55 protein-coding genes, 5 tRNA genes and 1 pseudogene (2 of these 61 only partly in view) are annotated in these 54,501 nt (G+C 63.3%); 19 read left to right on the top strand and 42 right to left on the bottom strand.

Annotation, left to right across the window (positions count from 1 at the left end):
- The 3 genes from AB5Y53_RS09875 to AB5Y53_RS09865 form a co-directional block, all read left to right on the top strand.
- Positions 1-482, top strand: partial view of a lipid A biosynthesis (KDO)2-(lauroyl)-lipid IVA acyltransferase gene (locus AB5Y53_RS09875; RefSeq protein WP_368181858.1) — the 3' end only. It extends 508 nt beyond the left edge of the window; 482 of the gene's 990 nt are visible here — the last part of the coding sequence; the start codon falls outside the window, past its left edge; it ends in the stop codon at positions 480-482.
- 154 nt (positions 483-636) lie between these two features.
- Positions 637-1,632 (top strand): lipid A biosynthesis acyltransferase, encoded by a 996-nt coding sequence (locus AB5Y53_RS09870; RefSeq protein ID WP_029314477.1) that lies wholly within the window; start codon positions 637-639, stop codon positions 1,630-1,632.
- 94 nt (positions 1,633-1,726) lie between these two features.
- The gene (locus AB5Y53_RS09865; RefSeq protein WP_029314478.1) at positions 1,727-2,587 is read left to right on the top strand and encodes a PA4780 family RIO1-like protein kinase; all 861 of its coding nucleotides are present in this window, start codon (positions 1,727-1,729) and stop codon (positions 2,585-2,587) included.
- Positions 2,588-2,647: 60 nt separating this feature from the next.
- On the opposite strand, the gene AB5Y53_RS09860 is transcribed toward AB5Y53_RS09865, so the two are convergent.
- Positions 2,648-3,526 (bottom strand): pirin family protein, encoded by an 879-nt coding sequence (locus AB5Y53_RS09860; protein WP_368181857.1) that lies wholly within the window; start codon positions 3,524-3,526, stop codon positions 2,648-2,650.
- Positions 3,527-3,765: 239 nt separating this feature from the next.
- Between AB5Y53_RS09860 and AB5Y53_RS09855 the strand changes: the two genes are divergently transcribed.
- Positions 3,766-6,168 carry a DNA polymerase II gene (locus AB5Y53_RS09855; protein ID WP_368181856.1) on the top strand — a complete coding sequence of 801 codons (2,403 nt, stop codon included), beginning with the start codon at positions 3,766-3,768 and terminating at the stop codon, positions 6,166-6,168.
- Positions 6,169-6,312: 144 nt separating this feature from the next.
- Here AB5Y53_RS09855 and AB5Y53_RS09850 read toward each other — a convergent pair.
- The 7 genes from AB5Y53_RS09850 to AB5Y53_RS09820 all read right to left on the bottom strand — a co-directional run bounded on the left by AB5Y53_RS09850 (position 6,313) and on the right by AB5Y53_RS09820 (position 8,729).
- Positions 6,313-6,389, bottom strand: a tRNA-Val gene (locus tag AB5Y53_RS09850).
- A 35-nt stretch (positions 6,390-6,424) separates the two neighbouring features.
- Positions 6,425-6,501: transfer RNA gene (locus AB5Y53_RS09845), tRNA-Val, on the bottom strand.
- 37 nt (positions 6,502-6,538) lie between these two features.
- Positions 6,539-6,615: transfer RNA gene (locus tag AB5Y53_RS09840), tRNA-Val, on the bottom strand.
- 17 nt (positions 6,616-6,632) lie between these two features.
- Positions 6,633-6,709, bottom strand: a tRNA-Val gene (locus AB5Y53_RS09835).
- An 11-nt stretch (positions 6,710-6,720) separates the two neighbouring features.
- Positions 6,721-6,797 (bottom strand) — tRNA-Val (locus AB5Y53_RS09830).
- Positions 6,798-6,991: 194 nt separating this feature from the next.
- The gene (locus tag AB5Y53_RS09825) at positions 6,992-8,371 is read right to left on the bottom strand and encodes an MATE family efflux transporter (protein ID WP_368181855.1); all 1,380 of its coding nucleotides are present in this window, start codon (positions 8,369-8,371) and stop codon (positions 6,992-6,994) included.
- A gap of 151 nt (positions 8,372-8,522) precedes the next feature.
- A complete protein-coding gene (locus AB5Y53_RS09820; RefSeq protein WP_010674629.1) occupies positions 8,523-8,729 on the bottom strand; it encodes a YaeP family protein in 207 nt (68 codons plus the stop codon).
- A 133-nt stretch (positions 8,730-8,862) separates the two neighbouring features.
- Here AB5Y53_RS09820 and AB5Y53_RS09815 point away from each other — a divergent pair, with 133 nt between their 5' ends.
- Together AB5Y53_RS09815 and AB5Y53_RS09810 are read left to right on the top strand one after the other, a co-directional pair.
- The gene (locus AB5Y53_RS09815; RefSeq protein WP_368181854.1) at positions 8,863-9,474 is read left to right on the top strand and encodes a riboflavin synthase subunit alpha; all 612 of its coding nucleotides are present in this window, start codon (positions 8,863-8,865) and stop codon (positions 9,472-9,474) included.
- 102 nt (positions 9,475-9,576) lie between these two features.
- Complete coding sequence (locus tag AB5Y53_RS09810) at positions 9,577-9,867, top strand: YciI family protein (protein WP_029314482.1); 291 nt, start codon at positions 9,577-9,579, stop codon at positions 9,865-9,867.
- 78 nt (positions 9,868-9,945) lie between these two features.
- Here the strand turns inward: AB5Y53_RS09810 and AB5Y53_RS09805 are convergent, their stop codons facing one another.
- The 4 genes from AB5Y53_RS09805 to AB5Y53_RS09790 form a co-directional block, all read right to left on the bottom strand.
- Positions 9,946-10,149: a CPXCG motif-containing cysteine-rich protein gene (locus AB5Y53_RS09805; protein WP_005336871.1), complete on the bottom strand. Its 204-nt coding sequence runs from the start codon at positions 10,147-10,149 to the stop codon at positions 9,946-9,948.
- A gap of 130 nt (positions 10,150-10,279) precedes the next feature.
- Positions 10,280-10,939, bottom strand: coding sequence for a hexitol phosphatase HxpB (gene hxpB / locus AB5Y53_RS09800; RefSeq protein WP_042014370.1), 660 nt, complete (start codon positions 10,937-10,939; stop codon positions 10,280-10,282).
- 128 nt (positions 10,940-11,067) lie between these two features.
- Positions 11,068-12,246: a formate-dependent phosphoribosylglycinamide formyltransferase gene (gene purT / locus AB5Y53_RS09795; protein ID WP_041215222.1), complete on the bottom strand. Its 1,179-nt coding sequence runs from the start codon at positions 12,244-12,246 to the stop codon at positions 11,068-11,070.
- Between the two features lie 73 nt (positions 12,247-12,319).
- Positions 12,320-13,210 (bottom strand): DMT family transporter, encoded by an 891-nt coding sequence (locus AB5Y53_RS09790; protein WP_041211382.1) that lies wholly within the window; start codon positions 13,208-13,210, stop codon positions 12,320-12,322.
- Between the two features lie 226 nt (positions 13,211-13,436).
- Here AB5Y53_RS09790 and AB5Y53_RS09785 point away from each other — a divergent pair, with 226 nt between their 5' ends.
- Positions 13,437-14,024 carry an FMN-dependent NADH-azoreductase gene (locus AB5Y53_RS09785; RefSeq protein ID WP_039039094.1) on the top strand — a complete coding sequence of 196 codons (588 nt, stop codon included), beginning with the start codon at positions 13,437-13,439 and terminating at the stop codon, positions 14,022-14,024.
- Between the two features lie 95 nt (positions 14,025-14,119).
- Here AB5Y53_RS09785 and AB5Y53_RS09780 read toward each other — a convergent pair whose 3' ends face one another.
- From AB5Y53_RS09780 to AB5Y53_RS09765, 4 genes are all read right to left on the bottom strand, one after another.
- Complete coding sequence (locus AB5Y53_RS09780) at positions 14,120-14,299, bottom strand: hypothetical protein (RefSeq protein ID WP_041215220.1); 180 nt, start codon at positions 14,297-14,299, stop codon at positions 14,120-14,122.
- Positions 14,300-14,460: 161 nt separating this feature from the next.
- The gene (locus tag AB5Y53_RS09775) at positions 14,461-14,649 is read right to left on the bottom strand and encodes a DUF4250 domain-containing protein (RefSeq protein ID WP_043155974.1); all 189 of its coding nucleotides are present in this window, start codon (positions 14,647-14,649) and stop codon (positions 14,461-14,463) included.
- Positions 14,646-15,116 (bottom strand): MarR family winged helix-turn-helix transcriptional regulator, encoded by a 471-nt coding sequence (locus AB5Y53_RS09770; protein ID WP_010674639.1) that lies wholly within the window; start codon positions 15,114-15,116, stop codon positions 14,646-14,648. The genes AB5Y53_RS09775 and AB5Y53_RS09770 overlap by 4 nt, the downstream gene beginning before the upstream one ends.
- Before the next feature lie 150 nt (positions 15,117-15,266).
- Complete coding sequence (locus AB5Y53_RS09765; protein WP_201969019.1) at positions 15,267-16,499, bottom strand: UPF0149 family protein; 1,233 nt, start codon at positions 16,497-16,499, stop codon at positions 15,267-15,269.
- Between the two features lie 271 nt (positions 16,500-16,770).
- Between AB5Y53_RS09765 and AB5Y53_RS09760 the strand changes: the two genes are divergently transcribed.
- Together AB5Y53_RS09760 and AB5Y53_RS09755 are read left to right on the top strand one after the other, a co-directional pair.
- Positions 16,771-17,640, top strand: a complete 870-nt coding sequence (locus AB5Y53_RS09760; protein WP_042014378.1) for a S1 RNA-binding domain-containing protein — start codon at positions 16,771-16,773, stop codon at positions 17,638-17,640.
- Between the two features lies 1 nt (position 17,641).
- Entirely contained in the window at positions 17,642-17,953 is a 312-nt protein-coding gene (locus AB5Y53_RS09755; RefSeq protein WP_042863822.1) for a DUF1289 domain-containing protein, read from the top strand.
- A gap of 45 nt (positions 17,954-17,998) precedes the next feature.
- Here the strand turns inward: AB5Y53_RS09755 and AB5Y53_RS09750 are convergent, their stop codons facing one another.
- From AB5Y53_RS09750 to minC, 6 genes are all read right to left on the bottom strand, one after another.
- Entirely contained in the window at positions 17,999-18,322 is a 324-nt protein-coding gene (locus tag AB5Y53_RS09750; RefSeq protein ID WP_010674643.1) for an HI1450 family dsDNA-mimic protein, read from the bottom strand.
- A gap of 284 nt (positions 18,323-18,606) precedes the next feature.
- Entirely contained in the window at positions 18,607-19,314 is a 708-nt protein-coding gene (gene mtgA / locus AB5Y53_RS09745; RefSeq protein WP_080767838.1) for a monofunctional biosynthetic peptidoglycan transglycosylase, read from the bottom strand.
- A 53-nt stretch (positions 19,315-19,367) separates the two neighbouring features.
- Positions 19,368-19,694: an HI1450 family dsDNA-mimic protein gene (locus AB5Y53_RS09740; protein ID WP_029314491.1), complete on the bottom strand. Its 327-nt coding sequence runs from the start codon at positions 19,692-19,694 to the stop codon at positions 19,368-19,370.
- Positions 19,695-19,873: 179 nt separating this feature from the next.
- Positions 19,874-20,143, bottom strand: coding sequence for a cell division topological specificity factor MinE (gene minE, locus AB5Y53_RS09735; protein WP_010674646.1), 270 nt, complete (start codon positions 20,141-20,143; stop codon positions 19,874-19,876).
- Between the two features lie 2 nt (positions 20,144-20,145).
- On the bottom strand, positions 20,146-20,958 hold the full coding sequence (gene minD, locus AB5Y53_RS09730; protein ID WP_010674647.1) for a septum site-determining protein MinD: 813 nt from the start codon (positions 20,956-20,958) through the stop codon (positions 20,146-20,148).
- Positions 20,959-20,976: 18 nt separating this feature from the next.
- The gene (minC, locus tag AB5Y53_RS09725; protein WP_368181852.1) at positions 20,977-21,702 is read right to left on the bottom strand and encodes a septum site-determining protein MinC; all 726 of its coding nucleotides are present in this window, start codon (positions 21,700-21,702) and stop codon (positions 20,977-20,979) included.
- Positions 21,703-21,808: 106 nt separating this feature from the next.
- Here minC and AB5Y53_RS09720 point away from each other — a divergent pair, with 106 nt between their 5' ends.
- Entirely contained in the window at positions 21,809-22,087 is a 279-nt protein-coding gene (locus tag AB5Y53_RS09720) for a YcgL domain-containing protein (protein ID WP_029314494.1), read from the top strand.
- Positions 22,084-22,997 (top strand): annotated as a pseudogene (locus tag AB5Y53_RS09715) (lytic transglycosylase domain-containing protein). The gene AB5Y53_RS09720 and the pseudogene AB5Y53_RS09715 overlap by 4 nt, the downstream one beginning before the upstream one ends.
- A 162-nt stretch (positions 22,998-23,159) precedes the next feature.
- Here the strand turns inward: AB5Y53_RS09715 and AB5Y53_RS09710 are convergent.
- From AB5Y53_RS09710 to AB5Y53_RS09700, 3 genes are all read right to left on the bottom strand, one after another.
- Positions 23,160-24,530, bottom strand: a complete 1,371-nt coding sequence (locus AB5Y53_RS09710; protein WP_039039104.1) for an L-serine ammonia-lyase — start codon at positions 24,528-24,530, stop codon at positions 23,160-23,162.
- Between the two features lie 284 nt (positions 24,531-24,814).
- Positions 24,815-26,197 carry an L-serine ammonia-lyase gene (locus tag AB5Y53_RS09705; protein ID WP_010674652.1) on the bottom strand — a complete coding sequence of 461 codons (1,383 nt, stop codon included), beginning with the start codon at positions 26,195-26,197 and terminating at the stop codon, positions 24,815-24,817.
- A gap of 156 nt (positions 26,198-26,353) precedes the next feature.
- Complete coding sequence (locus AB5Y53_RS09700; RefSeq protein WP_010674653.1) at positions 26,354-26,638, bottom strand: pyrimidine/purine nucleoside phosphorylase; 285 nt, start codon at positions 26,636-26,638, stop codon at positions 26,354-26,356.
- Positions 26,639-26,906: 268 nt separating this feature from the next.
- Here AB5Y53_RS09700 and AB5Y53_RS09695 point away from each other — a divergent pair, with 268 nt between their 5' ends.
- Positions 26,907-28,151, top strand: coding sequence for a dicarboxylate/amino acid:cation symporter (locus tag AB5Y53_RS09695; protein ID WP_041215213.1), 1,245 nt, complete (start codon positions 26,907-26,909; stop codon positions 28,149-28,151).
- Positions 28,152-28,259: 108 nt separating this feature from the next.
- Here AB5Y53_RS09695 and AB5Y53_RS09690 read toward each other — a convergent pair whose 3' ends face one another.
- Positions 28,260-28,658, bottom strand: coding sequence for a MerR family DNA-binding transcriptional regulator (locus tag AB5Y53_RS09690; RefSeq protein WP_010674655.1), 399 nt, complete (start codon positions 28,656-28,658; stop codon positions 28,260-28,262).
- A gap of 132 nt (positions 28,659-28,790) precedes the next feature.
- On the opposite strand from AB5Y53_RS09690, the gene AB5Y53_RS09685 reads away from it, so the two are divergent.
- Positions 28,791-29,957 (top strand): acetyl-CoA C-acyltransferase, encoded by a 1,167-nt coding sequence (locus AB5Y53_RS09685; RefSeq protein WP_368181851.1) that lies wholly within the window; start codon positions 28,791-28,793, stop codon positions 29,955-29,957.
- A gap of 61 nt (positions 29,958-30,018) precedes the next feature.
- Here the strand turns inward: AB5Y53_RS09685 and AB5Y53_RS09680 are convergent, their stop codons facing one another.
- From AB5Y53_RS09680 to AB5Y53_RS09630, 11 genes are all read right to left on the bottom strand, one after another.
- Positions 30,019-31,260, bottom strand: a complete 1,242-nt coding sequence (locus tag AB5Y53_RS09680; RefSeq protein WP_262000154.1) for an EAL and HDOD domain-containing protein — start codon at positions 31,258-31,260, stop codon at positions 30,019-30,021.
- A gap of 116 nt (positions 31,261-31,376) precedes the next feature.
- Positions 31,377-32,633, bottom strand: a complete 1,257-nt coding sequence (locus tag AB5Y53_RS09675) for an outer membrane protein transport protein (protein WP_368181849.1) — start codon at positions 32,631-32,633, stop codon at positions 31,377-31,379.
- Between the two features lie 251 nt (positions 32,634-32,884).
- On the bottom strand, positions 32,885-34,156 hold the full coding sequence (locus tag AB5Y53_RS09670) for an outer membrane protein transport protein (RefSeq protein ID WP_041211385.1): 1,272 nt from the start codon (positions 34,154-34,156) through the stop codon (positions 32,885-32,887).
- Between the two features lie 408 nt (positions 34,157-34,564).
- Complete coding sequence (locus AB5Y53_RS09665; protein WP_041215209.1) at positions 34,565-35,308, bottom strand: DUF3379 domain-containing protein; 744 nt, start codon at positions 35,306-35,308, stop codon at positions 34,565-34,567.
- On the bottom strand, positions 35,301-35,891 hold the full coding sequence (locus tag AB5Y53_RS09660) for a sigma-70 family RNA polymerase sigma factor (RefSeq protein WP_368181848.1): 591 nt from the start codon (positions 35,889-35,891) through the stop codon (positions 35,301-35,303). The genes AB5Y53_RS09665 and AB5Y53_RS09660 overlap by 8 nt, the downstream gene beginning before the upstream one ends.
- Before the next feature lie 30 nt (positions 35,892-35,921).
- Complete coding sequence (locus tag AB5Y53_RS09655; protein WP_368182012.1) at positions 35,922-37,400, bottom strand: hypothetical protein; 1,479 nt, start codon at positions 37,398-37,400, stop codon at positions 35,922-35,924.
- A 62-nt stretch (positions 37,401-37,462) separates the two neighbouring features.
- Positions 37,463-38,923, bottom strand: a complete 1,461-nt coding sequence (locus tag AB5Y53_RS09650) for a tetratricopeptide repeat protein (protein ID WP_368181846.1) — start codon at positions 38,921-38,923, stop codon at positions 37,463-37,465.
- A 21-nt stretch (positions 38,924-38,944) separates the two neighbouring features.
- Positions 38,945-39,907, bottom strand: coding sequence for a VWA domain-containing protein (locus AB5Y53_RS09645; RefSeq protein WP_368181844.1), 963 nt, complete (start codon positions 39,905-39,907; stop codon positions 38,945-38,947).
- On the bottom strand, positions 39,904-40,461 hold the full coding sequence (locus AB5Y53_RS09640; RefSeq protein WP_234928615.1) for a DUF4381 family protein: 558 nt from the start codon (positions 40,459-40,461) through the stop codon (positions 39,904-39,906). The genes AB5Y53_RS09645 and AB5Y53_RS09640 overlap by 4 nt, the downstream gene beginning before the upstream one ends.
- Complete coding sequence (locus AB5Y53_RS09635) at positions 40,446-41,336, bottom strand: DUF58 domain-containing protein (protein WP_368181841.1); 891 nt, start codon at positions 41,334-41,336, stop codon at positions 40,446-40,448. Before AB5Y53_RS09635 ends, AB5Y53_RS09640 begins: the two co-directional genes overlap by 16 nt.
- Before the next feature lie 28 nt (positions 41,337-41,364).
- Positions 41,365-42,315: a MoxR family ATPase gene (locus AB5Y53_RS09630; protein WP_151027840.1), complete on the bottom strand. Its 951-nt coding sequence runs from the start codon at positions 42,313-42,315 to the stop codon at positions 41,365-41,367.
- 183 nt (positions 42,316-42,498) lie between these two features.
- On the opposite strand from AB5Y53_RS09630, the gene fadI reads away from it, so the two are divergent.
- From fadI to AB5Y53_RS09605, 5 genes are all read left to right on the top strand, one after another.
- Positions 42,499-43,809, top strand: a complete 1,311-nt coding sequence (gene fadI, locus AB5Y53_RS09625) for an acetyl-CoA C-acyltransferase FadI (RefSeq protein ID WP_010674668.1) — start codon at positions 42,499-42,501, stop codon at positions 43,807-43,809.
- Entirely contained in the window at positions 43,809-45,956 is a 2,148-nt protein-coding gene (gene fadJ, locus AB5Y53_RS09620; protein WP_368181839.1) for a fatty acid oxidation complex subunit alpha FadJ, read from the top strand. The genes fadI and fadJ overlap by 1 nt, the downstream gene beginning before the upstream one ends.
- A 262-nt stretch (positions 45,957-46,218) precedes the next feature.
- A complete protein-coding gene (locus AB5Y53_RS09615; protein ID WP_010674670.1) occupies positions 46,219-46,359 on the top strand; it encodes a TIGR02808 family protein in 141 nt (46 codons plus the stop codon).
- 188 nt (positions 46,360-46,547) lie between these two features.
- A complete protein-coding gene (locus AB5Y53_RS09610) occupies positions 46,548-47,105 on the top strand; it encodes a YaeQ family protein (RefSeq protein WP_010674671.1) in 558 nt (185 codons plus the stop codon).
- 11 nt (positions 47,106-47,116) lie between these two features.
- Positions 47,117-48,001, top strand: coding sequence for an AEC family transporter (locus tag AB5Y53_RS09605; protein WP_368181837.1), 885 nt, complete (start codon positions 47,117-47,119; stop codon positions 47,999-48,001).
- A gap of 201 nt (positions 48,002-48,202) precedes the next feature.
- Here AB5Y53_RS09605 and AB5Y53_RS09600 read toward each other — a convergent pair whose 3' ends face one another.
- From AB5Y53_RS09600 to AB5Y53_RS09580, 5 genes are all read right to left on the bottom strand, one after another.
- Positions 48,203-49,432, bottom strand: coding sequence for an MFS transporter (locus AB5Y53_RS09600; protein WP_368181835.1), 1,230 nt, complete (start codon positions 49,430-49,432; stop codon positions 48,203-48,205).
- A 55-nt stretch (positions 49,433-49,487) separates the two neighbouring features.
- Positions 49,488-50,258 carry an ABC transporter ATP-binding protein gene (locus AB5Y53_RS09595; protein ID WP_010674674.1) on the bottom strand — a complete coding sequence of 257 codons (771 nt, stop codon included), beginning with the start codon at positions 50,256-50,258 and terminating at the stop codon, positions 49,488-49,490.
- Positions 50,251-51,303, bottom strand: coding sequence for an iron ABC transporter permease (locus tag AB5Y53_RS09590; RefSeq protein WP_171865395.1), 1,053 nt, complete (start codon positions 51,301-51,303; stop codon positions 50,251-50,253). Before AB5Y53_RS09590 ends, AB5Y53_RS09595 begins: the two co-directional genes overlap by 8 nt.
- Positions 51,304-51,354: 51 nt before the next feature.
- Positions 51,355-52,455 carry an ABC transporter substrate-binding protein gene (locus AB5Y53_RS09585; RefSeq protein ID WP_103243162.1) on the bottom strand — a complete coding sequence of 367 codons (1,101 nt, stop codon included), beginning with the start codon at positions 52,453-52,455 and terminating at the stop codon, positions 51,355-51,357.
- A gap of 123 nt (positions 52,456-52,578) precedes the next feature.
- On the bottom strand, positions 52,579-53,700 hold the full coding sequence (locus tag AB5Y53_RS09580) for an ABC transporter substrate-binding protein (protein WP_368181833.1): 1,122 nt from the start codon (positions 53,698-53,700) through the stop codon (positions 52,579-52,581).
- A 596-nt stretch (positions 53,701-54,296) separates the two neighbouring features.
- Between AB5Y53_RS09580 and AB5Y53_RS09575 the strand changes: the two genes are divergently transcribed.
- Positions 54,297-54,501: the 5' end (the start) of an ExeM/NucH family extracellular endonuclease gene (locus tag AB5Y53_RS09575; protein WP_368181831.1), read on the top strand. 3,014 nt of this gene lie beyond the right edge of the window; only the first 205 of its 3,219 coding nucleotides appear in the window; its start codon is at positions 54,297-54,299; its stop codon lies beyond the right edge, outside the window.

Below are 54,501 nucleotides of genomic sequence, written 5' to 3'. Positions count from 1 at the left end.
ACATCAACGGCGCGCGGGCCCGGCACGGCTGCCGCGTCTATGAGCGCAGCGCCGGCATCAAGCCGGTGATCAAGGCGGTGAAATCCGGTCTGAGCTTCTTCTATCTGCCGGATCAGGATCACGGCCGGGAGGCGAGCCTGTTCGCCCCCTTCTTCAACCACCCCAAGGCGACGTTGCCGGCCCTGCCACGGCTGGTGAAGCTGACCGGTGCCCGGGCCCTGCCGGTGCTGGCCTGCTATGACGAGCAGGCGCACGGCTACCGGCTGGAGGTCGAGGCTCCCTACGCCGACTACCCGAGCGCGGATCTGATGGCGGATACCTGCCGCATGAACGACAGCGTGGAGCGCCAGCTCTGCCGCCACCCGGGCCAGTACATGTGGTTCCTCAAGATCTTCGACACCCGTGAGGATCAGGTGGGGCCGGATGGCCTCTACGAAGAGGGGATCCGGCGCATCCGCCGGGGCCTTGCTCCTCATCCCTGAGCCTTGCGCTCACCCGGTGCAAAAATGTGGCCCCAAGCGGGCCACTTTTTATTTCTAACTTGTCTGATCAGTGACTTGGCGCGGTGGCGCTGTGCAGGGCAGGGTAGAAAAAGTTGTCAGGATCACTAAAATGACGGTCTGTTTTGATGATTCGATGGCGACCATGTCCGCACAAGATCCGGTGTTTGATACCTCTTTTCATCCGCGCCTGCTGCACCCCCGTCTATGGGGCAGCTGGCTGGCCGTCGCCCTGCTCTCCCTGCTGGCCTGGGTGCCGGCAAGGGCACGGGACAAGCTGGCCGACTACCTGGCCCCCCTGCTGCTGCGCGTCTCCAGGAAGCAGGCCTACATCGCCGACACCAACCTCAAGATCTGCTTCCCCCATCTCGACGAGGCGGGCCGTCAGGCCCTGCTGCTGAAATCCATCCGGGTGGGGCTCAAGACCTTCCTGGGCTTTGGCGAGCTGACCTGGCGCAGCCCCGACTTCCTCAAGGGGCGCGTCAAGGTGAGCGGCTGGGAGCACGTGGAAGCGGAGCGGGCAGCCGGTCGCCCCATGATCTTCGTGGTGCCCCACACCTGGGCGGTGGACATGATTGGCCGCTACTTCCCCCTGCAGGGGATCAAGATGTGCACCATGATGAAAAGCCCCAAGGATGCGGTGTTCGACTGGTATATCAACCGCGAGCGCAGCAAGGGCGGGCGTATCTACGAGCGCAGCGTCGGCATCAAGCCCGCCATCAAGGCCCTGCGCAGCGGCGACAGCTTTTTCTATCTGCCGGATCAGGATCACGGCCGGGAGGCGAGCCTCTTCGTGCCCTTCTTCAACCACCCCAAGGCGACCCTGCCGGCCCTGCCCAAGCTGGTGAAGCTGACCGGTGCCCGCGCCGTGCCCATTCTGGCCTGCTACGACGAGGACGAGGGGTGCTACCGGCTGGAGATCGAGGCGCCGTTCGACCCTTATCCCACCGCGGATCTGGTGGCGGACGTCAACCAGATGAACCGCATGGTGGAGCAGCAGCTTGGCCGCTTCCCCGAGCAGTACATGTGGTTTCTCAAGATCTTCGAAACCCAGGAGCACGATCAGGGCGAGGACGGTCTCTACGAGGCGGGGATCCGCCGCATCCGCCAGGGGCTGCCACCGGAACCTTGATCGACACGGCCCCCTTGCGGGCCGTTTCTGACAGGGGTGGCAGGCCACCAGCAAACAGGTGCAAACAAGGTGCAAATAGGGTAAAAGGGCGGTCATGAAAATTCCAAATCGAATCCAACCTCTGGTTGATGACGGCCTGGTGGACGATGTCATCAGCCGGCTGATGAGCGGCAAAGAGGCCGACGTCTATGTGGTGCGCTGCGGCGACGAGATCCGCTGCGCCAAGGTCTACAAAGAGGCGTCAAAGCGCAGCTTCAAGCAGGCCGTGGTCTATCAGGAAGGGCGACGGGTGCGCAGCAGCCGCGATGCCCGCGCCATGGAGAAGGGCTCCAAGTACGGTCGCAAGCAGCACGAAGAGGTGTGGCAGAACACCGAGGTGGATGCCCTGTTCAAGCTGGCGGCGGCCGGGGTGCGGGTGCCCAGGCCCTATGTCTGCCTCGATGGCGTGCTGCTGATGGAGCTCATCACCGACGCCGACGGCAACGTCGCTCCCCGTCTCAACGACGTGGCCCTGACCCGTGAGCAGGCTCTGGTGGATCATGGCAAGGTGATCCGCTACGTGGTGCGCATGCTCTGCGCCGGGCTCATTCACGGGGATCTCTCGGAGTTCAACGTGCTGGTGGACGAAGAGGGGCCCGTCATCATCGACCTGCCCCAGGTGGTGGATGCCGCCGCCAACAACCAGGCCAGGGCCATGCTGGAGCGGGATGTCGACAACATGCGCAACTACTACGGCATGTATGCCCCCGAGCTGCTCAAGACCCGGTATGCCCGGGAGATGTGGTCCTTGTTCGAGGATGGCAAGCTGGGCCCCGAGACCGAGCTCACCGGCCTGTTCGAAGAGAGCCGGGAGGCCATCGATCTGGATGGCGTGCTGCACGAGATAGAGAGTGCCCAGGAGGAGGCCATGGCCCGCCGGGCCAGGTTGCAGGCGGAGCAGGAAGAGGAGTCCTGACGGGCCTTCATCCCAATCAACAAGAGCGCCATGGGCGCTCTTTTGTTTTGGAACCCTGGCTCAGAGCCCGGTCAGGGGCGGCGCCTTGAGACGAGGCCCCTGGTAACCCGTCACCTCGCCAAAGCGCGGATGACCGCTCTCCCAGTCGGCGGCGGCGGTGCGAATGGCCTCCTTGTCGACGCTCACGAAGTTCCACCAGATCTGCAGCGGTCTGGGCAGGGGCTCGCCGCCGATGAGCAGCAGCCGGGCACCCGGGCGCAGGGTCAGCACCACCTCCCGGTTGCCGGGGGGCAGGTAGAGCAGCTGCTCCGGGGCCAGGACCTCCCCTGCGACGATGGTCTCCCCCGCGAGGGGAAAGAGGCCGTGCTCGAAGGCGGGATCCAGGGGGAGGGTGAGCTCGCCTCCCTCGGGGGCGTGCAGATCCAGCCCCAGAATGGGGGAGAAGTGCAGGGTGGGGGCGCGCCGGCCGCCGTGCTCGCCGATGAGCAGGGTGAGGGTGATCTCCCCTTGCTGCCAGCGGGGGAGCGTCGGGTAGTGATCGAAGCGGGGCGGGGTATGCTGATCCGCCTCGGGCAGGGCTATCCAGAGCTGGGCGGCGTGCAGATCGGGCTGGTTCGGGACCGACTCCTCGGTGTGGGCGATGCCCCGTCCTGCGGTCATCAGGTTCACTTGCCCCGGACGGATCACCTGCTTGCTGCCCAGGCTGTCCCGGTGGAGGATCTCCCCCTCCAGCATCCAGGTGAAGGTCTGCAGGGCGATGTGGGGGTGGGGCCCCACATCCATGCCGGGGGCGCCGGGGGCAAAGCGGGTCGGGCCGATATGGTCGAGAAAACACCAGGGCCCGATGGTGCGCCGCTCCTTGACCGGGATGGCGCGAGCCACCGGGATGCCGCCCACATCGGTGAGGCGGGAGGCAATGCGTTGCCACTGTTGTGTCATGGGGTGCTCCTTGTCGAGGAAAGGGTTGGCGCGCGCGCAGGCCGCAGCGTCTGCCGGGAGTTGGACATGCCGTCTCGCCCGGTGCCGGTGAGTGATGCCGAGGTTACTATGCCCCAATCCGGCGCCGGATGGCAAAGGCGGGGCACAGCGCCTGCCCTGAGGGCCCAGCCCGGCAATTGCAGCCGGGTACTGTATGAACGTACAATAGTCCCATCCCACTCTTGAGCCCGACCACCTGCATGACCGACATCCAGCCCTTCTCTCCCGTGACCCCGCCGCTCGACGGCTTCATCCTGACCCGCCATGGTCGGGATGTGCAGGGGCGTACCGAGATCGTGATGTGGCTCTGGAGCGCACAGGGGCCGGTACGGGTGGTGGTGCCGGGGCAGGAGCCGGTCTTCTTCCTGCCGGAACGCCACCTGGAGGAGGCGGCAGAGCTCTTCAAGGGGGCCGGAGTGAGGGGGCGTTTTCGCCGCCTCCCCATGCACACCTTCGAGGGGAGCCGGGTGGTGGGCTGCTACTTTGCCACCCTGAGCGCCTTTCACCGCGCCATCGAGCTGCTGCTCATCCGTGGTTTGGAGCACTTTGAGGCGGATATCCGCCTGCCCGAGCGCTTTCTCATGGAGCGCTTCATCACCGCCGGGATGCGCTTTGACGGCAAGGCGAGGCGCAAGGGGGGCAGGCAGGGTTACTGGGAGGTAAACGAGGCGCGCTGTGCGCCGCAGGCGGTGACGCCGACCCTCTCCTGGGTCTCCCTGGACGTGGAGTGCGCCATGGATGGCACTCTCTTCTCGGTGGGGCTTCATAGCGAAGAGGACGCGCGGGTCATCATGATTGGTGCCCCGGAGCCGGACTCGCAGGACTGGGAGACCCCCGTCGAGTGGGTGGCGGACGAGCCAGCCCTGCTCGCTGCCCTGGAGGGCTGGTTCAGCCTGCACGATCCCGATCTCGTCATCGGCTGGAACGTGGTGAATTTCGACTTTCGCCTGCTGCTGCGCCGCGCCGAACTCCACAAACGGCGGTTGCGGCTCGGGCGCGGGCGGGAGCTCTGCTTCTGGCGCTCGTCCCGAAACGACCCCCAGAGCGGCAACGTCATCATCCCGGGGCGCATGGTGCTGGACGGCATCGATACCCTCAAGAGCGCCACCTGGCAGTTCCCGAGCTACAGCCTGGATGCGGTGGCGAGCGAGCTGCTCGGGCGGGGCAAGGACATCGAGGACGTGGCCAACCGGGGGGAGAAGATCACCGAGCTGTTCCACTCCGACAAGGAGGCGCTGGCCCGCTACAACCTGGAAGATTGCAGGCTGGTGTGGGAGATTTTCGATTTCTGCCACCTCATCCCCTTCGCCATCGAGCGCGCCTCCCTCACCGGTCTTGAGCTCGACCGGGTGGGCGGGTCGGTGGCGGCGTTCACCAACCTCTATCTGCCACGGCTGCACCGCGGTGGCTATGTGGCGCCCAACCTGCCGGCAGACGGCGGGCTCGCAAGCCCCGGCGGCTATGTGATGGACTCCAAGCCGGGGCTCTATCGCCACGTGCTGGTGCTCGACTTCAAGAGCCTCTATCCCAGCATCATCCGCACCTTCTGCATCGACCCCATGGGGCTGGTGGAGGGGCTCAAACACCCGGATAACGCCATTCCAGGCTTTCGCGGCGCCCTGTTCTCCCGAACCCGCCACTTCCTGCCGGATCTCATCGCCACCCTCTGGGCGGCGCGGGATCGGGCCAAGGCCGCTAGTAACAAGGCCCTCTCCCAGGCCATCAAGATCATCATGAACTCCTTCTACGGGGTGTTGGGGTCGGGGGGTTGCCGCTTCTACGACCCGAGGCTCGCCTCCTCCATCACCTTGCGGGGCCACGGCATCATGCAGCAGACCCGGGAGTGGATAGAGGCAGAAGGGTTCGAGGTGATCTATGGGGATACCGACTCCACCTTCGTGCACCTGGGGAGCGATATCCGTCTCGAACAGGCGGACGAGATTGGCCAGCGACTGGCGAAGATGATCAACGACAACTGGGCCGCGCTGATCAGGCGGGAGTTCGACCTGCCGAGCCATCTGGAGATCCAGTACGAGACCCACTACCGCCGTTTCCTGATGCCCACCATTCGCGGGCTGGAGAAGGGAAGCAAGAAACGCTATGCGGGACTGGTGGGCGAAGGGGAAGGGGAGCACCTGGTGTTCAAGGGGCTGGAGACGGTGCGCACCGACTGGACACCCCTTGCCAAGGCATTCCAGACCCGGCTCTACGAAATGGTGTTCCACGACCAGGATCCCAGCAGCTATGTGCGCACCATGGTGGACGAGACCCGGGCGGGCCGTCACGACGATCTGCTCATCTACCGCAAGCGGCTGCGCCAGAAACTCGAAGAGTATCAGAAGAACGTGCCGCCCCATGTGCGGGCCGCGCGCCTGGCGGATGAGGAGAACCTGCGCCGCGGCCTGCCCCAGCGCTATCAGCACAGGGGCACCATCGCCTACCTGATGACCCTGAACGGCCCAGAGCCTTTGGAGTACCGGCGCAGCGCCGTCGACTACGAGCACTACATCGACAAGCAGCTCAGGCCCATCGCCGACGCCATCCTTCCCTTTGTGGGGGAGTCGTTCGAGCGGATCTGCGGCCAGCAGCTCGATCTCTTCTGACAATGCGAGGTAAACGCGGCGGCCATGGCACGACAATGGCGGCCCGCGGGCCAGAGGGAACAGAGGGAGGCAGAGGACGGGGGAGAACGGGTGTCAGAGCGGAGCAATGCAAAAAGCCCGCTCGAGGAGCGGGCTTTTCTAATCTGGTGCGTCCTAGTGGATTCGAACCACCGACCCCCACCATGTCAAGGTGATGCTCTAACCAGCTGAGCTAAGGACGCAGGGTGCGCAAGGCGACTTTGTATTTGCAGGAGAGTGGTGGGTTTAATTGGATTCGAACCAACGACCCCTACCATGTCAAGGTAGTGCTCTAACCAACTGAGCTATAAACCCACATCAAATTCATATCTGCAATTTATTCAAACTGTTATGGTGCGTCCTAGTGGATTCGAACCACCGACCCCCACCATGTCAAGGTGATGCTCTAACCAGCTGAGCTAAGGACGCATAACAGGGTTTCGTGATGGTGCGTCCTAGTGGATTCGAACCACCGACCCCCACCATGTCAAGGTGGTGCTCTAACCAGCTGAGCTAAGGACGCATCACGAAAAGTGGTGGGTTTAATTGGATTCGAACCAACGACCCCTACCATGTCAAGGTAGTGCTCTAACCAACTGAGCTATAAACCCACTTCATAAACCGGGCTGAAGACCCGTTTTATCCCGCCAGCACTGCTGGCGTGGTCGGCATACTACCCATGGCCCCCAAGGCTGTCAACAAGGGACATGCACAAAGGAGACTGTTTGCCCAGTTCTTGTGCAGCCTGTTGATTTTACAGGCGAGCCGCCCCAAAAGTGCGGCTCCCCGTGCCCCTGGCCGCGCCCTATTGCGCCCGGGAGAGGGCGGTGCAGGCCGCGGGGCTGGCGAAGCGGCCGTAGATGATGCGCAGCCGCGCGCCCAGCATCAGGGCGGCGGAGGTGAGACCGACGATGAAGCCTATCCAGAAGCCCTGCGGGCCCATGCGCGGTACCACCCAGTCGGTCAGCCCCAGGATCATGCCGGTGGGCAGACCCAGCCCCCAATAGGCGACGATGGTGACGTAGAAGATGGCCTGGGTGTCCTTGTAACCGCGCAGGGCCGCCGCGGCCACCACCTGCACCGAGTCGGAGATCTGGTAGATGGCGGCGAAGAAGAGCAGGGTGGCGGCGAGGCCGATCACCTGCAGGTCGTCGGTGTAGATCCCCGCGATGGGGTCGCGCAGCAGCACGGTGAGGGCGGCGGTCGCGGCGGCGACGCCCATGCCCAGCATCAGGCCGGTGCGGGCGGCGACCCTGGCCTGATCCGGTTGACCTTCCCCTATGTTGTGACCGACCCGGATGGTCACGCCGACACCGATGGACAAGGGCAGCATGAAGACAAGGCTGGAGAAGTTGAGCGCAATCTGGTGACTCGCCACCGTCTCCGCACCGAAGGGGGCCAGCATCAGGGCCACCACGGTAAACAGGGTCACCTCGCAGAAGATGGCCATGGCGATGGGAAACCCCAGGCGAAACAGGCGCCAGATCCGGCTGCCGTTGGGGCGTGCCAGCTGGGCGAACAGGTTGATGCGCTTGAAGTGGGCAGAGCACTTCACATAGACGATCATCGCCAGCAGCATGGCCCAGAGCACGATGGCAGTGGCCACGCCGCAGCCGACGCCGCCGAGTTTCGGCATGCCAAAGTGGCCGTGAATGAAGATGTAGTTGGCGGGGATGTTGACCGCGAGCCCCACGAAACCGATAACCATGGTCGGCATGGTGTGGGAGAGCCCCTCACTGAAGTTGCGCAGCACCTGGAACATCACGAAGGCGGGCAGGCCCCACAGGATGGCGTGCAGGTAGCCGGCAGTCTTGGCCGCCATGACGGGATCCACATCCATGAACTGCAGTGCCAGGGGGCTGAAGTAGAGTGCCACCATGGCGATGGGCGTGACGATGAGGGCGAGCCAGAAGCCCTGGTGCACGGCGGGGCGCACCTCATCCTGCTTGCGGGCGCCGTTGAGCTGGGAAACGATGGGGGTGAGGGCCATGATGATGCCCTGCACCAGCAAGATGATCGGCAACCAGAAGCTGGACGCCACCGACACGGCGGCCAGATCCACGGCGCTCACCTGTCCCGCCATCACGGTATCGACGAAGTTCATGGCGATCTGGGCCACCTGGGCGACCAGAATGGGGCTGGCTAGTCGAACGAGCTGCTTCGCCTCGGACCAATAACGTTGCACTGACACCTCCGAGTGGATCAGATAAAAGAGAAAGAGCGGGCAAGAGAGATGGGCTTTTGCCTCCTCGTCCTGAGGAGACAAAATGCGGGGGTGTCATTCTAGCCTGAAAAACCGCCAACGGGGAAGGTCGGCGGCAGATTTGTAGCCGGGATCAGGCGTCTTCGTGATCGCTGATCAGCAGGTTGGCCGCGGCATAGGCCGCCTGCTCGCGCAGATCCGCCGGTACCCGCTCGTCGGAGGCCACGGCGTTGAGCGCCCGTATGCTGGCGGCAATGGCCTGGGGCACATAACCCTGCTCACCGGAGCCAATCTGGTTGTAGGCGATGCGAATGGCTTCACAGCATTGATATACCTGCATTTTTGTTTCCTCGTTCAGTCTGGATTGATTGGGGTCACTATAGCGATCGCGCTTCTCCTTGTCAGCCGGCACCCTTGTCTTGCAAGGTGGCCGGGGGTAACCTGCCGACAATTTTCACAGCCTGGAGAGACTCATGTTCACCGGCATCGTACAAGGGACCGCCGAACTGGTGGCCATCGATTCACTGCCCAATTTTCGCACCCACGTGATCCGCATGCCGAGCCCGGCCTGGGGCGAGGGGCTGGCCCTGGGGGCCTCGGTGGCCCACAACGGCTGCTGCCTGACCGTCACCCGAGTGGAGGGGGATCTGGTCAGCTTCGATCTGATGCAAGAGACTCTGCGCCTCACCAACCTTGGACAACTGGTGGTGGGTGACAAGGTCAACGTGGAGCGGGCCGCCCGCTTTGGGGACGAGATTGGCGGCCATGCCATGTCCGGCCACATCATGGGGACGGCCGAGGTGACCTCGGTCATCGACACCCCCAACAACCGCCAGGTGTGGTATCGCCTCGATCCTGCGCTCATGAAGTACGTGCTGACCAAGGGCTACATCGGCATCGACGGCATCAGCCTCACCGTGGGCGAGGTGCGCGCCAGCGAGTTCTGCGTCAACCTGATCCCCGAGACCCTGGCCCGCACCAACCTGGGCTGGGTCAAGGCCGGCTGGCGGACCAACATCGAGATTGATCCCCAGACCCAGGCCATCGTCGACACGGTGGAGCGGTTGCTGGCGGCGCGCCAGTAACCACCTGAGCGTTGCCCCCAGGGTACGAAGAGGAGGGCGGCATCACGGGAAAGGTGCCCTCTTGTGGAAGAGGCACCGCCCCAGAGCCTTGGAGACTTCTCTATGTTTGTCGTGACATTGACTTATGTGAAACCGCTGGCGGAGATCGATGCCCTGATCCCGGCCCACATTGCGTGGCTGGAGCGGCAGTATGCCGCAGGCCATTTTCTGGCGTCCGGGCGTCGGGTACCCCGAGTCGGGGGCGTCATACTGGCGCAGGGAGTGAGCCGAGACGCCCTGGAGGCGATGCTGGCAGAGGATCCCTTCAAGCAGGCAGAGGCGGCCGATTATCAGGTGGTGGAGTTTGTTCCGACCATGACGTCGGCGAAGGCGGCGTGCTTGAGGGAGGCGTGATCCAGCCTGACGATGGCACCAGAACAAACGGGACCCACAGGGTCCCGTTTGTTTTTGTCTGTGTCTGGACAGGGGGATTCAGAACAGCTGCTCGTCGTCGGCATCCACGAAGAGTTGCAGGCAGTCGCGGGCTTCATCCCGGTGCAGCCGCAGGTGGATGGGGTTGCAGCAGGCCATGCAATCTTCGTAGAACTCCTGATCCCCCTGGCTGGCATCCAGCTCGACCCGGGTGTGGTGGCCGCAGTGGGGGCAGACGATACGCTTGCTGGTGTATTCGATCATGGTGACCTCCTCGGGCCCGTGGGCCGTCTCTGTGCTCCTGCTGATTCTAGTCGCCACAGGGCGGCGCAACCGCGAGCAAGCGCACGTTTATGAGCGGGATCAAGGGAGGCTGGAGGTCAGTCCGTGTTGCCTACTTGACCCAGCCGGCCAGCATCTCTGCGTTCAGCTCGGCAAGAGAGCGCAGCTCGTGGTTGGCGATGACCAGACGGGGATCGCCGACCAGTGCCGGGTCCGGCACGATCAGCGCCGTCATGGAGGCTGCCTTGGCTGCCAGCAGGCCGGTGAAGCTGTCCTCGATGGCGAGACAGTGCACAGGCTCGACGCCGAGCTTCTCGGCGGCGTGGATATAGACATCCGGGTGGGGTTTGCCAAAGCGCTCCACCTCGGCGGAGTGGACCGCCATGAAACGGTCCTGGATACCGAGTTTGCCAAGCACCGCCTCGACCATGGCAAACGGTGAGGAGGTGGCGAGCCCGATCTTGAGCCCTTGGGCCTCGATGAGGTCGAGGGCTTCCAGCACCCCGGCCTTGGGCTGTCCCTCTTGCAGGATGAGCGCGATCACCTGATCCAGAATGCGCTGTACCACCTCTTCCTGGCTGGGGCTGCTCCAGGGGCGGATCCGGTACCAGTGGGCCACCAGCTGATCGATGCGCACCCCTATGGTGGAGTTGCAGTCCTCCTCGGTGTGGAAGTGGCCCAGTTCGGCGAAGACGGCCATCTGTGCCCGTTGCCAGAAGGGTTCCGAGTCGATCAGAACACCATCCATATCGAAGATCACGGCAGTTAACATCTTGTACTCCTGACATAGGTGAAGGGGGGATTATAAGCCCGGTGCTTCAATGGGAAAGGGGCAGTCACCTGCCCCTTGCGCCGGATCACGCAGATAAACGTTTGTTTTTGCGTGGTAAAGCGGAGTGCCTAGAACAGTACCTCGACTTGGGCTGCCACCGTCTTGGCCTGCTCCACGGCTTCCTGGCAATCCTGCCCACGGGCGAGCGCCACCCCGAGGCGACGACGACCGGCGATCTCCGGCTTGCCAAAGAGACGCAACTGGGCACCCGGCACCAGGGCCAGTGCCTCGCCAATCCCCTGATAGCGGATATCCTGGCTGTGGCCTTCCCGCAGCACCACGGCAGAGGCGCTCGGACCGTACTGGGTGATGGTGCCGACGGGCAGCCCCAGGATGGCGCGCACGTGCAGGGCGAACTCGGAGAGATCCTGGGAGATCAGGGTCACCATGCCGGTGTCGTGGGGGCGGGGGGAGACTTCGCTGAACCACACCTCGTCACCCCTGATGAAGAGCTCGACCCCGAACAGACCGTAGCCGCCAAGGGCTTCGACCACCTTGGCCGCCACCTCCTTGGAGCGGGCCAGGGCCAGCTCGCTCATGGCCTGGGGCTGCCAGGATTCGCGGTAGTCGCCATCCTCCTGACGATGGCCGATAGGCTCGCAGAAGTGGATGCCATCGACGGCGCGCACCGTGAGCAGGGTGATCTCGTACTCGAAAGGAACGAAGCCTTCGACAATCACCTTGCCACGACCGGCACGGCCCCCCTCCTGGGCATAGGTCCAGCTTTCATCCAGCCTGGCGAGGTCGCGCAGCAGGCTCTGCCCCTTGCCGGAGGAGCTCATCACCGGTTTTACCACGCAGGGCAAGCCGATGGCCTCGACGGCGGCCACAAACTCCTCCTTGCTCTGGGCAAAGCGGTAGGCAGAGGTGGGCAGTCCCAGAGTTTCGGCGGCGAGGCGACGGATCCCCTCCCGGTTCATGGTGAGCTGGGTGGCGCGGGCATTGGGCACCACCTTGACCCCTTCCTGCTCGAGGGCGGCCAGGGTGTCGGTGGCGATGGCTTCAATCTCGGGGATGATGAGGTCGGGCTTGACCTCGGCCACCAGGGCGCGCAGGGCGGCACCATCCAGCATGTCCAGCACGCGGGCCTGGTGGGCCACCTGCATGGCGGGGGCGTTGGCATAGCGGTCGGCGGCGATCACCTCGATACCGAGCCGCTGCAGCTCGATGGCGACCTCCTTGCCGAGTTCGCCTGATCCCAGCAGCAGGGCGCGGGTCGCAGTGGGGCGGGTGGCGGTTCCAAACATCTGATCTCTCCTGAGGTCGGTGGTCAGCAGGGCTGATCCGGGTGAGCAAAAAAAGAGGTACGCATGGCGTACCTCAGGAAGTGGGTGGGTGGGCGCGCTGCTCCAGATGGGTGAGCAGGGTGATGGCGCCGATGATGATGGCCGCCCCCAGCCACAAGCGACCGGGGGGCGCCCAGCCAAATACCAGCCAGCCGGCCAGCACGTTCATGGGCAGCTTGGCAAAATCAAAAGGTTGCACGAAGGAGGCCTCCGCCACGCTGTAGGCGCGGGCGATGGACATCTGGGCCAGTGCCGACAGTACGCCCGAGGCGGCCACCAGCAGCCACTGGGTTTCGCTCGGCCACTGCCATTCAGGGATCGCCAGCATGGCGTTGAACGGGGTGCTGAAGACGAGCAGGTAGACGACGATGGTGTGGGACGACTCGCTGGCTGCCTGATAGCGCACCAGCAAGGAGTAGCCTGCCCAGAAGAGGGCGGCCGCCACCGGCAGCAGGGAGGCCAGGGTGAAGTCGTCGGTCCAGGGTGCCAGGATCAGCATGGCGCCCACAAACCCCGCCAGGGTCGCGAGAATGCGGGCCCGGCTCACTTGCTCTTTGAGAAAGAGGGCTGATCCCAGGGTGGCAAACAGGGGGGAGGTCATCAAGAGCGCGATCCCCTGCCAGATGGGGACGGGGACCGCCAGTGCCCAGAGCCAGAACTGGATGCCGGTCACCGCAAGGGCGACCCGCAGCAGGTGCAGGCGCAGCTGGTTCGTCATCAGGGACTGGCGCAGACCGTGGCGCACCAGCCAGGGCAGCAGGCAGACCAGGGCGATCAGATATTGGTGAAAGGCGACCTGGGTCGAGGGTAGGCCGAGCGTGAAGCTGACATACTGGCTCAGGCTGTTGACGGCGGCGAAGCAGAGGCCTGCCACCATCATCCAGACGGCGCCGGCAAAGGGGGAGTGCCTGCGGGAGGAGGTCATGAGATCCGGATCACGTACAAAAAGTGCGGCGGATCATAACGGCAATCGTTTGTCATGCCAAGGGTGTGGAGTTTGATGAGCCCCTCTCTGCCGAGGAAATGCACAGACATCAAATTTTTTGAATGACTTGAGCATCTATTTTCGCTATCAGGCTTTAATGCCAATCTTTATAGTGACCTCCATCGACAGCCTGGCTGTTCAATTGACAATCAAATGGAGTTTCACCATGGCCAATATCCTCGTTCTGAAGTCCAGCATCCTGGGCCAGTATTCCCAATCCAACGCCCTGATCGACGGCTACCTGGCCGAGCGCCAGGGTGACACCATCCAGGTACGCGATCTGGCGACCCTGAACCTGCCGGTGCTGGACGGCGAACTGGCCATGGGCCTGCGTGGTGGCGAGAACCTGAACGAGCGTCAGCAAGCGGTGCTGGCCCAGTCCGACGAGCTGGTCGCCGAGCTCAAGGCGAGCGATCTGGTGATCATCGCGGCCCCCATGTACAACTTCAACATCCCGACCCAGCTGAAAAACTGGATCGATCTGGTGGCCCGTGCCGGCGTAACCTTCCGTTATACCGAGACCGGTCCGGTCGGCCTGGTGGAGAACACCCGCGCCCTGGTGGTCAGCCCCCGTGGCGGCATGCACGTGGGCAATGCCACCGATCTGGTGACCCCCTACATGCGTACCGTGCTGGGCTTCATCGGCATCAACGAAGTGGACTTCATCTATGCCGAAGGCATGGGCATGGGGCCGGAGGCGCAAGCCAAGGGGATCGAGCAGGCCAAGGAGCAGCTGGAAACCCTGGCTTACTGATGCCACTCGGGGTCTTGGCCCCCAGTATCCTGAAACAACAACGCAGCCCTCGGGCTGCGTTGTTGTTTTTGGGCAGGCATCACGCTCTGGCGTCGTTATTCGCGCAGGAAGTGGCGGCAGCCGCTGCCGACCATCAGAAAGACCGCCACGAGGGAGGCCAGCAGCAGGGTGGTGAGCCACTGCTCGGCGCTGCTGGGGACCTGGGGGAGGAAGAGGCTGATCACCAGCAATGTGCAGAGGGTGATCAGGCTGGTTGGTCGAATGAGGCGCATCATGGGTCATCCTTGGCTGCGGGTGGTGAACGAGAGGCTAACCGCAGTCTGTGACAACAAGATGTATCCATACCTCTTGCGAACATCAACTGACCGGGTAGCCACCACCTTAGCAGCTTTTGCCGACGGAGCCAGCGGCATGGGTCGGGTTGTGATCCGGATCCCTATCTGAACTGCTTCTGATCTTCCTGATAGTGGAAATCGCCGCTGGCCAGCCTGGCGACCAGGGCCTCCTTGTCGAGATCCTGCGCCCGGCAGAGATCATCGAGATCCTCGTAGTGATCACGCAGCTGCATGTTGACCAGGCTCAGCAGCATGTTGACATCCATGGTGGCAAAGTTGTTCAGCTTCATGAGGGTTGCTCGTTGTCCAGCAGGTGAAGTTGTTCGATGGCATCGCTGACGCTCTGCAGGTGCAGGCGAATGCTCTGACGCGCCTCGGCCGGCAGATAGTCGGTGAGGGTGTGCTGCCAGCTTCCCGCCTCCGTCTTGAGCTGCTGGAACAGGGTGAGCCCCGCCGGGGTGAAGGAGACCAGGCTGATGCGCTTGTCCTGCACGCTGTTCTCGGTGAACAGGATGCCTTTCTCCACCAGACGATGGATCTCGCGGGAAATCCGTACCTTGTCCATGCCGCTCGCCTCCACCAGCTCCTTCTGGCTGATGGGGTAGTGGGGGCCGAGCACCATCATCAGGCGCCACTGGGGCACGGTGAGTTGGTACCGCTGCTGATAAAACTGTTCAAAGGTATCGCGCACCATCTCAGCGGCGTGAACCAGCTGATAAGGAGGGTAGTGCGCGAGCAGCTCAATGATCTTCGACATATGACATCCTGCTGTGGCGGCTGCATCGGGTGCAGTTTCTCTTGATACTTTGGCCTTGATGATACGTAACACAGGGGCATTTGTCTGACCAGTCACCAGAAAAATGTGCGTTTGCGCACGTGTTCTGTCATCGAATCGGCAATTGGGGTCTCAACTGGCCTGCTTGCCCGCACTCTTTCGCAGCCATATCAAGGCGTTGTGGGTCAGCCAGGCCTCGCGACTCTGCAAGGCGTAGAGCGCCGCCTCGTCACGGCTGCCTCCCTGCCAGCGGCGAGGCTCCTGCTTGGGCAAGCGGCGCTGGCCCAGCAAAGTGGCGGGCACATGGGGATTGACCCTCATTGCCGCCGCCAGATGAGGGCGCGCCGCCGTTTCCCCTTCGCAGACAAAGCTCATCAAGGCCTTGTTGTAGAGCAGCCAGCAGGAGGCTTCATCAAAGCGCACCAGCAGTTGTTGCAGGGCATCCCACTCCCCTTGCCAGGCATAGAGGGTGGAGAGGGGGTGGCGGCAAGCGGGCTCGTCGGCGCGGCAGAGGGCGAGCAGGGACAGGTACTCATCCCGTGCCTGCCCAAGCTGCCCAAGTCGCAGCAGGCAATCTGCTCGACCGGCCCTGGCCGCGATCAGAGGGCGTGCCTCGGGGACCTGCCAGCCATGGCCCGCGTGGGCTTGCCAGAATGCCTCATCGAACAGGAGGTTGGCATCGGCAATGATGCGCTCGAACCAGCCAAGGCGAGGGAGGGGATCGCGGCTCTCTGCCGCCAGCTCGAACCACTGCTGCCACTGGCGAGTCTGCTCGTTGTCCAGGGACGGGCTCTCTTCAGGCTCGGCCTCGTAGTGATCCTGGCCGAGCAGGAGGTTGAGGGCCGTCTTCATCTGCTGGCGTTGACGCTTGCAAAAATCGAGGAAGGGGAGCTCGCTGGCCGCAGCCTGGTGCAGCATCATGGCCATGGGCTTGTCGCGAAACAGGCAGAGCTCGGCCACCAGGCTGAAGCGATGGCGGGTCGCCGGATCGTTCAGATCGGTCGGCGCCGGCCAGCAGGCCACCCCCTGACTGAAGCCATAGCTCCATTGGCCCAGAGGATGGCGCTTGTCAAACACCTGCTCCGGGTTGTCGGTAGAGAGGCGACATTGGCTCGGCAGGGCCAGCTGCGCGTCGTCGGCCTGGGCTTCCAGCTCGGCAATCAGGTGATGCAGCGCCTCGGCACTCTTCTCGTCCAGCGCTGCATCATGAGGCAGCAGGCCGGCCAGCGGATCTTGCCAGTCGGGGGCCACGGGCCCCGTCAGACGGGCGCACAGGAAGCCGTGCAGGGCGGGGTAACTCATCTCCTGCTGGCTGTGGGTCTGGATCCATTGATTGAGATGACGGGTACGAGTGGCTGGGTTCATCGACGCTTCCTCTGGATTTGACGGCCGCGAAGTCTACCTAAAAGTGGGGTTATTTGCAGCAAAGGGGGAACTGAATGCTGCTAATATCGTCAATCTGGCCGCCCGGGAGCGGGAAAAGAGGTCAGACACAGGGGGGAGGGGCTAGGTCCTGCTGCCGCTCTGGGGTAACATGCGCGCCTGCATGACATAAATCGGCCCCGTCCTCTCTCATCCGACGGCGGCGATGCACCTCTATATGACGGGTCTTCCATGAGATGGGCCCATCCGGATATTGAAAGAAGAGATCACCATGTTACAGATTGGCAAGATGAACACCCTGACCGTCGTCGAGATCGAGGAGCGCGGCGCCTGGCTGGCGGCGGGGGAATACGGCGAGCTGCTGCTGCCCAGGCGCCAGTTGCCGGAAGGCGTCGCCGAGGAGAGCGAGGTGTCCGTCTTCCTCTATCTGGATGCGGATTGCGAGCCGGTGATCACCACCGACAAGCCCTTCGCCATGGTGGGGGACATCGTCGGTCTCAAGGTGGTCAACGCCAACAAAATTGGTGCCTTCCTCGACTGGGGCATGAAGAAGGATCTCTTCGTACCAAGCCGCGAGCAGAACAAGCCGATGCAGGTGGGCCATGTCTATCTGGTGCACCTGATGCTGGACAACGAAGGGCGCATGGTCGGCACCAGCCGTCTGGAGCGCTTCCTGCGCATCGACCCTCCTTTCAAGAGCGGTGACGAGGTGACGGTGCTGCCGGGGGAGCACACCCCCCTTGGCATCAAGGCCGTGGTCAATGGCCAGTACGCCGGCATGCTGTTCAAGAACGAGGTGTTCGGCCGCGTGATGACGGGCCGACCGCTGACCGCCTGGGTCAAGCAGGTGCGCGAAGATGGCAAGCTGGACCTGACCCTGCAAAAGCCGGGGCTGGCCCGGATGGATGACGCCGGTGCGCGCATCCTGCTGCGCCTGCAAAAGCAGGGGGGCAGCCTTGCGGTGGGAGACAAGAGCGATCCTGACGTCATCTACAAGATGTTCAGCATGAGCAAGGGCACCTTCAAGAAAGCGATCGGCGGCCTCTACAAGCAGGGCAAGATCGTCATCGAGGAGCACAGCATCCGCCTCGTGGGCTCCGACACGCCGGCAGGGGACGAATAAGGTGCCGAGTCCCTGCATCGGTGACTGCCGGGCCAAGGAGGGGCTCTGTCTCGGCTGTGGCCGCACCCTGACCGAGATAGGCCAGTGGTCCGTCATGGACAGCGAGGCCCAGCTGGCCCGCATGGCCGAGCTCGATGGCTCGAAGAGCACCCATGCCTGCCCGGGCTGCGGCGAGCCGGCGTTCTGCGCCGTGTCGGCGGGGGAACCCATCGAGCGCTGCTGGTGCAGCCAGCTTCCCGCGCTGCCCATGAGCGATGCCAGCGCCTGCTGGTGTCGCCGCTGTCTGGCCAAGGCCATCGCAGCACGCCCCTGACTCGGGCATCGCAAAAAACGAAAAAGGCGCCTGGGGCGCCTTTTCTTATGCCTGTTGCTGGCGGTGCCAGCGGATATGCACGTCGTGCTCGCTCTGATCCCGTGGGAGGAGGAAGGTGGCGTAGATCACCTCGAACTCGTCCTGATGATCCAGCAAGCCGACCCAGACCTCGGCCCAACGTGCCATGTCCACCGGCTCGCCGAGTTCGGTCGACCAGTCGGCATTGGGCAGGGTTGCCTCCACCGCGCCACGTTGCTCGAACTCGAGGGTGATGTCGACGATTTGTTCGGGGGCCAGCATGTCGGCGGCCTGCTCCAGAAACTGATCATAGGCCCACTCGACCAGCTGATCCGGGCTACGTTGTTCCATGAAATCACTCCAGATACGTCCAGGTTCGCCACTTTAACAAGTATTGGGATGGGCAGCCAGCCCGGGGGCGGTGACGCCGTGCTGTCAAATGGCGGGATCAGGGGATAAGGTTAACAGAGCCGCCAGCAGGGGCGGCGTGACGGGGCGGCCTGGCAAGATGAAGCGACGACAGTACAGAAGGCAGATCAAGCGGCGGCGCGAAACCTGGTGGTGGCACTATCTGCCCCTTCATCGGGAAACCGTCGGCGGCCATCTGGGGCCCGCCTCTGATCCGCAGGATGGCGCTACTCTGTACCGTGAACCCGGTTCAGGGTGACTTGCCCGAGTTGACCCATCTGACGACGGATCCAGGCCGAGCGCTGTTGCACATAGGGTGAGGGGGGCTTGACCCGATAACGCCAGGGATTGGGCAGGGCGGCGGCGAGCAGGGAGGCCTCGTAGCGGGTGAGGCGTATCGCCGGTTTGCCGAAGTAGTGCCTGGCGGCCGCCTCGGCGCCATAGATGCCGGGTCCGAACTCCACGATGTTGAGATACACCTCGAGAATGCGGGACTTGTCCCAGCCCAGCTCCATCAACAGGGTGAACCAGGCCTCTATCCCCTTGCGCAGGAAGCTGCGATCGCTCCACATGAAGAGGTTCTTGGCGGTCTGCTGGCTGAGGGTGCTGGCACCGCGCACCCGCCCGCTTTGCTGGTTGTGCCTGAGGGCCGAGCTGATGGCGTCCATGTCAAAACCGTGATGTTCGGCAAAGCGCTGATCCTCGGCGGCGATCACCGCCAGTTGCAGCTCCCGGGAAATCTGCTCAAGCGGCACCCAGTCGTGCTTCACCTCGGCCACCTTGGCAGGGGGAAACAGGGCGCGTTCGAGGCGCCAGGTCCACATGGGAGGGTCGATGAAGCGCAGCAGCGCGACCGAGACGATGGTGCTCGCAAAGGCGGCCAGCAGCAGCTTGCCGAGCCAGCCCAGCAGTCGCCGTCTGCGCGAAGGCCTCACGGGCTCGGGCCCGCCGTCCCAGTCATAGTGGCCAGGATCATCGGGATCCGGAATTATTGGGGCAGCCATTCGATGTGGCAGAACTTCTCGTCGACGCGGCGGGAGAGCAGCATGCGGGCAAACAGGTGCTCGTACTCTTCTTGTTCGTTGCCAAGGCCGACCCAGATCTCGGCATAGTCGGCGTCGCTCACCTCAAATCCCACGTCGGCCGCCCAGTCGTCGGCGGGATCAGTCTCCGCCAGCAGGCCGCGGTCGTTGAACTCCTGATTGAAGCGGACGATCTCCTGCTCGGGCAGGTTGTCGGAGGCCAGCTCCATGAAGAGTTCGAGGGCGGTGTCGAGCAGTTCCTCGACGCTGTGCATTTCGTCATTCAAAGACATAAAAGCCGTGTTCCAGATAAGGGGGGAGGGAAAGTCCGTCGGCAGCGCCTCGGGGTCGCGGTATTCTAGCTGGCCCTGATGCCCTTGGCGAGATGCCGGGACGCCAGGCATTAAAAAACCGGATCCTGGGAAAGGATCCGGTCTTCATTGGGGGAAGGGGTCGCGCATGGTGCGTCAGCTCATCCCTTCTTCTGGTCGTCGGCGAAGGTGATGTTGAGCTCCAGCACCGACAATTCGTCACTCTTCTGATCAAGCTGGACGGTGATCTTGTCCGGGTCGATCTGCACGTATTTGCGGATCACGTCGAGGATGTCCTGCTTGAGCTGGGGCAGGTAATCCGGCCCCCCTCTGGATGAACGCTCGTGAGCCACGATGATCTGCAACCGCTCTTTGGCCAGTTGTGCGGTGTTCTGTTTCTTGTTGGAACGAAAATAATCCAATAATGACATGCTTAACTCCCGAACAGTCGGCTAAAGAAGCCTTTCTTCTCTTCTTCCAGAAAACGGAAATCCTTGGTGTCACCCAAGAGGCGGGCGACGGCGTCCTCGTAGGCCTGACCGGCATCGGACTCCTTGTCCAGAATGACCGGCTCGCCGGAGTTGGAGGCGCGCAGCACCGCCTGGGACTCCGGGATCACCCCGAGCAGTTTGATGGCCAGGATCTCCTGTACGTCCTGCACGCTCAGCATGTCGCCGCGGTTGACGCGGGTCGGGCAGTAGCGGGTCAGCAGCAGGTGCTCCTTGATGGGATCCTCACCGCGCTCGGCACGGCGGGACTTGGAGGCCAGGATACCGAGGATGCGATCCGAGTCACGCACGGAAGAGACTTCCGGGTTGGTGGTGACGATGGCCTCGTCGGCGAAATAGAGCGCCATCAGGGCGCCGGATTCGATACCGGCGGGGGAGTCGCAGACGATGTAGTCAAACTGCATCTCCGCCAGCTGATCCAGGATCTTCTCCACCCCTTCACGGGTCAGGGCATCCTTGTCCCGGGTCTGGGAGGCGGGCAGGATGAACAGGTTTTCGCAACGCTTGTCCTTGATGAGGGCCTGGTTGAGGTTGGCTTCCCCGTTGATGACGTTGACGAAGTCATAGACCACGCGCCGCTCGCAACCCATGATGAGGTCCAGGTTTCTCAGACCAATGTCAAAATCGATGACCACGGTCTTGTGGCCACGCTGGGCCAGACCGGTGCTCAGTGCCGCGCTGGTTGTCGTCTTGCCAACGCCACCCTTGCCCGATGTAACGACTATGATTCGCGCCATTCTCGCTTCCTTGTAACTCTATTTGATTCGGTCTATACGAAGTTGTTCATTGTCGAGCCGGATATGGACCGGCTCTTGTATCACGCCTGCAGGCAATGCATCGCTGAGCTGGAAGGTGCCCGCGATGGAGAGCAGCTCGGCCTGCAATTGCTGGCAATAAATGCGGGCCTTGGGATTGCCCTTGGCCCCTGCGATGGCTCGGCCACGCAGGGCACCATAAACATGGATGCTGTCATCGGCGATGACTTCGGCGCCAGGGCTCACCGAGCCCAGCACCACCAGCGAGGTGCCGGCTGCATAGATCTGCTGACCGGAGCGCACCGGGCCCACGTGGACCTTGCTTGCCTCCACGGGCGCTGGCACCGGAGGAATCGGTGCGGCCTCCACTGGCTTGGGCTCAGGCACTGGCGGCGTCGGCTCAGGTTCTGCCTTGCGGCTCTTGCCTGACACCATGACGGCGAGGCCTGCCGCCTTGGCGGCCGTCTTCATCGCCTCGTCCCGCGCCCCCGTGATCCCGACCAGCACGAAGTCTTCCGACTCGACCAGCTCCCTGAGCTGTTCGAAATCGGGGATCACCTCAAGGCGTTCCACATTGAGGACGAGGGGGGCACAATTAAAAAACTGGGGGGCCTGCGCGACCTTGGCCTCCAGCAGTTGTCGGATCCGGGCCGGATTGCCATCGCTGAGATGCAACACAGAAATAGTGAAGGTGGTCCCTTTCAATTCGTTATCGCGTTCAACCATGAATCTTCCCCGAACCGAGACGGTAATACGTTATTGTTATTCAATTCCTGATGTTATAGTTTGCCACCACCAGAGGCAATAAACCCGTCGGATTATATCAATTTCCATGTTGTGTGCAGTCTATAAAAGTCGCAAAAAAGCCGAGACCTATCTCTTTATTGAACGAAGAGAGGACTTTTCCCGCGTTCCCGAGGTGCTGATGAGTACCTTCGGGCGTCCCGAACTGGTCCTGATGACCAAACTGGACCCGGCCAAGCCCCTGGGGCTGGCCTCCACGGAGCGGGTGATGGCCGCCCTGAAGAGCCAGGGCTTTTATCTGCAGGTGCCACCGCCACCGGAAAACCTGCTGGAGCAGCACAAGGCGCAATTAAAGGGCGCACGATGAAGGCGGGGCGGCTGGCACTGCTGTTGTCAGGCGCCCTGTCGGGATCGCCGGTGCAGGCTGGCCCCGATTTTGACCAGTACGTGGCAAGCCTCAAAGAGCAGGCGCTGGCGGCGGGCATGTTGCCCGAGACGGTGAGTGCGGCCTTTGCGGATGTACATCTTGTCGATGCCGCCATCAGGCACGACAAAAATCAGCCGGAATTCAAACTGACCCTGGACACATATATTCCCCGGGCGGTGCCGGAATGGAAAGTCAAGCAAGCCCAAACCTTATATCGCCAGCATTTGCCGCTGCTCACAAAAATAGGCCGGGAATATGGGGTTCAACCCCGCTTTATTGTTGCCTTGTGGGGAATTGAAACCAATTTCGGCAAAATAACCGGCCATTATCCCCTTATCTCTTCTCTCTCGACCCTGGCCTGGGACGGTCGCCGTGAAGCCTTCTTCAAAGGCGAGTTGTTCGATGCCCTGCGCATTCTGGAGCAGGGACATGTGAACCCCGCCAACTTCAAGGGATCCTGGGCGGGGGCCATGGGACAGGTGCAGTTCATGCCCTCGTCATTCCTGCGATACGCGGTGGATCAGGACGGGGACGGCAAGAAGGATCTCTGGGGCAATCTCGCGGATGTATTTGGATCGGCTGCCAATTATCTGAGCCAGAACGGCTGGACCCCGCCTTGCTGGGGCTTGATACCCGCAAGTCCCTGGCGACCTGGCAGGCCCTCGGGGTTCGCCAGCAGGACGGCTCACCTCTGCCTGTGGTCGACATGCAGGCCTCCCTCATCCGCCCTGACGATATTCACGGGCGAAGCTACCTTGCCTATGACAATTACCGGGTACTGCGTCACTGGAATCGCTCCCCCTATTTCGTGGTGGCCGTCGGCACCCTGGCCGATCGCATCGTGAAATAGCTCTCCCCCGTTCTCCTGTCACGGCGAACGGGTGGAGGTGATATGCCCGTCTCTTTTTATCCCTTGTCGGCCTCCCTTTATCCACGAACGCTGCCCCTTAAATCGCGACCAAAAAAAAAGCGGGAATATATCCCGCTTTTTTCATGTCATCGCGATCCGGCGTTAGTCGCAGGCAACCTGCATCACCTTGATGGCCAGGCCACCGCGGGAGGTCTCGCGGTACTTGGAGTCCATGTCCTTGCCGGTGATGTACATGGTCTCGATCACCTTGTCCAGCGACACGCGCGGCTTGGAGGTGCGACGCAGGGCCATGCGGGAGGCGTTGACCGCCTTCATGGCGGCGATGGCATTGCGCTCGATGCAGGGTACCTGTACCTGGCCGGCCACCGGGTCGCAGGTCAGACCCAGGTTGTGTTCCATGCCGATCTCGGCGGCTTCACAGACGTGCTCGGGGCTGCCGCCCATCAGCTCGGTCAGGCCGGCGGCGGCCATGGAGCAGGAGACGCCCACTTCACCCTGGCAGCCCACTTCGGCGCCGGAGATGGACGCGTTCATCTTGTAGAGCATGCCGACGGCGGCAGCGGCCAGATAGAAGCGGGTGTACTCGTCGCGGCCCACCGGCTGGATGAACTTGTCGTAGTAGGCCAGCACGGCGGGGATGATGCCAGCGGCGCCGTTGGTCGGCGCGGTGACGACGCGGCCACCGGCGGCGTTCTCTTCACTCACCGCCAGGGCGAACATGTTGACCCAGTCCACGATGTTCATGGGATCGTTGGAGAGGTTCTCGTTGGTGGTCAGCTGGCGGTAGAGCGGCGCGGCGCGGCGCGGTACGCGCAGCGGGCCGGAGAGGACGCCCTCGGTGCGGCAGCCGCGCTCGATCCCTTCCCGCATGGTGGTCCAGATCTTGCCGAGCTTCTTGTAGATCTCTTCCGGGGTGTTGAAGCACTTCTCGTTTTCCATCATCAGGGCGGAGATGGAGAGACCGCTCTGGCTGCAGTGAGCGATGAGCTCGGCGGCACTCTTGAAGGGATAGCTGACGGACATGTCGCCGCTGTCACCCTTGCCAAAGTTCTCTTCGTCGACGATGAAGCCACCACCGATGGAGTAGTAGGTCTTGCTGTAGACGGCGTCATCTTCGATGAAGGCGGTCAGCCTCATGCCGTTTTCGTGCAGGGGCAGGGCCTCGTCATGGAAGATCATGGCGCCCTTGGGGAAGCTGACGGTGTGGCAGTGCAGGCCGATGGGCAGACGACCGGTCTGCTCCACGCGGGAGATGAATTCGGGGATGGCGTCGATGTCGACGTTCTCCGGCAGGTTGCCCGCCAGACCCATGATGATGGCAGTATCCGTGTGGTGGCCTTTGCCAGTCCAGGAGAGGGAGCCATATACATCGACCTGGATCCGGGTGATGTCACGGATCTTGCCGCCAGCACGCAGTTCATCCACGAACTGTTTGGCTGCCTTCATGGGGCCGACAGTGTGGGAAGAGGAGGGGCCAACACCGATTTTGAAGATATCAAAAACGCTGATCATGTAACAATTACCTCAGGGTAGAAGGGGGCGCCATGCCCACTCGCAGAAAAGGGATCCATGGGACGGGTCTGTCGTCACAAAGGCCAGGGAACCGGATAACCACAGTGTAACGGTTCAATGCCTAAAAAAAGTTGAAACAGATCTATTTTTGTTGAATTCGTGGCGCGAGTATAAAATTTATTTTGATGGTTATCCATTTTGTTAAGCGCCAGACAAACGTTTTGCAAAAAAATACCCGGCGATGCCGGGTATTCGAGTGCCATATGCGGCTTTATCACAGCGGCTTAACACTCGGTGATGTTGACGGCCAGGCCGCCCCGGGCGGTCTCCTTGTACTTGGTCTTCATGTCGTTGCCGGTTTCCCACATGGTTCTGATCACCTTGTCCAGTGAGACCTTGTGCTCGCCGGTGCCGCGCAGGGCGAGGCGGGCGGCATTGATCGCCTTGACTGCGCCCATGGCGTTGCGCTCGATGCAGGGCACCTGCACCAGACCACCGACGGGATCACAGGTCAGCCCGAGATTGTGCTCCATGCCGATCTCGGCGGCGTTCTCGACGATGGCGGGGCTGGCGCCCAGCAGCTCGGCCAGGGCACCAGCGGCCATGGAGCAGGCCACGCCGACCTCGCCCTGACAGCCCACCTCGGCCCCCGAGAGGGAGGCATTCTTCTTGTAGAGGATGCCGATGGCGGCGGCAGTGAGGAAGTACTGCATCAGCAGCTCGTCATCCACCTTGCGCACGAAGCGATCGTAATAGTGCAACACCGCGGGGATGATGCCCGCTGCGCCGTTGGTCGGCGCCGTCACCACCCGGCCCCCGGCGGCGTTCTCCTCGTTGACGGCCAGCGCAAAGAGGTCCACCCACTCCATCACCATCAGCGGATCCTTGTTGAAATTGGTCTCGCCACAGAGCTGGCGATAGAGGGCGGGAGCCCGGCGCTTGACTTTGAGGCCGCCTGGCAGCACACCCTCGCTCTTGCAGCCACGCTCCACACACCCCTGCATCGCCTGCCAGATCTTGCGAAGCCCGGCCTTGATCTCCGCTTCCGAGCGAAACACCTTCTCGTTGGCCAGCATCAACCCCGAGATGGAGAGGCCGCTCTCCTGGCACTGGGCCAGCAGTTCGGCGCCGCTCTCGAAGGGATAGGGGATGGGGTGGGCGGCATCGAAGCGGGCCGCCTCTTCCCGGGCGTTGGCGAAGTGACTCTCCTCGATGATGAAACCGCCCCCGATGGAGTAGTAGGTCTGCTCGAACACAAGGGTGTCACCCTCATAGGCGCGCAATGTCATGCCGTTGGAGTGGGCGGGAAGGGTCTTGCGTCGATTGAAGAGGATGGCGCCGATGCGGGGAAATTCGCTGGGTTGCTCGCCGCCAAGGCAGAGGGTCTGGGTCTGCTCTACCTGGGCGAGGAAGGCGGGAATGGCCTCGATGTCCACGGATTCGGGTTCAAATCCGGCCAATCCCAGGATGATGGCCTTGCCGGTGCCGTGCCCCTTGCCGGTCTGGCCCAGTGAGCCGTAGCACTCGACGACGACGCGTCCGGTACGGGAGAGGAGTGCGTTCGCTTTGAGGGTCTGGATGAAGGCGCAGGCGGCCCGCATCGGTCCCACGGTATGGGAGGAGGAGGGGCCTATCCCGATGGAAAACATGTCGAAGACACTGATCATGACGTACTCCAATTATGGATTTCGTCTAAACATTGTAAATTTTTTGTAGTCGTTGAAAAGGGGGGAGATAGCGGGGTGTGATGGCGGTAGGGAAATGGGCGCGGGAGAGACGCGCCATGGGGGAACCGCTCGGCATCCCATGGCGCCCGTGATACATCAGTCGAGGAACTCGCACAGATAGGCGGAGGCGATCTTCACTTCCAGCTTGAAGGAGGAGTGACCGGCCACGTCGAAGGATTCCCCCTGCTGGTAGGTGTGCCACTCATCTTCGTCGGCCAGCTGGATAGTGAGGGCGCCCTTGATCACCGTCATGCGCTCCGGGGCGGCGGTATTGAACAGGTACTCGCCCGCTTCCATCACACCAACGGTAGCTTTCTCGCCTTTTTGCTCGAAACCGATAGATTTAACATTTCCGTCAAAATACTCGTTAACTTTCAGCATCTTTTCTTCCCTGTGTGCACGTTTGCAGAGCCAACGTAGCACACTGTTTTGGATGTTGTCATGGTAAAAGGAGCAAAAACAGCCGTGTCTCTTTTGAGGCTTTACTTTCTCATAAAGTTATCAATGCATTTCGTTAACGGATTCTGATGTAAAACGGGGCGCAAATATGAGATAAAGCGCACCGCCAGAGCAATGGAGAGGATTTGACGCTCTGGGTGGTCATTTACGCTGTAAAAGTGTGAGTAATTGCTAAATAAAGGAACATTCTGTGTTAACAAAAGGATTAATCAAAAACATCGGCTTCCAGGTAGTGGTGGCCATGGTGCTGGGCGCGCTGGTCGGGGCGCTCATGGGAGAGCAAGCCACGGTGTTTGCGCCGCTCGGCACCCTGTTTATCCAGCTGATCAAGATGCTGGTGATCCCGCTGGTGGCGGTGGCCATCCTGTCCGGGGCCGCCAACCTGGGGGCCAGCCCCGCTGCTGGCAAGATTGGCGTCACCACGCTCGCCTTCTTCCTCGGCACCTCCGCACTGGCGGTGTTCCTGGCGCTGGTGATGGGTCAGGTGTTCAAACCTGGTGTGGGCGTTGACTTTGGCGCCACTGCAGCCATGTTCTCCGGCGACTACGCCGACAAGGGTGCACTGCCCGATGCGGTGGCCACCCTGCTTGGCATGATCCCGACCAACGTGTTCAGCGCCTTGAACGAGGCCAACATCCTGCAGATCCTGGTGTTCTGCATGTTCCTCGGCATCGCCCTGGCCAAGCAGCCCCGCGAGCGCGCCAAGCCGCTGGTGGACGGGCTCAACACCCTGGTGGACGCTTTCGTCTGGATGATCAACAAGGTGATGCTGATCGCCCCCATCGGCGTCTTCGGCCTGATGGCCGACGCCATCGGCACCTACGGCTTCGACGTGCTGACCCTGGTGCTCAAGCTGTTCGTCGTCTATGTCGCCGCCATCCTCATCTTCGGCTTCGTGGTCTATCCGCTGCTGATCGCGTTCTTCTCCAACACGCCGGTACGCAAGTACTTCTCCGCGATGAAGAAGCCGCAGATCGTGGCCTTCTCCACCGCCTCTTCCATGGCGACCCTGCCGGTCAACATGGAGACCTGCGAGCGCGATCTGAAGGTGACCAACGCCACCGCTTCCTTCGTGCTGCCGCTGGGCGCCACCATCAACATGAGCGGCAATGCCATCTATTACGGCCTGGTCGCCATCTTCTTCGCCCAGGTCTACAACATCGATCTTTCCATGGGTGCCTGGGCGGCGATCATCGTCACCTCCACCCTGGGTGCCATCGGTCAGGCCGGTGTGCCGGGCCCGAGCTTCCTGGTGGTTGCCGTGCTGCTGGCGGCCGGGATTCCCATCGAGGGTCTGCCGCTGCTGTTCGCGCTGGATCGTCTGTTCGACATGATCCGCACCGCGCTCAACATCACCGGCGATGCGGCCTGTGCCATCATCGTCGATCGCTACAGCCCGGATTACGATCCGAACCGCTGGAGCAAGGAGGCCTGATATCGGGTCGTCCACCGTGCATGACAAGAGGGAGGCTTCAAGCCTCCCTCTTTCATTTGTGTCTATTTGCTGGCGGTGTTCCCCGCTCGCCTCGCCCGTCTGCGTGACTCAGGGAGAGAGGTGTGCCAGGGCCTGGCGGCAACGCTGTTCGGCCGCCTCCAGCTCCAACAGGACCATCTGGATATCTTCCAGCTGCTGCTGCAGGGTCTCCCGCTTGTCGGCCACCAGCCCCAGCATGGTCTGCAACTGGGAGCGGCTGCTCTTGTCCGCATCGTAGAGATCGAACAACTCCCGGATCTCTGCGAGGCTGAAGCCCAGACGCTTGCCACGCAGGGTCAGCTTGAGTCGCACCCTGTCCTGACGGCTGTAGATCCTGTGCTGTCCCTGGCGGGTCGGGTTGAGCAGGCCCTGATCCTCGTAGAAGCGGATGCTGCGGGTGGTCACATCGAACTCGCGAGCCAGTTCGCTGATGCTGAAGGTGCGGGTGTCGTCCCTGGATTTGGTCATGGGGCTGTCTTGGCTGCCATCTGGTTGTCAATGCAGGCTGGCACCTTACCCAAACGTCAACTTCCCCGCAAGTCTTGTTCCTGTCGCGGTCGCGGCATATGTTATCCCGATGTAACAAGGAGAGTGCTATCGATGGATATCGTGATTGTGGCGGCCAAACGTACCCCCATGGGGGCCTTCCAGGGGGCCCTGTGCATGCTCGGCGCCCCCGAGCTTGGCGCCTGCGCCATCCGCGCCGCGCTGGCGCAGGCCGGGATGACGGGGGAGCAGGTCAATGAGGTCTATATGGGCAACGTGCTGAGCGCAGGGGTCGGCCAGGCACCAGCCCGTCAGGCGGCGCTCAAGGGGGGGCTGCCGGACAGCGTGCCCTGCACCACCATCAACAAGGTGTGCGGCTCCGGCATGAAGGCGGTGATGCTGGCGGCGGACAGCCTGCGCCTGGGGGAGGCAGAGGTCGTGGTGGCGGGGGGCATGGAGAGCATGAGCCGCGCCCCCTATCTGCTGGACAAGGCGCGCAGCGGTTTTCGCATGGGGCACCAGAGCGTGCTCGATCACATGTTCCTGGACGGTTTGCAGGATGCCTACGAAGGCCATCTAATGGGTCATTACGCCCAGTTGAGTGCCGATCGCAGCGGACTGACCCGGGCCGACATGGATGCCTTTGCCATCGCCTCCCTGGAGCGGGCGCTGACGGCGCAGCGCAGCGGTGCCTTTGCCGCGGAACTGGCTCCCGTCATGGCCGCTGACCACACCCTGCTGCTGGCCGAGGATGAGCAACCGGGCAAGGCCAGGCCCGACAAGATCCCCGGCCTCAAGCCGGCCTTCAGCAAGCACGGCACCATCACGGCGGCCAATGCAAGTTCCATCTCGGACGGAGCTGCAGCCCTGGTGCTGATGCGGGGCGAGAGCGCTGCCCGGCTCGGATTGCCGGTGCTGGCCAGGGTAGTGGGTTACCAGAGTCACGCCGCCTTGCCGGCGGGGTTTACCAGTGCCCCCGTCGGCGCCATCGACAAGTTGCTGGCCCGGGTGGGCTGGTCGGTGGAGGAGGTGGACCTGTTCGAGGTGAACGAGGCATTCGCCATGGTGAGCATGCTGGCGATGGCCGGGTGCGGCATTCCCCATCACAAGTTGAACGTGAACGGCGGGGCCTGTGCGCTGGGGCACCCTCTTGGCGCCAGTGGCGCCCGCATTCTGGTGACCCTGATCCATGCCCTGCGTACTCGCGGGCTCAGACGAGGGGTGGCGAGCCTGTGCATCGGGGGAGGGGAGGCAACGGCCATCGCCATCGAGGCAGGCTGAATGCGTGGGTGAGATTGCTGCGGCTTGATGACATGACAACGTCCCTTCAAGAGGGACGTTGTCATGTCTGGTGGGAGTGGACCGGTTGCTCTTCCATGGCCTGAAGCTGCTGGTTGACCCAGGCGGTGGCGCTCAGATAGAGGTGGCTGACCTTCTCTTCGTTGAGGCCGAGCCGGACGGTGTTGGCGGCGACCCGCTGCCAGTCGGCTTTCTCGAAATCTTCACAGAACGCCAGGTAGAATCCGAGCTTGCCCTTGCGGGTGAGCAGGGCGGCACGAATGTCGTCGGTCAGGGGAATGGAGCCGAGCAGCTGATCCAGCGGTTCTCCCATGAGCACGTCCAGCAGGGAGAAGAGGCCGGTGACAAAGGCTTGCTGTGCCTGCTCTGCGGGCGCATGGGTCTGGGCCAGCAGTTCGCAGAACCGGGCTCTGATGAGGGACATTTGGTGGAGTTCGGCGCTCTTTTCACTTCCCGCACTGGTGGCGGCGATCAGGGCGACGAAGCGCTTGAGCTGGGCGTGCCCCAGGGAACTTGCGGCCTGGCGAAACGAGGCGATGGGCTGGGGGAAGCGCTTGAGGTGGTTGATGTAGCGCAGCAGCTTGAGGGAGAGGGTGAGATCCTGGTTGAGCAGTTGCTCAATCTTGTCCAGATCCGGTTCGGTCTGATTGACCACCTCGAGCAGCTGCATCACCACCAGTTGGGCCGGCGGTATGGTGGGCTGTTGCACCATCTGGGGGCGGCTGAAGAAAAATCCCTGGAACAGGGTGACGCCGAGCTGCTTCATCCGCTCGAACTCGGCCTGATCCTCGACTTTCTCGGCCAGATAGGTGAGGGGCAGGTGGCGATGATTCGCCATGAAGTGCTCTATGCAGGGTTGCGGCGTACTGCGCAGGTCGAACTTGATGATATGGATGTAGGGGAGGAACCTGTCCCAGTCTGAGACCATGGTGAAGTCATCCAGCGCCAACCGATAGCCCAGCCCATAGAGCTGGATCACTTTCTCCAGCAGCGCATCGTCGGGCTCGGCATCCTCCAGGATCTCGATCACCACCTTGTCACGGGGGAGGCATTCGGCCAATCCGTCCAGCAACAGGGAGTGGGGGAAATTGATGTAGCAGGGGTGATCCCCGATGAGCTGATCGATGTTCTGCTGCAAGAACTGCTCGGCAACCAGCCTGGAAGTGGCCTGCTGTGCGGAGACGGAGGGAAATACATTGTCCAAGCTGTCGCGAAACAGCAGCTCATAGGCTTGGGTGTTCAACTCCCGATCCAGAATGGGCTGCCTTGCTACATAGGAATACATGCATCTCTCCACCGTGGTTACAGGCTTGATTCTATGGTGAAGCGGATCACTATGCCAGTGCCGACCGGTCGGGAAGGTCAACAACTGGCATACTATTTGTCAGGAAACCCGGGGTGTCAGAACAGGTAGTTGAGCTGCAGGCCGGCGAGCCAGGCATCCCCTTCCGAGGTGCCATTGAAAGTGGAGGTGGTCTGGGGGATGCCCGGCCTGAGCTGCATGGTTTCGCTCACGTCCACCTTCTTGCCGTCGATCAGGGTCAGCCCCAGATCCAGCGAGAGGTGGCGGTCAATCTGATAGCCCACGCCGGCGCTGTACCAGACCCGATCCGAGTCGGGGATGGAGATGGTGCGGCGATCCGCCGGGACCGGGCTGCGGTCGTAGGCGATACCGGAGCGCAGTTGCCACTGGGGGGCCAGCTGGTAGGTCATCCCCAAAGCATAGCGCCAACTGTCTTCCCAGTGCTCCTCCTTGATGTGCATGGTGCCGTGGTGGTCGAGCTCGGATTCGAGCTGCACGAACTTGCTCCAGTTGGTCCAGTTGATGCTCGAATGCAGCGCCAGGGCCGGGGTGAGCTGATGGAACAGAGCCAGCTCGGCGGTGGCGGGCAAGGGCAGATCCAGGCTGCCAGTATCGGTGAAGGGCTGGCCCCTTTGATCGATGCCGATGGCGTCACCGGAGAGGGTCAGGGTCACGTCGTGGCGATAGGAGAGACCGACGCGGGTTGCCTGCGACAACTCAAGCAGGGTGCCCAGGTTCCAGCCCATGGCCCAGCCATCCCCTTTCAAGTGCTTGGCTATCTGGTTGTTGGAGGGGAAAGTGCCGCCTACTTCCCCTTCCCCCTGAATGGCGGAGAGACCGGCCCCGACGGACCAGATGCGGTTGATGTGATAGGCCAGGGAGGCCCCCAGATCCACTGTCTTGATGTCGGAGACGTTGCCGAAGTGACCGGCGTTGTAGTTGTCCGGCATCTTGACCCCGAGTCCGTAATAGGAGGTGGCGGCAAGCCCGAGGCGCCATTGCTCGTTGAGGGGCACGATGAGATAGGCGTTGGGTACCCAGGCGTCACCCGCAATGTCGTGGGCTCCGGCATCCAGACTGACCGGCCCCTGGGGGGTAGGCACCCGGGTGGTGCCCTCGATGTTGACGTCGGGGTGCACGTGGATAACGCCGCCGGAGAAGGCCAGGGTATCGAATCGGGTCATGGCGGCGGCATTGCGGGAGAGCACGCTGGCATTGTCGGCGATGGCGGCTTCACCCGCGAAGGCACGCCCCATGCCGGTGGCGGATTGCTCCGCGAGCTGGAAGCCGGCAGCCTGCACCTGGCTCGACAGCAGCAAAAGGGCTATGAGGGAGGGTTTGAACGTCGGATGCATGGTCTTTCCTCGGGATGAACTGGGTGTTCATTCTGTTATTCGGTTGGGGCCGGGATTTTATATGGTATGACCAGCAAGGCAACGGGGAGAGAGGAGCGTGGTGCAAAACGGGATTAAATGCTGAAAGGAATACCCATAACAGTTTGATAAAAAAAGAAAAGAGTACAGTTGTTTACTACAGCTGTGCGCTCAGATGGCGAAGTTGGATAAAAAAAGAGCGCCCAGAGGCGCTCTCGATGATGACATGAAAATCAGAATTTCATGTTGAACTGGGCGGAAGCCAGCAGGGCGTTGCCATGGGAGGTGCCCTTCCAGCGCAGCGCATCGCTGTGGTTGCGCAGGCCTTCGTTCACGTCCACTTCCTTGCCGTCCAGATAGGCCATGCCGAAGTCGAGGCTCATGTCCGGATTGATGTGGTAGGTGGCACCGGCGCTGTACCAGATACGGTCGGAGTCAGGAATGCTCAGGCTGCGGTATTCCGGCTCGATGGGGCTGTTGTCGTAGGCGAAGCCGATACGGGCTTCCCAGGACGGGTTGACGTACCAGGTACCACCCAGGGCGTAACGGGCAGAGTCCTTGAACTTCTCGTCTTTTTGCAGGCACACGCCGCCTGCGCAGTTGCTGCTGGTGGCCTTGAGCTCCTGGAAGGCGCTCCAGTCGGTCCAGTTCACGGAGTAGTGGACAGCGAATTGCTGGTTCAGGCGGTGGTAGCCTGCAAATTCGGCCTGGGCCGGCAGATCCAGCTTCAGGTTGCCATCGACGACGCGGTTGCCGGAGGTGGCACCCTGGAAGTCGCCGTCAAAGCTCAAGTCCACCTGGGAGCGGTAGGTCAGGGCGAGACGGTTGTTGTCGTTGATCTCGTACAGGGTGCCGACGTTCCAGCCAAAGCCCCAGGTGTCGCCCTTCAGGTGAGCCAGACGGGTATCGGAGTTGGCGCCCGGAATGGCGGCGGAGAGCGCACCGGCATAACGGTTCAGCTCGGCGGCGGCGTAGACGGCATTGATGCCGGCACCGACGCTGAAGCTGGAGTTGATGCGATAGGCGATGTTGGGGTTGATGTTGAAGGTCAGCAGCTCGGTGTCACCGGCGCCGGCACCGGCCGCGAAGGTCTTGGAATATTCGGTGGAGAGGCCGTAGTTGGAGAAGAGGCCGATCCCCCAGGCCCACTGATCATTCAGGGGCTGGATGAAGTAGGTGGCCGGCACGAAGGCATCGGGGGCGATGTCGCTTTCGCTGGACGGAGCCAGCTTGGTGGGGCCGGCATAGATGTCGCCAGCCACGTCCACGTCGGGCTTGATATAGGTGCCGGATACAGACAGTGCCATCTTGTCGAAGGTGGTCATGGCCGCCGGGTTGCGGGACAGCACGGCCGCGTTGTCGGCGATGGCTGCTTCACCTGCGTAGGCGCGCCCCAGACCGGAGGCCGAGTGCTCGTTCAGCTGGAACGCGGCGGCGAAGGTCTGGGTGCTGGCCAGGGTCACGGCCGCAGCGATCAGGCTTTTCTTGAAAAAGGCAGTTGTCATAGTGTTCTCTCTTTGTAAGCAGATTTTCTGTCGACATCGCGGCTCTTTGGCGGCTATTGACGACATGATCTGTTGTTATGTCAGCTTCTTCCCATTCATTGCTGGCGTGATTCTATGGATCTGGTAGGAGGTAAGAAATCAGACCAGTGACAGCAGAATACATAAAAGTTTCCATTGTGTTAATCATTTGTTTTAACTTGCCGTTTTATTAGGCTGATTTATCTATTATTGGATAAATAAAGCACAAATGGTGCCATTTGCGTCATTTAAAATAAATGGTAGAAATGTGACTTCGCGCGGGCAATGGGCGGGAACATGCGGGGATGTGGGGATGAACAGGCAGACAATGAGGATGTCTGCCTGTGATGTGGCTGAGGCGGAGGACGAGTCAGCTTGGGTCAAGGTCTGTTAAATGGACCAGTGCAGGCGTGACTCAAGCTGGCGGGCAACCGGGGCGAGGGGCTCCTGCATGTCTCCGATGAGCACCATGTTGGCCCCCTTGAGCGGCAGTATCTCCCCCTTGAGGGTCCCGTCTGCAAAATCGGACTGGATCGTCAGTGGCAGATGCTTGGGGACGAGGAACAGGGTGACCGGTCCCATTTTGCCCTGGAGCACCATGTGCAGGGCCGGTCCCTGGTAGAAGGCGCAGTGGTTGACATAGGTTACCTTCATGCCCGGCATCTCGCTCAGGGTGGCACCATATTTCTCCATTTTTGCGTTGATGGTGTGCAGGCTGACCCGCTCATCCACCGCATGAATGAAGGGCTCTTCCCCATAAACGTGGGACATGGCGACTTGAGCCAGCGACAGGGTGTCCGGTGCCACAGGCCAGCTGATCCAGCGGGTGCTCATGCCGAGCAGGAAGGCGACCGAGGCCGCGATGGCCAGAGCGCGCCATTGCGTGCGTGCAGGAGTGACGGGCAGCGGGACCACCTGCTCCTCTTCGGCTGCCATCGCCTGCCTGAGCAGGATCCGCTCCGCAAGACCGGCCGGTACGTCCACTTCCAGGGTGCTGCGCACCTGGCGCTCGAGCTGCTGCATCTCGTCCAGATGCTTGCGATTGGCCGGTGACGCCTCGGCGGCTTTCAAGAAGGCGGGATCCCTGTCCGAGGGGTGAGTGATGGCCCGGCGGCGAAATTCAAGCTCATCCATTGGTGTGTCCTCTTTGTTGTTTCGCAGACTCCATGGCCTCTTTTATCTGGTTGCGGGCGCGAAACAGCCTTGTCATGACGGTGTTCTTGTTCAGGCCGAGTTGCTCGGCGATCTCCTCCCCGCTGAATCCCCCCAGTACCTGCAGCAGCAGCGGCTCCTGATACTCGGCAGGCAGGCGGGCGATGTGGCGCCTGAGCCATTCGTGCTCCATCTCCTGCTCGCTTGGCAGGACACCCTGATCCCGCAGGGGGTGCTCGTCGAGGTCGACGAGATCGAACTGCTTTCGCTCAAAGCGGCGGGCATTCTCCCGCCGCAATATGGTGATGAGCCACGCCTTGGCAGCCTTGTCGTCCAGCAGGGTATCTATCGCCTTCCAGGCGCGCAGGAAAGTCTCCTGCACCAGATCCTCGGCGATTTGCGGATCCCGGCACAGCCAGTAGGCGTAGCGGTAGATGTCCCCGTGCATGGCGTGCACCAGGGCTTCGTACTTGGTTTGTTTATCTGCCATCTCCCCATAGACCGGAGAAGCGCAGGGATCCTTTCCCGTGCCGGCCCTTTTTCTTCTGAAAAAACCTAACGCCATAAAGGGGTGTCCTGTTTCATGAGGGGCGCATCATGCACGCATCCACGCCAGTATTCGAAGACCATAGGCTATCGCAAAGCTCTCCCAGGTGCACAACTCCCTGGCGAGCGCCTGTCTGGGCAGGTGTTCGCCAGGGACTCGCTTGGGGGAAAAACAGGCCCGATCCAGGTCGTCCAGCAGCGCCCCCATGGCGGGGTCGCGGTGACAGGGCAGCCTGGCCAGATGCAGACAGGGGGTGTCCCAGCGCAGGACGGCCCAGGTCAGCAGGGTTTCCCTGGCCTCGTCAGGAGAGCCCGTGGCGAGGGCCCGTTGCAGGCGATAGAAGGCGCGCCAGCGCGGCCAGCGGCGCATGAATGCCCGCAGCAGGATGGCCAGGAGCACCCAATAGAGATACTGGGTCCCCGGTGTGGGGGAGGCGGGAGTGGCGCTCTCCCTTGCCGTGAACACCAGAAGATGTGCGGGCAGGCGCGCCTCCTCGATGCGACCGCTCTGGGTGTTGAACCAGCGCAGGGTCTGGGGGGGCAGCACATAGCGCCCCGCCTCGTCGGCGGTCAGGGCCTGGCGCCACTGGCGCTCGAAGCGTAGCGCCCCCTCGGCCACGAATCGCTCCTGTTGCTGCTCGCCGTCCGGCTTCATGGAGAGGCCGGCGGGCAGGGGCGGGGCCGGCAAGGGGGGCAGGCGGTTGCCATCCCCCCCTTCCATCACCAGGGTGAGGGTGCGGATCACCGGCTCACCCACCCTGGCCTGCGCCGGGCTGAACTGCTGGCGCAACACCAGGCTGCTCGCCACCGGCTCCAGGGGGGCCTTGTCCACCTTGATGAATAGGGTCGCCGCCCTGGCGGACAGCAGATCCCCCGCGTTGCCCGGCGCGGTCGCACCGGCCTGGTCCTGGGGCGGCAACCGCCCCTGAAAGCGGGGGGATTCGACGGGATGGAGCCCGGGCCCTTTGGCCTGCAGCAGCCATTTTCGCGTGAGACGCCCGGGCAGGCCGGGGCTGGCGGGAGAGTCCCAGCGGTCCTCGCCAAGGCGGCGAATGGTAAAGGCCGGGGTGATGGGCTCGCCGAGGTTGGGGGCCTCCAGGTTGGCAGGCAGCCAGAGGGTCAGCTCATAGATGAAGGGCTGGCCGGGATATAGATTCCCCTCATGGAGCACCCGGGCCTGCAGCTCGACCGGAGAGAATACCGGGTCTTGTGTCGGTATCAGGGTGCCGTCCAGGGAACGTGTCGGTACCGCCAGGGAGGGGGTGAGATCGGCGCCAAGGGGCAGGGAGGGCACCTGGCGCGGGCTGGTATCGAGCAGGTGCAGGGGGATCTGCCAGCGGGTCAGGCTGCGGCTCTGGGCACTGACCCGCTGGATGCTGACCCGCCCGACCGCAAACTGGCGCAGCAGCGGTTGCAGGTTGAGATCCTCATCGCGGTGCAGCCCGTCGGCCTCGATGACGAGCAGCCAGTCGCGCTCGCTCGCCCCCGGCAACAGCTCGGCCTCGACAGGTGCGGCCTGCGCCCGCATGGCGCACAGGGCGAGCAGCAGCCAGCAGCCGAGCCGGGGGGAGAGCAAGCGCAGCACGAGGATCACCAGGGCTCCTCCACCTTGATCAGGGGGCGGCGCAGGGCCTCCTTGCGAAGACGCTGCTCCAGCAGTAGCACGGGGGGCGCCGGGGGGCGGGGAGCCTCTGAGGCGCGGGCGGGGTCGGGAGTGTCGGCCTGCGCCGGGGCATTTGCCGAGGGCGCCGACTGCGGCGGGTTGGCCCGCAGCAGGGCCAGGTTGTGCAAGGCATCCCTGTGCCCAGGTTCAAGGCGAAGGGCGCTCAGATAGGCCTGCTCCGCGGCGGCAAGATCCCCGAGCCAGACCAGGGCATTGCCCCTGTTGTAGTGGGCGGTGGCGCTGTTTGCCCTGCCATAGGCGGCGACGGCCCTGGCGTAATCCCCGGATCTATACCAGGCGTTGCCTTGCCAGACCGGATCCTGGAAGGCGTTGGCCGCTTCCCGATAGTGTCCCTGGCGATAAGCCTGCCAGCCTGCTTCATCTTGTCGGGAGGCCGCCTGCAGGGAAGGGGGCGCGAAGCCAATGACGAGGATCACCAGCAGCCAGTGGGCGCCGATCCGCGCCAGCAGCGCCAGGGGGAGCAAGGGGATAAGCAGCCAGGGGCCGAGATCCCGGGATTGCCCCTGCGTCAGGGCCTGGCCCATGGGCAGGGGGGCAAAGCGGGGCAGGCCGGAATCAAGCCAGGCCAGCCTGCCTCCGGTGTTGGCGGCAAGGGCGGTCATGGCCTCCTCGTCGGGCGCCGGCAAGGTGTGGCCGATCGGGCTGCCGAGCTGCCAGCGCTCGGCAGCCACGCCGGGCAGCCGGGTCTCCTTGCCCCCGCTGGCCAGCAGGATGTCGAGCCGCGGGGCCGAGCCTGCCTTGCAGAACAGGTCGTTGAGGCAGGGCCAGAGGGCGGCGATGCGATCGCGCGCTGTCCCGGAGAGGCCGTCGGTCACGAGCAGCAGACGGGCGGACTGGCCCGGCGGGATCAGGGTGAGGGCCAGGGCCACGGCGCGCTCGGGGGCGCTGCCCTGGACAGGCATGATGGCCGGTCGCAGGTCCGGCAGCAGCAGGGCGATGGCCTGATGATCCCGGGTGGGAGGCATGGCGAGGTAGGCATCCCCGGCAAACAGGATGAGGGCGATAGGATGGGCCGCGTCCTGCCGCGCAATGTCGGCCAGCATCTCCTGCAATCCCAGCCTCACCCGGGTTGCCCGGTCCGGCGCCAGATCCTGTGCCAGCATCGAGTCGGAGAGATCCAGCAGCCAGATATCGAGGGCCGGGCTCGGCATGGGGAGACTCTGCTGGCGCAGGGCGGGGCCCGAGAGCGCGAGGATGACCGGCAGACAGGCAAGCCAGCGCCAGGGGATGGCCCGATGGCGGTTCGGCAGCAGATAGGCCTGCATGGCCGGGGAGAGCAAGCCAGGATCGCGGCGGCGGCGCCACCCCTGCCACAGCCAGGGGAGCAGGGCCAGCAACCAGAAGGGGCGCAGCAAGGTCAGCTCCATGGTGCCACCATCATGACCTGCCTACTCATGGGATGGCCTGTGTGACAGGGGGATGTGCCAGCGGGCTGGCCAGCAGAGCAGCAGCCAGGCCAGGGCCAGTGGCCAGGGGTAGAGCTCCTGGTGGGGCCGAGAGAGGGTCTGGGGCCGGGCGAGGGGCTCCAGGGTGTCGATGGCCTGGTTGATGGCGGCGAGATCGCCCCGGTTGCGGGCGCGAAAATAGCGGCCTCCTCCCAGCGTCGCCAGCTGCTGCAACAGGGCTTCATCCAGCTCGGCACTGGGATCGGCGTCCCCTGCGGGCGCGGCGAAGGTGTCGGGGTCGGCGCCCACCCCCAGGGTATAGAGACGGATGCCGGCTTTGGCGGCGAGCCTGGCCTCGGTCAGGGGATCCGCATTGCCCGAGGTATTGCGCCCGTCCGTCACCAGCAGCAGGGCGGTGGGGCGGGTGGGGTCGGCGTGCTGGCGTGCCAGCAGGATGGCTTCCCCCAGGGCCGTGGTGCGCCCCACCAGATCGAAATCGAGCTCCCTGGCCAGGGTGAGCAGGGCCCCGGTCTCCTGGGTGAGGGGGGAGAGCAGATAGGCGTGATCGGCAAAGACGACCAGGGCGATGCGATCCCCCGGGCGGGAGGCGACAAGGTTGCTTATCTGCTGGCGCACCGCGGCAAGCCTGTCCGTTTGCTCTCCGTCATCCAGCATGTCCTGGGTGCGCATGCTGTCGGAGAGATCCACCGCCAGGATGAGGTCACGGCTGCTCTGGTAGTGAATGATCGGGGGCTCCTGCCACTGGGGGCGGCACAGGGCCAGTACCAGGGCGCACCAGCAGAGCATCATGCGCCACAAGGGTTGCCCCGCCTGGGGCTGGAGCAGGGGAAAACCTCCGTGAACGAGCCGGTTTCCTCCCTTGCGCCCCTTCATGGGAGGCAGGCCGAAGCGCACCAGCAGCGGCAGGGCGAGGGCGAGGGAAAACCAGGGCCAGGCGAGGATCATCGCGTACCCTCCGGGGAAGGGGCCCCTCGCTTGCTTGCCGGGAATCGCGGCGCACTGACGCAGCGTCGCCCCCAGGCGAGATAGGCGAGGCGCAATCTTTTGCGCTGCGCCTCATCGGGCACTCTGCCCCCATAGAGCCAGAGTGGCCACTGGGCGGCAAACCGGGAAAAATCGCTCCCCCCCTTGCTGTCCAGCCAGGCGAGCCAGGCCTCCCCTTGCAGGGGGGCCGCCTCGGGCCAGCGGGCCATGGCCGCTTCTCGCAGGGCATCCTGCAGCCTGGGGACGAGATCGTCTGCCTGCCAGTCTATCCGGTGCGCCCAGCGGCGCTGGCGCAACAGGGTGAGGGCCGTCGTGGCGATCAGGCAAGCGGCGATCGCCGCGATCAGCAGCCCCCCGAGGGCCATCAGGCGAGGATCCTGTGCAGGCTCGAGAGCGGGGCCTTGGTGGATGTCGCGCAGCTCGGCACGGATGGCTTGCAAGGCCTCGCTGGACGAGGGCTGGCGATATGCATCCGGTGCGGGCACGCCCTGCTCCCCCCTCAAAACAGACGGCATCCGCCCTCCTGCCACTGGCGTTGCAGGGTGGCGCCGTTGTCGAGGCGATAGAGGCGCGTCACCAGGGGCAGTAACTGCTGGCGACAGGCCTCGGCCTGTTCGTCGGCCGCACTCTGATAGCGGGTGCGAAAGCGGGGATCTTCTCCCGCGAGCCAACCTCTGTGTCTGCCTGCCTGCACTGCCAGCTGCCCCTGCTCGGGCAGGGCGGCTTCCAGGGGATCGCGGATCTGCCAGTAGTGGATATCGTGGCGCAGGCGAAGGCGTTGCAACTGCTGGCAGAGGGCCTGGTCCGGTGCCTGGTGATGGCTTATCAGGGTCAATCTGGCCCCGTGAGGCAGGGTGAGTCGTGCCAGGGTCTGGGCCAGCGTCCAGGGCGGGGGGGCGCGATCCAGCCCTGCCTCGTAATGGCGGCAGAGCGCTTCCAGCAGAGGCATGAGAGAGCCGCGCTGGTGCTCTGTGTGGGGGGCTGCGCCCTGGCAGATCAAGGTATTGGCCTGTTTCTCCCCCTGCCAGAGCAGGGCGGCGGCCAGCTCGCAGCCAAGGCGGGCCTTGAGCTGGGAGCGGGAGCCAAAGTACATGGCGGGTGAGAGATCCAGCAGCAACCAGTGGGCCTGATCCTGCTCTTCCCCGTAGAGGCGGGTGTGGGGGCGGCCGAGGCGGGCGGTGACCCGCCAGTCGATGTGACGCACCTCGTCACCGGCCTGATAGAGGCGAAGCTCCCTGAAATGCAGCCCGGGCTGGCGCCCGATACGCCCCTGGGCCGCCTGATGAATGCGGGCACGCTCGCCCTGGCGCGTCCAGAGGCGCACCGCCAGCAGCCGCTCGAGGGTGAGGGCGATGTCGGGGTGATCCCGGGGCTCGGCGACGGGGGTCATGGCGATAGGGCTGCCTGTGGGGGTCGGCTCAGGGGCATGGAATGGCATCCAGCAGCAGGGCGATGAGCGCCTCGCTATCGAGGTTGTCCGCCAGCGCCTGATAACTCGGGATGAGGCGGTGGCGCAGCACGGCAGGCGCCAGTTGCTGGATGTCTTCGGGCAATACGAAGTCGCGCCCGGCGAGCCAGGCCCGGGCCCGTGCGGCTCTTGCGAGGCCGATGCTGGCCCTGGGGCTGGCTCCCACCGCGACCAGGGGGTCTAACTCGGGGCACAGGCCGCTGCCGGGGCGGGTGGCGCACACCAGTTGCACCAGATAGTGCTCGAGGCGCCCCTGCATCTGTACCCCTTGAACGGCGGTGCGGGCTTCCAGCAGGTCGGACTGGCTCAGGGTGACCGGCGGCGTCGGCAGGGCGTCGCCGCGGGCGTTGAGCTGGAGGATGGCCAGCTCCATGGCGGGGCTGGGGTAATCCACCAGCAGCTTGAGCAAGAAGCGATCGAGCTGGGCCTCCGGCAGGGGATAGGTCCCTTCCTGCTCGATGGGGTTCTGGGTAGCGGCGACCATGAAGAGGGAGGGCAGGCGCCAGCTCTTCTTGCCCACGGTGATCTGGTGCTCGGCCATGGCCTCCAGCAGGGCGGACTGCACCTTGGCCGGCGCCCGGTTGATCTCGTCCGCCAGCACCAGGTGGTTGAACAATGGGCCGGGTTGAAACACGAAGCTCGCATCCTGCGGGTGGAACACCTCGCTGCCGGTGAGATCGGCAGGGAGCAGGTCGGGGGTGAACTGGATGCGGGCAAAGCGCCCCTCCACGGCGCCGGCCAGCGCCTTGACCGCCCGGGTCTTGGCAAGACCGGGGGCCCCCTCGATCAGCACATGTCCTTCACATAACAGGGCGATCAGCAGCCCCTCGATGAGGGGGCCCTGTCCCAGGATCTGGCTGCCCAGATAGTCTCCAAGTGCTCTGAACTCGGCCGCTGCCATGCGATAAACCCGTTGTTTTTATGGAAGTTGATCTTTTTATACCCCAGTTGGCTCACAAGGGCGAGGGAGGGTGGCAAGATGGGGACAATTTAGTTTCAATCAGCCGTATGAAAGTTGTGATTGGATTGTTAAGATGTGGCGCAATGAGGTCAGACCTCTGCCTTTTTAACCCAAGGAGCCAGGATGAAACAGCCATTGAAACTGACGACTCGCCAGGGCGAACGGATAGCCGTCGTGGCGGGTCTGCGCACCCCCTTTGCCAAGCAGGCCACCGCTTTTCACGGCGTGCCTGCGGTGGATCTGGGCAAACTGGTGGTGAGCGAGATGCTCGCCCGCACCGATCTCGACCCCAAGCTCATCGACCAGCTGGTGTTCGGCCAGGTGGTGCAGATGCCGGAAGCGCCAAACATCGCCCGGGAGATCGTGCTCGGCACCGGCATGAGTGTCAGCACCGATGCCTATAGCGTGTCGCGCGCCTGCGCCACCAGTTTCCAGGCGGTGGCCAATGTCACCGAATCCATCATGGCCGGCACGGTGGACATCGCCATCGCCGGCGGTGCCGACTCCTCTTCCGTGCTGCCCATCGGGGTCAGCAAGTCTCTGGCCCGCGCCCTGGTGGATCTCAACAAGGCGCGCAACCTCCAGCAGCGTTTCAATATTCTGCGCCGTCTGCGCCTGAAGGACCTGCTGCCGGTTCCCCCGGCCGTGGCCGAGTACTCCACCGGTCTCTCCATGGGGCAGACTGCCGAGCAGATGGCCAAGACCCACCAGATCAGCCGCGAGGCGCAAGATGCGCTGGCCCACCGCTCCCACACCCTGGCGGCCGAAGCCTGGGCGCAGGGCAAATTGAGTGGTGAGGTGTTCACCGCCCACGTGCCCCCCTACAAGTCGCCGCTGGAGCGGGACAACAACATCCGTGAAAGCTCGGATCTGGCGAGTTACGCCAAGCTCAAACCGGTCTTTGACCGGGCCCACGGTTCGGTGACGGCCGCCAACGCCACTCCGCTTACCGACGGCGCCGCCGCCGTGCTGATGATGCGTGAAGGGCGGGCCCGTGAGCTGGGTCTGGAGCCGCTGGGTTACATCCGCAGCTTCGCGTTTTCCGCCATCGATGTCTGGCAGGACATGCTGATGGGCCCCTCCTATGCCACGCCGCTGGCGCTGGACCGTGCCGGCATCACCCTTGGGGATCTGACCCTCATCGATATGCACGAAGCCTTTGCCGCCCAGACGCTGGCCAATCTCAAGATGTTTGCAAGCGCCGAATTTGCCCGTGACAAGCTGGGCCGGGATCAGGCCATCGGCGAGGTGGACATGGAGAAGTTCAACGTGCTCGGCGGCTCTTTGGCCTTTGGTCACCCCTTTGCCGCCACCGGGGCGCGCATGATCACCCAGACCCTGCATGAACTGCGGCGCCGGGGTGGGGGATTGGGGCTCAACACCGCCTGTGCGGCGGGTGGGCTGGGTGTGGCCATGGTGCTGGAGGTGGAATGATGAGTGCCAAGACTTTTTCTCTGGATATTCGCAAAGACGGCATCGGCATCCTCACCATGGATGTGCCCGGTGAGAGCATGAACACCCTGAAGGCCTCCTTTGCGGACGAGATCCGCACTCTGCTGGCCGAGGTAAAGGGGAACGGGGATCTGATCGGCCTGGTGATCGTCTCCGGCAAGAAGGACTCCTTCGTTGCCGGGGCCGACATCGCCATGCTGGCGGCCTGCACCAGCGCCCAGGATGCCGAAGCGCTGTCCCGGGCCGGACAGGACGTGTTCGCCGAGATCGAAGCCCTGGGGATCCCGGTGATCGCCGCCATTCACGGCCCCTGCCTCGGCGGCGGGCTGGAGCTGGCGCTCGCCTGTCATGGCCGGGTGGTGACCGATCACGGTAAAACCGTGCTGGGCCTGCCGGAAGTGCAGCTCGGCCTGCTGCCGGGCTCCGGCGGTACCCAGCGCCTGCCGCGCCTCATCGGGGTGGCCAAGGCACTGGATCTGATGCTGACCGGCAAGCAGGTGCGGGCCAAACAGGCCAGGAAGCTCGGGCTGGTGGATGACATGGTGCCCCCGTCCATTTTGCTGGAGGCCGCCATCAAGCTTGCCAAGAAGGGCAAGCCGCGCCACCACCTGAAACGGGATCTGCAGGGCAAGGTGCTGGAGACCAACAAATTTGGTCGCAAGGTGCTGTTCGATCAGGCCCGCAAGGGGGTCAAGGCCAAGACCCGGGGCAACTACCCGGCGCCGGAGCGCATCATCGAGGTGGTGCGCATCGGCGTGGAGGAGGGGATGCAGGCCGGCTTGCAGGCCGAGGCCCGCCACTTCGGCGAGCTGGTGATGACGCCGGAATCCGCCGCCCTGCGCTCCCTCTTCTTCGCCACCACGGAGATGAAGAAAGAGGTGAGCTATCAGGGGGCCGAGCCGCGCAAGGTGGGTCATGCCGCCGTGCTGGGGGGCGGCCTGATGGGGGGCGGCATCGCCTTCGTCACCGCCACCAAGGCGGGGGTACCGGTGCGGATCAAGGATGTGGCGAGCGCCGGCATCGGCAATGCCATGCGTTACAGCTACGACCTCCTCGCCAGGAAACTCAAGCGTCGCCAACTGCTGCGCAGTGAGCTGGAGAAACAGATGAGCCTGCTCACCGGCACCCTGGACTATTCCGGCTTCCACCGGGTGGACATGGTGGTGGAAGCGGTATTCGAGGACATCAACCTCAAGCACCAGATGGTGCAGGACGTGGAGCGCGAGTGCGGCGAGCACACCGTGTTTGCCTCCAACACCTCCTCCCTGCCCATCCACCAGATCGCCTCGGCGGCGACGCATCCGGAGCGGGTGGTGGGGCTGCACTACTTCAGCCCGGTGGACAAGATGCCGCTCGCCGAGATCATTCCCCACGCGGGTACCAGCGCCGAGACGGTGGCCACCACCCTGGCCTTCGCCCGGGCCCAGGGCAAGACCCCCATCGTGGTGAAGGACGAGGCCGGCTTCTACGTCAACCGTATCCTGGCGCCCTACATGAACGAGGCGGCGCGCCTGGTGCTGGAAGGGGAGCCGGTGGAGGTACTGGACGGCGCTCTGCTCGACTTCGGCTTCCCGGTCGGCCCCATCACCCTGCTGGACGAGGTGGGGATCGACGTGGGGGCCAAGATCTCCCCCATCCTCGAAAAAGAGCTGGGTGGCGAGCAGTTCCAGGCGCCCAAGGCCTTTGACAAGCTGCTGGAAGACGATCGCAAGGGGCGCAAGAACGGCAAGGGCTTCTATCTCTATGGCAAGGCGGCCCCGCGCAACAAGCTCACCGGCAAGGAGGGCAAGAAGACGGTGGACGCGAGCGTCTACGACGTGCTGGGCGTCAAGCCCCAGGCCAAACTGGCCAGGCAGGAGATCGCCGAGCGCTGCGTGCTGCTGATGCTCAACGAAGCAGCCATGGCCCTGGATGGCGGCGTGGTGACCTCGGCCCGGGACGGCGATATCGGCGCCATTTTCGGCATCGGCTTCCCTCCCTTCCTGGGCGGTCCGTTCCGCTACATGGACAGCCTCGGCATCGACTATCTGGTGGGGCGTCTTGAGCACCATCAGAAGCGCTTTGGCGACCGCTTCGCCCCCTGTGCGCGGCTGAAAGCGATGGCGGCGGAGCAGCAGACCTTCTACTGATGGCTCTCGACGGCATGCATCGAGCGAGGCGACCCCAAGGTCGCCTCGCTTTTTGTTGGGCGTACCTTTCCGGTTTGGGGCGGGGGCGCGAAGAAAAACGGGGCGGTGAGGGGTAAAACCTTGATCTGGCGCAAACAGGTGCCCCATTTATTACTTTGGTGGCATAGGACTCAGGCGCGGGTTGAGGTCAAATAGTCTCATCAGGAACGGGGGCGACCCCGTCACGAAAGGGACACCCATTTCACTGGATGAAGGACACACTATGAGTCTGCTTGAACACACCATCTGGACTGTATTGGGGTATGGGGCCATGCCCTTTATCTTCCTGAGCGGGTTCGTGGCAGTGGCAGTGACCTGCTGCCTGCTGCTCAATGCCTTCGGGGTCAAGTCCGCCGAGAAGTGAGTCACTCTCGTTCATGCCGCCAAATGCCAGTCTCACGACTGGCATTTGTTTTTTGTGTCTTCTGAAGCACTTGCCCACCCCTGATGGGGTAAAGGGAGCGCAAGACGGTCGAACCCGGCGGCCATTTTGATTACACTGACGCCCGGCATGTCCGCCCCCTTCTCTTTTATCAGGTATTCACGACTTCTATGGCGCTCAAGGCAACCATCTTCAAGGCCCAGATCAGCTTGTCTGACATGGATCGCAATCTCTATCAGGACTTCTCCCTCACCCTGGCCCGTCACCCCTCCGAGACCGACGAGCGCATGATGATCCGCCTCGCGGCCTTCGCCTGGCATGCCGCCGAGCGGCTGGAGTTCACCAAGGGGCTCTCTGCCGACGACGAGCCTGAGCTCTGGTGCAAGAACTACTCCGACGAGATTGAACTCTGGATTGAGCTGGGTCAGCCGGACGAGCGCCGTCTCAAGAAGGCATGCAACCGCTCTCGCCAGGTGGTGCTCTACCTCTATGGCGGTCGTGGCACCAGCGTCTGGTGGAAGCAGAACCAGGGCAAGCTCGGTCTGCACGACAACCTGAGCGTCATCGAACTCTCCGACAGCCAGACCCTGCCCCTGGCGGCCATGGTGGAGCGCACCATGCAGCTCACCTGTACCATCTCCGACGGCCAGCTCTGGGTCAGCAACGGCAGCCAGGAGGTGACGCTGGACCCCGTGGTGCTGATGGGACGCCCGGCCCGCGAACTGTAAACGGGATACCCATGTTCAGCGCCCTGCTCAATATCGTCATTCCCGTGTTTGCGGTGGTGGGCCTTGGCGCTCTCTATGGGCGGCTGCGGCCGGGCGGGGCCCTGGGTTATGTCAACCGGGCCAATATCGAGCTCTTTACCCCGGCGCTGGTCTTCTCGGCCCTGGTGAAATACCCCCTGGATCTCGCGGCGCACCTGCCCCTTGTGGGGGCCGGTGCCCTGGTGATCCTGCTGCCCGGCTTGCTGCTCTCCCTGCTCAAACTCAAGGAGATAGAGCGAGCCGCGCTGATCTTGCCCGCCATGTTTCGCAACACCGGCAACCTCGGCATTCCGCTGATGGTGCTCGCCTTTGGCGAGCAGCAGCTCGGCGCCATCGTCATCCTCTTTGTGCTCTCCAACCTGCTCCACTTCTCGGTGGGCATGTTTATCCTCTCCGCCAGCAGCTCCCGCTGGCTCTGGCTGAGAAGCCCCGTGCTCTGGGCCGCCTTCGCCGGGCTGCTGGTGGCCAACCTGCATATCCCGCTGCCGGAATACCTGGTGACCAGCGCCACCCTGCTCGGCCAGATAGCGGTGCCCCTGATGCTGTTTGCCTTAGGCATCCGGCTGATGGAAGGGGAGCTGGATCATCTGGGGCTGGCCATCAAGTGCAACCTGCTCTACCTGCTGGCGGGGGGCCTCTCCCTGGGGCTCGCCGTCTGGCTGCTGCCCCTCGAACCTGACTGGATACCACTCCTGATGCTGTCGGTGGCGCTGCCCCCGGCGGTGCTCAACTACATCCTCAGTGAGCAGTACCAGTGCCAGCCCGACAAGGTGGCCAGCATCGTGCTCGGCGGCAATGCGCTCTCGGTGCTGGTGATCCCGCTGGCGGTGTGGTTGGCGCTGCATCTGGGGAGTTGACCCTGTTCTGTCTTCCTCTTCAAGGACGCCCGATGGCGTCCTTTTTATTGCTATCGTGAATGTCCGATGTTGCTTTGCTCATCGAGTACAGCCGAGCTTGCTCGCGTATCTGACAAGGTCTTGAAGCCGGTTTAGCCGGATAAGGCAGAGAGCGGAAGGGGGAGAAAAGGGAATAAAACAGGGCGGCCTTGGCCGCCCTGTTTATTGATGGGGAGCAGGTTGAACCTGGCCATCCTTGCGCAGTTGGGTATAGAGACCAAACCCGGCCAGCAGGCCGGCGAGGGCCAGCAGCCACCAGATGGCGGTGGCGGGGCGGCTGCCCGCATCCCCCAGCATAAAGCCGATGATCAGGTTGCCAAAGAGCGCCATGCAGCCCCCGGCGCTGGCATAGAAGCCGTAGTAGCTGCCGAGCTGCTCAGGGGGGGCGTAGCGGGGCAGTTGGGCGGCGAAGAGCGGGAAGCAGAGGATGGAGCCCAAGGAAAGCAGGGCCACCTGCGTCAACACGCCTGCCGTCGGCCAGGGTGCCAGCAGGGGCAGGGCGAGATAGCTCAAGCCCATCATGCCTATCCCCAGCCCCATGGCGAGCGGCACCCCCAGGCGGCGTTCCACCAGGCGGGAGGCCGGGAGCTGGAGCACGACACCGATCACCGCCGAGAGGGTGAAGACGCCGCCGAGCAGGTGGGTGGCGTCCGGCAGGCTCTGGATATGGGCGGGGAGGGCGAGATAGAGCTGGTGGAACAGGATCTGGTAGCTGCCTGCCAGCAGGGTGAACCCCATAAAGGGGCGCTGGCGCACTATCTCCCCCCATTGGCGCAAGATGGCGCCACGGGGGCTCTGGTTGCTCACCGGGCGTTTGGGCAGCACCCGGTATTGCAGCACTCCGAGCAGGGCGAAGAGGCTCGCCGCCAGGATCCCCGTCAGGGTATAGCTCTGTTGGGTCAAGGTGAGGCCGACCAGGGGGCCGAGCAGCATGCCCGCCTCGCTGGCCAGATTGTGCAGGGCGAAGGCGCGCTGACGCTGGCTCGGGTTGTGGCATTCGCTGGCAAGGTAGGCCTGGGCGCAGGGGGTGAACAGGGCCCCGGCAAAGCCGGTGAGGGCGGCGGCCAGCAGCAGGATGGGCAGGGACTCGGCCCAGCCTAGCAGCACGAAGCCCAAGGATCGTACCAGGCAGCCCCAGACGATGGCGGGATGGTAGCCGATGCGATCTCCAAGGGTGCCGCCCAACAGGAAGAGCCCCTGCTGGCTGAAGACCCGCATCCCCATGACGAGGCCACAGGCCCAGCCGGCCAGGCCGAGCCCGCTGCCCATGTGCTGGGCGAGGAAGGGCATCATCATGTAGAAGCCGAGGTTGAAGGCGAGCCCATTGGTGATGAGCAGGCGGGCGGCCGGGCTCATGCCCTGCCAGTCCCGCCAGTAGGAGGCGCCGTTCATGGTCGCCTCCCGCCAGCGCGTGGGGCGGTGGGCGCCGGGATGGCGCAGCACTGTGTCATGATGTCTTTCGCAGGGTTCTGAGGAAGGGGATGCCATGCTGATCGTGGCTTATCTCCACCGGCACCTGGTAGAGGCGCTCGATGAGGGCCGCGTCGAGCACCCGGGCGGGGGGGCCGAAGGCCTGCAGATCTCCCCCTGCCAGCACGATCAGCTGATCGGCAAACTGGGCGGCCAGGTTGAGATCGTGCAGCACCACCAGGGTGATCCACTGCTGCTCCCGGGTCTGCTGGCACAGGTGCTCCATCAGTTGCATCTGGTGGTGCAGGTCCAGGGCGCTGACCGGCTCGTCCAGCATCATGATGCGGGGGTCGCGCAGCAGCACCTGGGCGAAGAGCACCATCTGCCGCTGGCCGCCGCTCAGGGAGTAGAGGGGGCGATCCGCCAGATGGGCGATCCCGAGAGCCTGCAGGGCGCGGCCGGCAGCCAGGATATCCTCGTCCGCGAGGCGCATGGAGAGACTGTCGAGGCGCCCCAGCACCACCACTTCGATGACGCTGAGATCCAGCTCCAGCTGGATGTTCTGGGGCATGTAGCCAAACTGCTGGCGCCACCTGGCCTGCGTCATCTGGCGGGCACTCTGGTCCCCGAGGCGAATGTCGCCACTGTCCGGGGTCAGTTCACCAAAGAGGGTGCGCATCAAGGAGGTCTTGCCGGTCCCGTTCGGGCCGATGATCACATGGACCTGACCCGGATGCAGAGTGAGGCTGAGATCCCGCAGCAAGGTCTGCTGGCCGAGGGAGAGGGAAAGTCGGGATATTTCAAGCACGTTTACGCCCCCTGCCGAGGATCAACCAGATGAAGAAGGGCACGCCAATGAGCGCGGTGACGATGCCGATGGGGAACAGGGCCCCCGGAATGATGGACTTGGAGAGCACCGAGGCCGCCGAGAGCATGCAGGCGCCGCACAGGGCGGAGAGGGGGATCAAAAAGCGCTGATCTTCCCCCACCAGCATGCGGGCGATATGGGGGGCCACCAGGCCGACGAAGCCGATCACGCCGACGAAACTGGTGGCGGTGGCGGTGAGCAGGGCGACCAGCACCAGGGTCTTCATGCGCAGTCTGTCGACGTTGACCCCGAGGCTGCGGGCGCGGGCTTCCCCGAGGCGCAGGCTGGTGAGGGCCCAGGCGTCACGGTAGATGAGCAGGGTGCAGATCAGGGTGACGACGGCGGTGATGATCAGGGAGTCCCAGGTGGTGCGCATCAGGCTGCCAAACAGCCAGAACAGGATCTGCTGGTTGAGCTCGGGGGAGGAGAGGAACTGCAGCAGGGAGAGCAGGGACTGGAACAGGAACAGCAGGGCGATGCCCGCCAGGATCAGGGTCTGACTGCTGACATGGCGCATCATGGCCAGCCCAAACAGCAGGCAGGCGGCAAACATGCACACAATGAAGGCACCGGCCGGGATGGCCACCAGGGGAGGAAGCCCGAGGCCGCCGGTGTAGAGGGCCAGCGCCGCGCCAAGGCCCGCCGCCGCCGCGAGCCCGAGGGTATAGGGACTGGCGAGGGGGTTGTCCAGCAGGGTCTGCATCTGCACACCGCCAAGACCGAGGGAGGCACCGACCACCAGGGCCATGAGGGCGATGGGCAGGCGCATGTCGTGGACGATGGTGCGGGTCATGGGATCGGCCTGGGCGGGGGCGATCAAGGCATCGATCACGTCGTGCAGGGCCAGCAGGGAGGGGCCGGTGGCGATGTCGAGCACCAGGGTAATGCACAGGATCAGGGCGAGCAGCAGGAGCCAGTGCCAGCGACGGCGCTCCCGTTGCCGCTGCCGGGCGAGGGTCTGCTGCAGGGCAGCCAAATCATTCATGGTGACAATCCTGAAACGGGCGCCACAAGAGGCGCCCACGAAGGTTGAAGGTTAAAGAGCGATAGCGAAGGTGCCGTCTGCCTTGACCGGCAGATAGCGCCGATAGAAGTCGAGGTAGTTGGCAAGCGGATCCATCTCCTTGAACAGGCTCGGATAGAGCGCCTTGGCCATGAACTGGACCATGGTGTAATCGAGCAGCGTGCGGGAGGCGCCCTGGTAAATCCCATAGATGCGCTTTTCCTTCACCGCTGGCAGGTTCGCCCAACCTTTACGCTCGGTAAAGGCCTGGAGCCGTGCCCGAGCGAGCGCGGGATTGACTCCCTGGCCCAGCAGCACGGCGGTGGGGTTCTGGGTGGATTCAGTGCCGGTGAGGAAGATGACCTCGGGTTTGGAGACCAAAACCTGCTCGGGGTTCATGGGGCCGTACCATTCTACAAAGGGGGCGGCGATGTTGTCGCCGCCAGCCAGGTGGCCGAGCGGACCCCACATGCCCTTGCCATAGCTGAAGCCATATTCGTCAGGCCCCTTGTTGCCAAACTCCACGTAGAAACGGGGCTTGGGCAGATTGGCGGCGGCGATCCGGCCATGTACTTCGTCGATGGCATGCTGGTACTCGTCTGCGAGCTGGCGGGCGCGAGGCTCGGTGCCCGCAATCTTGCCGAGCAGCAAGGTGCTGGCCTTGTGATTGGCGGGGAGTTCCATGTTGTAGTCCACGACCACCACGGGCAGACCGGCCTGTTCGAGACGGGCCACGTCCTGGCCAAGGCCTTTATATTGCCAGTCGGCCAGGACGACGACGTCGGGTTTGAGGGCGAGCACTTTTTCCACCGAGAAGGTCTGCACTTCTACCTCGCCTACGTCGGCTATCTCCTTGAGGGAGGGGCGATGGGCGGTAAAGAGGGACCAGTTGGCAGGACGCCAGCCTTCCCAGGCCTCGCGGGAGATGCCGACGACCCGATCGAAGGCCTGTTCGCCACCGACGGCCATGTAGTCTTCAAAGTAAAATGCGAGCACTACCCGCTTGGCGGGGAGATCGACCTGGACTTCCCGTCCCAGCACATCTGTCAGGGTTTCAACTTTCGCCTGTGCGGTGCCAAACAAGCAGCAAAGGCTTGCCAGCACCAGGCTGGCATAGCGGGAGAAAAGTGTCATCTGCGTGTGAACTCCATCTTGTCTTGTGGTTTTTTATCGTTTTTGCCACCGGCAACCTGAGGTCGCCGGTGGGTTCTCCACCGGGTGGGGGAGGGAATGAGCCGGAGAGACCCCGGCCGACACTCAGTGCGCGTTGTGCTGATGAATGCCCAGCATGAAGGTGCCCTGGGGACGGATGGGCAGGTAGTGCTGGTAGAACGCCTGATAGGTGGCCAGGGGGTCGAGATCCTGGAAGAGGTCCGGATAGAGGGCCTTGGCCATGAACTCGATGAGGGCGGCATCCATGATGCTGCGGGTGGCGCCGTGATAGACCGCGTAGAGGCGACCCTGCTTCACCGCAGGCAGCTCGCGCCAGCCCGGACGGGCGGCAAAGCCTTGCAGACGCTGGCGCACTGTCTCTTCCGACACATCCTGGCCGACCTGCATGGCGACGGCACTGCTCACGCTCTCGTAGCCCGCCATCAGGATCACCTCGGGCTTGCTCGCCAGCAGTTGTTCCGGGTGGATGGGGCCCCAGCGATCGACGAAGGGGGCGGCCACGTTGTTGCCACCGGCCAGCAGGGCCATGGCGCCCCACATGTCCTTGCCATAGGTGTAGCTGTACTCGGCCGGGCCCTTGTCACCCAGCTCGATGTAGACCCGGGGCGGCGTGCGCTTCGCGGCGGCGATGCGGGAGGTGATGGTGTCAATCTTGGCCTTGTACTCGTCGGCCATCTTCCGGGCACGGGCCTCCTGGCCGGTCAGCTTGCCAAGCAGCAGGGTGCTCGCCATGTGCTGTGCCAGGGTCTGGGCGTTGTAGTCGATGACCACCACCGGGATCCCCGCCTGCTCAAGGCGTGGCAGGTCGGCGCTCAGGGCCTCATATTGCCACTTCGCCAGGATCACCAGGTCGGGCTTGACCGCCAGGGTCTTCTCGATGGAGAAGCTCTGATCCTGCACGTTGCCAAGGTCCGGCACGTTGGCCAGTTGTGGCTGGCTGGTCACGTAGAGAGACCAGATGGCGGGACGAGACTTCATGAACCAGCCCAGGGACATGCCCACCAGGCGTTCGGCCCCGCCTTCACCGGCCACCGCCAGGTAATCTTCGGGATAGAAACCGAGCACGATGCGGCTTGCCGGAAGGCTGAGGGAGACCTTGCGGCCCATCACATCTTCCACTTCAACGGGGGGGGCGGCCTGCGCCATCCAGCTCACCAGGACGAGCTGGCCGAGCAGCAGCAACTTTGCCAGGGGGTGACGAAACATCTTGTAGCACCTCGAGAATAGAGACGGTCAAAAAAGAAAGTGAGAACTATTGCTATTCGCGAGCGCAAAAGCAACAAACGTTTGTGTCATCCCCTCTCTTGTTATTTCTGTCATTACTGGAACCGGTTCCACAAGAGCACCAGGAGAGCGTTCCACCCCCGGTTTTCTGCCTTCTCGGGCCACGCAGGGGGCGGCGCCCGGTATGGCGCCCATGGATTTGCCCATGATCCAGTGTCTGTGAGTGGCGCTGTTCACGAAATGGTACCGGGCAGAGGCCTGCGTAATGCTCACCCGTCTGCCCCGGAGCCGATGTCGCTTCCTGACAGAGACCGCCAGCAGGGGGTGAGGGTGGCGACAACTTCCTGCGCAGTGATGGCAGACACTGCCCATTCGGGTATTGCCCGTCACCTTGGCGCAACATTTTGTTGTCATTGTTAGCCAGCTCGCAGCAGCCCCGGCATTGACGGGGCAGAGTGGGCGCGCAGTTTCGGCCGGGGGCTGACATGCCTCCCGTTGATGGCTGCATCCAAGGTGCTGCGGCCCGCCTTGTGCGGGGCGCCAATAACATGATCTGCAAATAAAAAAGGAAACTGACCATGTCAGGAAGACACTCTCTGGTGGCGCTGGCCGTCGGGCTGGCGCTCGCTGGACAGGCACAGGCGCAACTGCTCATCACCGAATACCTGGAAGGGTCCGGCAACAACAAGGCGGTGGAGCTGAGCAACCTCGGCAGCGACGCCGTCGATCTCTCCCAATATCGGCTGGCCCTCTACGCCAACGGCAAACCCATCACCGATGCCC

Source organism: Aeromonas sp. R7-5, assembly GCF_040908015.1.
GTDB lineage: Bacteria > Pseudomonadota > Gammaproteobacteria > Enterobacterales > Aeromonadaceae > Aeromonas > Aeromonas caviae.
The sequence above is the reverse complement of the archived record's forward strand: the minus strand, read 5'-3'. Positions and strand labels throughout refer to the sequence as shown.

Excerpts from the sequence above, each read along its gene's own strand:
- AB5Y53_RS09665 (WP_041215209.1), bottom strand. The coding sequence starts at position 35,308 with ATGGATGAGCTTGAATTTCGCCGCCGGGCCATCACTCACCCCTCGGAC.
- AB5Y53_RS09815 (WP_368181854.1), top strand. The coding sequence starts at position 8,863 with ATGTTCACCGGCATCGTACAAGGGACCGCCGAACTGGTGGCCATCGAT.
- hxpB (WP_042014370.1), bottom strand. The coding sequence starts at position 10,939 with ATGTTAACTGCCGTGATCTTCGATATGGATGGTGTTCTGATCGACTCG.
- AB5Y53_RS09580 (WP_368181833.1), bottom strand. The coding sequence starts at position 53,700 with ATGTTTCGTCACCCCCTGGCAAAGTTGCTGCTGCTCGGCCAGCTCGTC.
- fadI (WP_010674668.1), top strand. The coding sequence starts at position 42,499 with ATGAAACAGCCATTGAAACTGACGACTCGCCAGGGCGAACGGATAGCC.
- minE (WP_010674646.1), bottom strand. The coding sequence starts at position 20,143 with ATGTCATTATTGGATTATTTTCGTTCCAACAAGAAACAGAACACCGCA.
- AB5Y53_RS09605 (WP_368181837.1), top strand. The coding sequence starts at position 47,117 with ATGTTCAGCGCCCTGCTCAATATCGTCATTCCCGTGTTTGCGGTGGTG.
- minD (WP_010674647.1), bottom strand. The coding sequence starts at position 20,958 with ATGGCGCGAATCATAGTCGTTACATCGGGCAAGGGTGGCGTTGGCAAG.
- AB5Y53_RS09820 (WP_010674629.1), bottom strand. The coding sequence starts at position 8,729 with ATGCAGGTATATCAATGCTGTGAAGCCATTCGCATCGCCTACAACCAG.
- AB5Y53_RS09805 (WP_005336871.1), bottom strand. The coding sequence starts at position 10,149 with ATGATCGAATACACCAGCAAGCGTATCGTCTGCCCCCACTGCGGCCAC.
- AB5Y53_RS09630 (WP_151027840.1), bottom strand. The coding sequence starts at position 42,315 with ATGGCAGCGGCCGAGTTCAGAGCACTTGGAGACTATCTGGGCAGCCAG.
- AB5Y53_RS09740 (WP_029314491.1), bottom strand. The coding sequence starts at position 19,694 with ATGTCTTTGAATGACGAAATGCACAGCGTCGAGGAACTGCTCGACACC.
- AB5Y53_RS09870 (WP_029314477.1), top strand. The coding sequence starts at position 637 with ATGGCGACCATGTCCGCACAAGATCCGGTGTTTGATACCTCTTTTCAT.
- AB5Y53_RS09750 (WP_010674643.1), bottom strand. The coding sequence starts at position 18,322 with ATGGAACAACGTAGCCCGGATCAGCTGGTCGAGTGGGCCTATGATCAG.
- AB5Y53_RS09765 (WP_201969019.1), bottom strand. The coding sequence starts at position 16,499 with ATGAACCCAGCCACTCGTACCCGTCATCTCAATCAATGGATCCAGACC.
- AB5Y53_RS09685 (WP_368181851.1), top strand. The coding sequence starts at position 28,791 with ATGGATATCGTGATTGTGGCGGCCAAACGTACCCCCATGGGGGCCTTC.
- AB5Y53_RS09810 (WP_029314482.1), top strand. The coding sequence starts at position 9,577 with ATGTTTGTCGTGACATTGACTTATGTGAAACCGCTGGCGGAGATCGAT.
- AB5Y53_RS09785 (WP_039039094.1), top strand. The coding sequence starts at position 13,437 with ATGGCCAATATCCTCGTTCTGAAGTCCAGCATCCTGGGCCAGTATTCC.
- purT (WP_041215222.1), bottom strand. The coding sequence starts at position 12,246 with ATGTTTGGAACCGCCACCCGCCCCACTGCGACCCGCGCCCTGCTGCTG.
- AB5Y53_RS09860 (WP_368181857.1), bottom strand. The coding sequence starts at position 3,526 with ATGACACAACAGTGGCAACGCATTGCCTCCCGCCTCACCGATGTGGGC.
- AB5Y53_RS09635 (WP_368181841.1), bottom strand. The coding sequence starts at position 41,336 with ATGACCCCCGTCGCCGAGCCCCGGGATCACCCCGACATCGCCCTCACC.
- AB5Y53_RS09790 (WP_041211382.1), bottom strand. The coding sequence starts at position 13,210 with ATGACCTCCTCCCGCAGGCACTCCCCCTTTGCCGGCGCCGTCTGGATG.
- AB5Y53_RS09590 (WP_171865395.1), bottom strand. The coding sequence starts at position 51,303 with ATGAATGATTTGGCTGCCCTGCAGCAGACCCTCGCCCGGCAGCGGCAA.
- AB5Y53_RS09855 (WP_368181856.1), top strand. The coding sequence starts at position 3,766 with ATGACCGACATCCAGCCCTTCTCTCCCGTGACCCCGCCGCTCGACGGC.
- AB5Y53_RS09615 (WP_010674670.1), top strand. The coding sequence starts at position 46,219 with ATGAGTCTGCTTGAACACACCATCTGGACTGTATTGGGGTATGGGGCC.
- AB5Y53_RS09720 (WP_029314494.1), top strand. The coding sequence starts at position 21,809 with ATGTTGTGTGCAGTCTATAAAAGTCGCAAAAAAGCCGAGACCTATCTC.
- AB5Y53_RS09705 (WP_010674652.1), bottom strand. The coding sequence starts at position 26,197 with ATGATCAGTGTCTTCGACATGTTTTCCATCGGGATAGGCCCCTCCTCC.
- AB5Y53_RS09690 (WP_010674655.1), bottom strand. The coding sequence starts at position 28,658 with ATGACCAAATCCAGGGACGACACCCGCACCTTCAGCATCAGCGAACTG.
- AB5Y53_RS09675 (WP_368181849.1), bottom strand. The coding sequence starts at position 32,633 with ATGCATCCGACGTTCAAACCCTCCCTCATAGCCCTTTTGCTGCTGTCG.
- AB5Y53_RS09670 (WP_041211385.1), bottom strand. The coding sequence starts at position 34,156 with ATGACAACTGCCTTTTTCAAGAAAAGCCTGATCGCTGCGGCCGTGACC.
- AB5Y53_RS09600 (WP_368181835.1), bottom strand. The coding sequence starts at position 49,432 with ATGAACGGCGCCTCCTACTGGCGGGACTGGCAGGGCATGAGCCCGGCC.
- AB5Y53_RS09780 (WP_041215220.1), bottom strand. The coding sequence starts at position 14,299 with ATGATGCGCCTCATTCGACCAACCAGCCTGATCACCCTCTGCACATTG.
- AB5Y53_RS09585 (WP_103243162.1), bottom strand. The coding sequence starts at position 52,455 with ATGACACTTTTCTCCCGCTATGCCAGCCTGGTGCTGGCAAGCCTTTGC.
- AB5Y53_RS09610 (WP_010674671.1), top strand. The coding sequence starts at position 46,548 with ATGGCGCTCAAGGCAACCATCTTCAAGGCCCAGATCAGCTTGTCTGAC.
- AB5Y53_RS09865 (WP_029314478.1), top strand. The coding sequence starts at position 1,727 with ATGAAAATTCCAAATCGAATCCAACCTCTGGTTGATGACGGCCTGGTG.
- AB5Y53_RS09775 (WP_043155974.1), bottom strand. The coding sequence starts at position 14,649 with ATGAAGCTGAACAACTTTGCCACCATGGATGTCAACATGCTGCTGAGC.
- AB5Y53_RS09645 (WP_368181844.1), bottom strand. The coding sequence starts at position 39,907 with ATGATCCTCGCCTGGCCCTGGTTTTCCCTCGCCCTCGCCCTGCCGCTG.
- AB5Y53_RS09650 (WP_368181846.1), bottom strand. The coding sequence starts at position 38,923 with ATGGAGCTGACCTTGCTGCGCCCCTTCTGGTTGCTGGCCCTGCTCCCC.
- AB5Y53_RS09640 (WP_234928615.1), bottom strand. The coding sequence starts at position 40,461 with ATGCCGTCTGTTTTGAGGGGGGAGCAGGGCGTGCCCGCACCGGATGCA.
- AB5Y53_RS09770 (WP_010674639.1), bottom strand. The coding sequence starts at position 15,116 with ATGTCGAAGATCATTGAGCTGCTCGCGCACTACCCTCCTTATCAGCTG.
- fadJ (WP_368181839.1), top strand. The coding sequence starts at position 43,809 with ATGAGTGCCAAGACTTTTTCTCTGGATATTCGCAAAGACGGCATCGGC.
- AB5Y53_RS09655 (WP_368182012.1), bottom strand. The coding sequence starts at position 37,400 with ATGCGGGCGCAGGCCGCACCTGTCGAGGCCGAGCTGTTGCCGGGGGCG.
- AB5Y53_RS09680 (WP_262000154.1), bottom strand. The coding sequence starts at position 31,260 with ATGTATTCCTATGTAGCAAGGCAGCCCATTCTGGATCGGGAGTTGAAC.
- AB5Y53_RS09700 (WP_010674653.1), bottom strand. The coding sequence starts at position 26,638 with ATGCTGAAAGTTAACGAGTATTTTGACGGAAATGTTAAATCTATCGGT.
- AB5Y53_RS09710 (WP_039039104.1), bottom strand. The coding sequence starts at position 24,530 with ATGATCAGCGTTTTTGATATCTTCAAAATCGGTGTTGGCCCCTCCTCT.
- minC (WP_368181852.1), bottom strand. The coding sequence starts at position 21,702 with ATGGTTGAACGCGATAACGAATTGAAAGGGACCACCTTCACTATTTCT.
- AB5Y53_RS09660 (WP_368181848.1), bottom strand. The coding sequence starts at position 35,891 with ATGGCGTTAGGTTTTTTCAGAAGAAAAAGGGCCGGCACGGGAAAGGAT.